Origin of the sequence: Leptolyngbya sp. FACHB-671, from assembly GCF_014695745.1 — a bacterium.
In the GTDB taxonomy this organism is placed as follows: domain Bacteria; phylum Cyanobacteriota; class Cyanobacteriia; order Elainellales; family Elainellaceae; genus JAAUTN01.
This window is the reverse complement of the sequence record NZ_JACJOV010000125.1, coordinates 1-54,844: the sequence shown is the minus strand read 5'-3', so window position 1 is coordinate 54,844 and position 54,844 is coordinate 1. Positions and strand designations below refer to the sequence as shown.

The 54,844-nt window shown below is 50.3% G+C and carries 51 protein-coding genes; 18 read left to right on the top strand and 33 right to left on the bottom strand.

Annotation, left to right across the window (positions count from 1 at the left end):
- The first annotated feature begins 811 nt into the window (after positions 1 to 811).
- The 5 genes from H6F93_RS16615 to larE all read left to right on the top strand — a co-directional run bounded on the left by H6F93_RS16615 (position 812) and on the right by larE (position 4,845).
- Positions 812 to 1,855 (top strand): glycosyltransferase family 4 protein, encoded by a 1,044-nt coding sequence (locus tag H6F93_RS16615; protein WP_190642809.1) that lies wholly within the window; start codon positions 812 to 814, stop codon positions 1,853 to 1,855.
- Between the two features lie 12 nt (positions 1,856 to 1,867).
- Positions 1,868 to 3,148: a competence/damage-inducible protein A gene (locus H6F93_RS16610; RefSeq protein ID WP_190642808.1), complete on the top strand. Its 1,281-nt coding sequence runs from the start codon at positions 1,868 to 1,870 to the stop codon at positions 3,146 to 3,148.
- Between the two features lie 93 nt (positions 3,149 to 3,241).
- A complete protein-coding gene (locus H6F93_RS16605; RefSeq protein WP_190642823.1) occupies positions 3,242 to 3,415 on the top strand; it encodes a hypothetical protein in 174 nt (57 codons plus the stop codon).
- Positions 3,399 to 3,902 carry a type II 3-dehydroquinate dehydratase gene (gene aroQ / locus H6F93_RS16600; protein ID WP_190642807.1) on the top strand — a complete coding sequence of 168 codons (504 nt, stop codon included), beginning with the start codon at positions 3,399 to 3,401 and terminating at the stop codon, positions 3,900 to 3,902. Before H6F93_RS16605 ends, aroQ begins: the two co-directional genes overlap by 17 nt.
- 118 nt (positions 3,903 to 4,020) lie before the next feature.
- Entirely contained in the window at positions 4,021 to 4,845 is an 825-nt protein-coding gene (larE, locus tag H6F93_RS16595) for an ATP-dependent sacrificial sulfur transferase LarE (protein WP_190682827.1), read from the top strand.
- Here larE and H6F93_RS16590 read toward each other — a convergent pair.
- The 6 genes from H6F93_RS16590 to H6F93_RS16565 all read right to left on the bottom strand — a co-directional run bounded on the left by H6F93_RS16590 (position 4,836) and on the right by H6F93_RS16565 (position 8,742).
- Positions 4,836 to 5,309, bottom strand: coding sequence for a DUF202 domain-containing protein (locus H6F93_RS16590; RefSeq protein ID WP_190642805.1), 474 nt, complete (start codon positions 5,307 to 5,309; stop codon positions 4,836 to 4,838). The two genes, larE and H6F93_RS16590, sit on opposite strands and share 10 nt — an antisense overlap.
- Before the next feature lie 5 nt (positions 5,310 to 5,314).
- Complete coding sequence (locus tag H6F93_RS16585; protein ID WP_190642804.1) at positions 5,315 to 5,806, bottom strand: YajQ family cyclic di-GMP-binding protein; 492 nt, start codon at positions 5,804 to 5,806, stop codon at positions 5,315 to 5,317.
- 42 nt (positions 5,807 to 5,848) lie between these two features.
- A complete protein-coding gene (locus tag H6F93_RS16580) occupies positions 5,849 to 6,268 on the bottom strand; it encodes an MAPEG family protein (RefSeq protein ID WP_190682824.1) in 420 nt (139 codons plus the stop codon).
- An 8-nt stretch (positions 6,269 to 6,276) separates the two neighbouring features.
- The gene (locus H6F93_RS16575) at positions 6,277 to 6,780 is read right to left on the bottom strand and encodes a DNA recombination-mediator protein A (protein ID WP_190642802.1); all 504 of its coding nucleotides are present in this window, start codon (positions 6,778 to 6,780) and stop codon (positions 6,277 to 6,279) included.
- A 104-nt stretch (positions 6,781 to 6,884) separates the two neighbouring features.
- Positions 6,885 to 7,592, bottom strand: coding sequence for an FHA domain-containing protein (locus H6F93_RS16570; protein ID WP_190642801.1), 708 nt, complete (start codon positions 7,590 to 7,592; stop codon positions 6,885 to 6,887).
- A gap of 271 nt (positions 7,593 to 7,863) precedes the next feature.
- Positions 7,864 to 8,742 carry an alpha/beta fold hydrolase gene (locus tag H6F93_RS16565; protein WP_190642800.1) on the bottom strand — a complete coding sequence of 293 codons (879 nt, stop codon included), beginning with the start codon at positions 8,740 to 8,742 and terminating at the stop codon, positions 7,864 to 7,866.
- Positions 8,743 to 9,063: 321 nt separating this feature from the next.
- Between H6F93_RS16565 and H6F93_RS16560 the strand changes: the two genes are divergently transcribed.
- The gene (locus H6F93_RS16560; protein ID WP_190642799.1) at positions 9,064 to 9,474 is read left to right on the top strand and encodes a peptide chain release factor 1; all 411 of its coding nucleotides are present in this window, start codon (positions 9,064 to 9,066) and stop codon (positions 9,472 to 9,474) included.
- A gap of 2 nt (positions 9,475 to 9,476) precedes the next feature.
- On the opposite strand, the gene H6F93_RS16555 is transcribed toward H6F93_RS16560, so the two are convergent.
- From H6F93_RS16555 to sigG, 6 genes are all read right to left on the bottom strand, one after another.
- The gene (locus H6F93_RS16555) at positions 9,477 to 10,775 is read right to left on the bottom strand and encodes a hypothetical protein (RefSeq protein WP_190682819.1); all 1,299 of its coding nucleotides are present in this window, start codon (positions 10,773 to 10,775) and stop codon (positions 9,477 to 9,479) included.
- Positions 10,772 to 11,254: a hypothetical protein gene (locus tag H6F93_RS16550; RefSeq protein ID WP_190682815.1), complete on the bottom strand. Its 483-nt coding sequence runs from the start codon at positions 11,252 to 11,254 to the stop codon at positions 10,772 to 10,774. The genes H6F93_RS16555 and H6F93_RS16550 overlap by 4 nt, the downstream gene beginning before the upstream one ends.
- Entirely contained in the window at positions 11,226 to 11,621 is a 396-nt protein-coding gene (locus tag H6F93_RS16545) for a hypothetical protein (protein WP_190682812.1), read from the bottom strand. The genes H6F93_RS16550 and H6F93_RS16545 overlap by 29 nt, the downstream gene beginning before the upstream one ends.
- 72 nt (positions 11,622 to 11,693) lie before the next feature.
- A complete protein-coding gene (locus H6F93_RS16540; protein WP_190682809.1) occupies positions 11,694 to 12,701 on the bottom strand; it encodes a hypothetical protein in 1,008 nt (335 codons plus the stop codon).
- A 228-nt stretch (positions 12,702 to 12,929) separates the two neighbouring features.
- Positions 12,930 to 13,526 carry an anti-sigma factor family protein gene (locus H6F93_RS16535; RefSeq protein WP_190642793.1) on the bottom strand — a complete coding sequence of 199 codons (597 nt, stop codon included), beginning with the start codon at positions 13,524 to 13,526 and terminating at the stop codon, positions 12,930 to 12,932.
- Between the two features lie 201 nt (positions 13,527 to 13,727).
- Positions 13,728 to 14,384 (bottom strand): RNA polymerase sigma factor SigG, encoded by a 657-nt coding sequence (sigG, locus tag H6F93_RS16530; RefSeq protein WP_190642792.1) that lies wholly within the window; start codon positions 14,382 to 14,384, stop codon positions 13,728 to 13,730.
- Between the two features lie 271 nt (positions 14,385 to 14,655).
- Between sigG and H6F93_RS16525 the strand changes: the two genes are divergently transcribed.
- Entirely contained in the window at positions 14,656 to 14,826 is a 171-nt protein-coding gene (locus H6F93_RS16525) for a hypothetical protein (RefSeq protein WP_190642791.1), read from the top strand.
- 52 nt (positions 14,827 to 14,878) lie between these two features.
- Here the strand turns inward: H6F93_RS16525 and H6F93_RS16520 are convergent, their stop codons facing one another.
- Together H6F93_RS16520 and H6F93_RS16515 are read right to left on the bottom strand one after the other, a co-directional pair.
- Positions 14,879 to 15,922, bottom strand: coding sequence for a cysteine hydrolase family protein (locus H6F93_RS16520; protein WP_190682805.1), 1,044 nt, complete (start codon positions 15,920 to 15,922; stop codon positions 14,879 to 14,881).
- A 286-nt stretch (positions 15,923 to 16,208) separates the two neighbouring features.
- Entirely contained in the window at positions 16,209 to 17,219 is a 1,011-nt protein-coding gene (locus H6F93_RS16515; protein WP_190682803.1) for a DALR anticodon-binding domain-containing protein, read from the bottom strand.
- Between the two features lie 288 nt (positions 17,220 to 17,507).
- Here H6F93_RS16515 and H6F93_RS16510 point away from each other — a divergent pair, with 288 nt between their 5' ends.
- Positions 17,508 to 18,200 (top strand): Crp/Fnr family transcriptional regulator, encoded by a 693-nt coding sequence (locus H6F93_RS16510; protein ID WP_190642788.1) that lies wholly within the window; start codon positions 17,508 to 17,510, stop codon positions 18,198 to 18,200.
- 84 nt (positions 18,201 to 18,284) lie between these two features.
- Here the strand turns inward: H6F93_RS16510 and H6F93_RS16505 are convergent, their stop codons facing one another.
- From H6F93_RS16505 to H6F93_RS16490, 4 genes are all read right to left on the bottom strand, one after another.
- On the bottom strand, positions 18,285 to 19,364 hold the full coding sequence (locus tag H6F93_RS16505; RefSeq protein WP_190682800.1) for a substrate-binding domain-containing protein: 1,080 nt from the start codon (positions 19,362 to 19,364) through the stop codon (positions 18,285 to 18,287).
- 96 nt (positions 19,365 to 19,460) lie between these two features.
- Complete coding sequence (locus H6F93_RS16500; protein WP_190682796.1) at positions 19,461 to 20,888, bottom strand: ABC transporter substrate-binding protein; 1,428 nt, start codon at positions 20,886 to 20,888, stop codon at positions 19,461 to 19,463.
- A 29-nt stretch (positions 20,889 to 20,917) separates the two neighbouring features.
- On the bottom strand, positions 20,918 to 22,432 hold the full coding sequence (locus H6F93_RS16495; RefSeq protein WP_190682794.1) for a serine/threonine-protein kinase: 1,515 nt from the start codon (positions 22,430 to 22,432) through the stop codon (positions 20,918 to 20,920).
- A gap of 12 nt (positions 22,433 to 22,444) precedes the next feature.
- Positions 22,445 to 23,464: a LysR family transcriptional regulator gene (locus H6F93_RS16490; RefSeq protein WP_190642784.1), complete on the bottom strand. Its 1,020-nt coding sequence runs from the start codon at positions 23,462 to 23,464 to the stop codon at positions 22,445 to 22,447.
- Between the two features lie 233 nt (positions 23,465 to 23,697).
- On the opposite strand from H6F93_RS16490, the gene H6F93_RS16485 reads away from it, so the two are divergent.
- From H6F93_RS16485 to H6F93_RS16460, 6 genes are all read left to right on the top strand, one after another.
- Entirely contained in the window at positions 23,698 to 24,630 is a 933-nt protein-coding gene (locus H6F93_RS16485; RefSeq protein ID WP_190642783.1) for a hypothetical protein, read from the top strand.
- Positions 24,631 to 24,653: 23 nt separating this feature from the next.
- A complete protein-coding gene (locus H6F93_RS16480; RefSeq protein ID WP_190642782.1) occupies positions 24,654 to 25,139 on the top strand; it encodes a 2Fe-2S iron-sulfur cluster-binding protein in 486 nt (161 codons plus the stop codon).
- A 94-nt stretch (positions 25,140 to 25,233) separates the two neighbouring features.
- Entirely contained in the window at positions 25,234 to 25,710 is a 477-nt protein-coding gene (locus H6F93_RS16475; RefSeq protein ID WP_190642781.1) for a bilin-binding protein, read from the top strand.
- A 264-nt stretch (positions 25,711 to 25,974) separates the two neighbouring features.
- Positions 25,975 to 26,523 carry a GNAT family N-acetyltransferase gene (locus H6F93_RS16470; protein WP_199313771.1) on the top strand — a complete coding sequence of 183 codons (549 nt, stop codon included), beginning with the start codon at positions 25,975 to 25,977 and terminating at the stop codon, positions 26,521 to 26,523.
- A gap of 601 nt (positions 26,524 to 27,124) precedes the next feature.
- Positions 27,125 to 28,735: an NAD(P)H-quinone oxidoreductase subunit 4 gene (locus H6F93_RS16465; protein ID WP_277882859.1), complete on the top strand. Its 1,611-nt coding sequence runs from the start codon at positions 27,125 to 27,127 to the stop codon at positions 28,733 to 28,735.
- A 179-nt stretch (positions 28,736 to 28,914) separates the two neighbouring features.
- Positions 28,915 to 29,556: a hypothetical protein gene (locus tag H6F93_RS16460; RefSeq protein WP_190682791.1), complete on the top strand. Its 642-nt coding sequence runs from the start codon at positions 28,915 to 28,917 to the stop codon at positions 29,554 to 29,556.
- A gap of 6 nt (positions 29,557 to 29,562) precedes the next feature.
- Here H6F93_RS16460 and H6F93_RS16455 read toward each other — a convergent pair whose 3' ends face one another.
- The 5 genes from H6F93_RS16455 to H6F93_RS16435 form a co-directional block, all read right to left on the bottom strand.
- Complete coding sequence (locus tag H6F93_RS16455; protein WP_190682788.1) at positions 29,563 to 30,501, bottom strand: COP23 domain-containing protein; 939 nt, start codon at positions 30,499 to 30,501, stop codon at positions 29,563 to 29,565.
- 74 nt (positions 30,502 to 30,575) lie between these two features.
- Positions 30,576 to 32,711 carry a protein kinase domain-containing protein gene (locus H6F93_RS33400; protein WP_199313770.1) on the bottom strand — a complete coding sequence of 712 codons (2,136 nt, stop codon included), beginning with the start codon at positions 32,709 to 32,711 and terminating at the stop codon, positions 30,576 to 30,578.
- 128 nt (positions 32,712 to 32,839) lie between these two features.
- Positions 32,840 to 36,436, bottom strand: coding sequence for a CHAT domain-containing protein (locus H6F93_RS16445; protein ID WP_190682785.1), 3,597 nt, complete (start codon positions 36,434 to 36,436; stop codon positions 32,840 to 32,842).
- Positions 36,437 to 36,575: 139 nt separating this feature from the next.
- Complete coding sequence (locus H6F93_RS16440; RefSeq protein WP_199313769.1) at positions 36,576 to 36,860, bottom strand: WGxxGxxG family protein; 285 nt, start codon at positions 36,858 to 36,860, stop codon at positions 36,576 to 36,578.
- Between the two features lie 139 nt (positions 36,861 to 36,999).
- Positions 37,000 to 37,305 (bottom strand): WGxxGxxG family protein, encoded by a 306-nt coding sequence (locus H6F93_RS16435; protein WP_190642775.1) that lies wholly within the window; start codon positions 37,303 to 37,305, stop codon positions 37,000 to 37,002.
- Positions 37,306 to 38,061: 756 nt separating this feature from the next.
- Between H6F93_RS16435 and H6F93_RS16430 the strand changes: the two genes are divergently transcribed.
- Positions 38,062 to 38,829 carry a YebC/PmpR family DNA-binding transcriptional regulator gene (locus tag H6F93_RS16430; RefSeq protein WP_190682779.1) on the top strand — a complete coding sequence of 256 codons (768 nt, stop codon included), beginning with the start codon at positions 38,062 to 38,064 and terminating at the stop codon, positions 38,827 to 38,829.
- On the opposite strand, the gene H6F93_RS16425 is transcribed toward H6F93_RS16430, so the two are convergent.
- From H6F93_RS16425 to H6F93_RS16410, 4 genes are all read right to left on the bottom strand, one after another.
- Positions 38,812 to 39,693 (bottom strand): DUF928 domain-containing protein, encoded by an 882-nt coding sequence (locus H6F93_RS16425; protein WP_242043495.1) that lies wholly within the window; start codon positions 39,691 to 39,693, stop codon positions 38,812 to 38,814. The two genes, H6F93_RS16430 and H6F93_RS16425, sit on opposite strands and share 18 nt — an antisense overlap.
- A 30-nt stretch (positions 39,694 to 39,723) precedes the next feature.
- Positions 39,724 to 40,485 carry a DUF928 domain-containing protein gene (locus H6F93_RS16420; RefSeq protein ID WP_190682774.1) on the bottom strand — a complete coding sequence of 254 codons (762 nt, stop codon included), beginning with the start codon at positions 40,483 to 40,485 and terminating at the stop codon, positions 39,724 to 39,726.
- A gap of 115 nt (positions 40,486 to 40,600) precedes the next feature.
- Positions 40,601 to 41,389: a DUF928 domain-containing protein gene (locus H6F93_RS16415; protein WP_190642771.1), complete on the bottom strand. Its 789-nt coding sequence runs from the start codon at positions 41,387 to 41,389 to the stop codon at positions 40,601 to 40,603.
- A 467-nt stretch (positions 41,390 to 41,856) separates the two neighbouring features.
- Complete coding sequence (locus tag H6F93_RS16410; protein WP_190682833.1) at positions 41,857 to 44,493, bottom strand: chloride channel protein; 2,637 nt, start codon at positions 44,491 to 44,493, stop codon at positions 41,857 to 41,859.
- 470 nt (positions 44,494 to 44,963) lie between these two features.
- Here H6F93_RS16410 and H6F93_RS16405 point away from each other — a divergent pair, with 470 nt between their 5' ends.
- Positions 44,964 to 47,861: a GAF domain-containing protein gene (locus H6F93_RS16405; protein ID WP_199313768.1), complete on the top strand. Its 2,898-nt coding sequence runs from the start codon at positions 44,964 to 44,966 to the stop codon at positions 47,859 to 47,861.
- A 14-nt stretch (positions 47,862 to 47,875) separates the two neighbouring features.
- Here H6F93_RS16405 and H6F93_RS16400 read toward each other — a convergent pair whose 3' ends face one another.
- The gene (locus H6F93_RS16400; RefSeq protein WP_190682771.1) at positions 47,876 to 48,838 is read right to left on the bottom strand and encodes a sensor domain-containing diguanylate cyclase; all 963 of its coding nucleotides are present in this window, start codon (positions 48,836 to 48,838) and stop codon (positions 47,876 to 47,878) included.
- 354 nt (positions 48,839 to 49,192) lie between these two features.
- Here H6F93_RS16400 and H6F93_RS16395 point away from each other — a divergent pair, with 354 nt between their 5' ends.
- Together H6F93_RS16395 and H6F93_RS16390 are read left to right on the top strand one after the other, a co-directional pair.
- Positions 49,193 to 50,503 (top strand): FAD-dependent hydroxylase, encoded by a 1,311-nt coding sequence (locus H6F93_RS16395; protein WP_190682767.1) that lies wholly within the window; start codon positions 49,193 to 49,195, stop codon positions 50,501 to 50,503.
- A 216-nt stretch (positions 50,504 to 50,719) separates the two neighbouring features.
- On the top strand, positions 50,720 to 51,376 hold the full coding sequence (locus H6F93_RS16390; protein WP_347277311.1) for a MotA/TolQ/ExbB proton channel family protein: 657 nt from the start codon (positions 50,720 to 50,722) through the stop codon (positions 51,374 to 51,376).
- Positions 51,377 to 51,494: 118 nt separating this feature from the next.
- Here the strand turns inward: H6F93_RS16390 and H6F93_RS16385 are convergent, their stop codons facing one another.
- The 5 genes from H6F93_RS16385 to H6F93_RS16370 all read right to left on the bottom strand — a co-directional run.
- Entirely contained in the window at positions 51,495 to 52,217 is a 723-nt protein-coding gene (locus tag H6F93_RS16385; protein ID WP_190682762.1) for a potassium channel family protein, read from the bottom strand.
- Between the two features lie 19 nt (positions 52,218 to 52,236).
- Complete coding sequence (locus H6F93_RS16380) at positions 52,237 to 52,581, bottom strand: DUF3082 domain-containing protein (protein ID WP_190642764.1); 345 nt, start codon at positions 52,579 to 52,581, stop codon at positions 52,237 to 52,239.
- A gap of 179 nt (positions 52,582 to 52,760) precedes the next feature.
- Positions 52,761 to 53,720, bottom strand: a complete 960-nt coding sequence (gene ispE / locus H6F93_RS16375; RefSeq protein ID WP_190682760.1) for a 4-(cytidine 5'-diphospho)-2-C-methyl-D-erythritol kinase — start codon at positions 53,718 to 53,720, stop codon at positions 52,761 to 52,763.
- A 179-nt stretch (positions 53,721 to 53,899) separates the two neighbouring features.
- Positions 53,900 to 54,013, bottom strand: coding sequence for a hypothetical protein (locus tag H6F93_RS35840; RefSeq protein ID WP_524537960.1), 114 nt, complete (start codon positions 54,011 to 54,013; stop codon positions 53,900 to 53,902).
- A gap of 373 nt (positions 54,014 to 54,386) precedes the next feature.
- A partial coding sequence (locus tag H6F93_RS16370; RefSeq protein WP_190682757.1) for a dienelactone hydrolase family protein occupies positions 54,387 to 54,844 on the bottom strand: 458 nt, incomplete at its 5' end.

Below are 54,844 nucleotides of genomic sequence, written 5' to 3'. Positions count from 1 at the left end.
TCCAGCTTAGTAAATGTCATCGCAATCGCTGTTTGATGCACTCATACTGGAACTGTAGCGAGCATAGCTCAACTTAACCACCCCCTATCCCTAGTGCCGCTGCGTAAGTCCTGGAAAATTGAAAGCCTGCCTCTTTGCAAGAACGATGCTCTTAACTCTACAAAGAGCTTTTGTTAGACAAGTCGTCACCCTTAGTTCAAAAAATGGCATTGCTGATTTGATGTATGAAATTCGTAGAGTCATGCATTGCCATGACTCTACAGAGGGAACTGAGATTCGCGAATCATACCTGCATTCAGCAACGCCCAAAAAATATCTCTCGCAACTTTTCCTATTAATTAAACGAATAGCAGTTAGCAAGTAAGTCCAGGTAGAGTTGCTACTGATGTGTACAAGCACTGCACTACAGATCGAGTGAATGCTCGATTGTGTAGTCTCATATTGAATATTGGAATAACTGCTGCTGAAGCCAGGATTTAATTGCTTCAGTATCACGATTAAAACAATAAATCTAGGCGAAAACTTGCTGAAAACATATTCTATGTCTGGCTTTGAGAAGCATTAAACTAATGCCTCGGCAGAATTCTCAAAGCCCTAAAATTAAAGTTCTGAAATTCTACGGCTCAGAACGTTTAGCTATATCGCTGCTCTCATTTCAGGCGGATTGCAAGTATCCGGTCATGAATCAATGAAGAGCACTTACCTTGAGATGTCACAATCATCTTAGTCAAAGCCCTAGCATTGAGCCGACAGTTCATGTAGACTCTGCCTGAAACTTAGTTTTGTCTGCACCCTATCTTATAGTTATCAGATGCCTCCTCAGTTATACCACCTGGCTGCGTTCCTGGTTTCGGCTGTGGTTGTTCTTATTAGCACGCCGATTGTCAAAAAAATTGGACTCAAGAGCGGGCGCGTAGACATGCCGGGTGGACGCAAAGTTCACCAACGACCAATGGTACGCTTGGGCGGAGTTTCCATATTTCTAGGAGCGCTAGTGGCGCTGCTAACCATTTGGGGGCTGGGCGGATTTGGCTATCTGCCACCCGACAAAGAATACGAAATTTGGGGCGTTACCGTTGGCGGTTTGGGCTTTTTTCTAATTGGGTTAGCCGATGACCTATTTGGTCTACCTGCAGTGGTCAGGCTGTTGCTACAGGCGATCGTAGCAGGCTGTGCTTGGCAAGTAGGGGTCCAAATCGATTTCCTCACCGTGCCCTTCCTGGGGTTAGTCTCTCTGCCCGTTTGGATTAATCTGCCCATTACGATTATCTGGTTGGTTGGCATGGCCAACGCCATCAATTGGATTGATGGGCTCGATGGGCTTGCAGCAGGAGTCTCCGGGATTGCCGCCGTCGTCATGTTGGTCGTCAGTCTCTTCATGAATCAACCCGCCGCTGCTTTGATTGCCGCCGCCCTTGCCGGGGGTGCTCTGGGATTTCTCCGCTATAACTTCAATCCAGCCCAAATTTTTATGGGCGACGGGGGGGCTTATTATATGGGCTTTACCCTGGCTGGCGTAGGGGTAGTCGGGTTAGTCAAGAGCGTTACTACAGTTGCTGTACTCTTGCCCTATCTCATTTTGGCAGTGCCAATTTTAGATATGTCGGCAGTCATCTTGGACCGTTTACGTCACGGCAAATCTCCTTTCGTTGCAGACAAACGCCATCTGCACCATCGCTTACTCAACGCGGGGCTTTCTCATCGGCTAACGGTTCTATTTATCTATGCACTGACGCTTTGGGTTGGCAGTTTAGCGCTAGCCTTTTCTAATATCCCTAGTGGGGTTGCTTATGCAGTTGGGGCGACTGCACTGCTCAGCTATATGAGCTGGCAAGTTAGAAAACATGCCCGTTAGTAGGTGAACTTGATGAGCCATAGTGCCGAAACGAATAGTGCCGAAATTATCTGTGTGGGCACAGAGTTGCTGCTGGGTGAAATTCTCAACAGCAATGCCCAATTTCTGGCCCAACAGCTCGCTCAGTTAGGGATTCCTCACTATTACCAAACGGTTGTGGGAGACAATCCGCTGAGGCTACAGAAGGTACTGGCGATCGCCTGTGAGCGATCGCGCCTTCTGATCTTTACAGGTGGCTTAGGTCCAACTCCTGACGACCTGACCACCGAAACCCTGGCAGACTTCTTTGAAGTTCCTCTCATTGAGCGTCCTGACATTCTCGAAGACATTGCTCGTAAGTTTGCTAGTCGCGGCAGAGTCATGTCACCTAGCAACCGTAAACAAGCACTTGTTCCCAAGGGCGCAGAAATCTTACCCAATCCCTGGGGCAGCGCTCCTGGAATTATCTGGCAGCCCCGGTCTGGGCTAACCTTGATGACCTTTCCTGGTGTTCCCAGTGAAATGCAGGCAATGTGGCAGCAAACTGCCGTTCCTTATCTTCAAAGCCAGGGATGGGGCAAGGAAATTATCTACAGCCGCACATTGCGCTTTTGGGGCATTGGCGAATCAACTTTGGCTGAAAAAGTGGTTTCCTTTTTTGACCTAAAAAATCCGACCGTCGCTCCTTATGCCGGAAAAGGAGAAGTCAGGTTGCGAGTTTCTGCCAAAGCCAGTTCAGAAGCGGCAGCACTGGAACTGATTGAACCCGTCACTCAGCAACTTCGTGAAATTGCTGGGGCAGATTATTACGGCAAGGATGACGATACCCTTGCTGTGGCAGTTGGCAAACTGCTTCAGGATGCTGGACAAACTCTGTCGGTAGCGGAGTCGTGCACAGGGGGTGGATTAGGACATCTGCTGACATCAGTTTCGGGCAGTTCTAGCTACTTCAAGGGAGGAGTCATCTCTTATGACAACCAGGTCAAGGTCTTGCTGCTGGACGTTAACCCAGAAGATTTAGCGCAGCACGGGGCAGTAAGCGATGTTGTCGCGAAGCAAATGGCGCTAGGAGTTAAGCAGCGTTTAGCGACCACTTGGGGACTCAGCATTACGGGAGTTGCCGGACCAACGGGCGGCACAGAAGAAAAACCTGTAGGCTTGGTTTACATCGGCTTAGCCGGACCAGATGAGCAGGTCGAAAGCTTCGTTTATTCCTTCGGTTCACAACGCAGCCGTGACTGGATTCGCTGGATTAGTACCTGCAATGCGCTTGACCTGCTGCGGCGCAGGCTCTTGATCCCCAGCAATCCTTAACAAATAATTAACCGACTTGATCATTCTGAAAGATTCGTTATGATCAAGGTGAACACTTTACGTTGACTTTATTTAAGCTAAGACTTTCTTGGCTTGATTAAGTTCCTGGTCTACGGCGAAGGAGCCTTTGGGTTAATGGATTACATCGAAAACATACTGGACAAGCTGAAAGAGTGGGCACGCAGGCTAATTGATGCTCTGTTAGGCCCAGAAGCTGAGCCTGAACCCGAACCCATTCCAATTCCTGTTAATGACCGCCGCCGATAGTCGTGAACCTTCTGGGTTAAGTGCCTCTTCAGAATCAAGCGCTCAATGGTTGAGCATTTTAGTTCTGCATGGCCCTAATTTGAACCTTTTGGGTAAGCGCGAACCAGGCATTTACGGGCATGAAACGCTGGATGGCATTAATCGCTCTCTAGATCAGGAAGGGCGATCGCTCCAGGTAAATGTTTCGAGTGTCCAGTCTAATCACGAAGGTGTACTGATTGACGCGATTCAGGAAGCGCTAGGTGAGCATCACGGTATTCTGATTAATCCTGGTGCGTATACCCATACAAGCGTTGCTATTCGAGATGCGATCGCGTCTGTCTTGCTACCAGTTGTAGAGGTCCATCTTAGTAACATTTACCGACGCGAGGCTTTTCGGCATCACTCTTACATTGCACCAGTGGCAATTGGGCAAATTAGCGGTTTTGGAGCTGACAGCTATCGTCTGGGGCTTCATGCGTTAGTTCACTACCTGAGACGGAACTAGTACTCAAGTTTTTACAAAAATTCGTTACGCTGGAGAAAGGCTGAGTGTTAAACCACTTGGTCTTTTTGATTTTGAAACCGTTCAGGACGGGACGGTGCGCTACTGGCATGGAGGAAAGATGCTGACAGAAAAACTTGAGCAACTCAAAGCTCTATTTACCGAAATGGGACAAGCGCTAGTTGCTTATTCTGGTGGAATTGACAGTACGCTGGTGGCAAAAATTGCCTTCGATGTGCTGGGCGATCGAGCCTTAGCAATCACAGCTGAATCTCCCTCCTTATTGCCCGAAGATTTAGAAGATGCCCGAATCCAGGCAGCAGAAATCGGCATCGCCCATCAGGTGGTACAGACTCATGAGATGGACAACCCCAACTACACCTCGAACCCAGTCAATCGCTGCTACTTCTGCAAAAGTGAACTGCACGACACACTCAAACCCCTAGCACTCAAGTGGGGCTATCCTTACGTGGTAGACGGTGTTAATGCAGATGACTTGTCAGACTATCGTCCCGGAATTCAAGCAGCGAAAGAACGAGGAGCGCGATCGCCCCTGGCAGAAGTCGGTGTGACCAAAGCCGAAGTTCGCGAACTCTCAAGACTGCTGGGCTTGCCCTGGTGGGACAAACCTGCCCAACCCTGTCTTAGTTCCCGGTTTCCCTATGGTGAAGAGATCACCGTTGGCAAACTTCAGCGAGTTGGCAGATCTGAACGCTATCTGCGCAACCTGGGGTGGCAAAACCTGCGAGTGCGTTCAGAAGCGGATACTGCCCGCATTGAGTTGCTGCCTGATCAAATCAAAGACTTTGTCTTGAAGACTGATTTACCAACTCTAGTTTCTGCCTTCCAATCCTATGGATTTCTCTACGTCACGCTTGACCTGGAAGGCTATCGCAGCGGTAAACTTAACCAGGTTTTGCAGCTTGAACTTCTGGCTCAAAACTGATTGATGATATTGGCTAATTTTGAAGAGAAATAATCAGCAGGAGCGACCCCACTTTGAGAATTACGAGCTGGGTCCGGAGGGGGCTGTCGCCATAGGACAAAAGGAATGCTGAGCAGCCCCAAAATTAGCACTGTGCCTGCCGTGAGCCAGACCATCAAGCGACTAGGGCGATAGTCTGCTTGTTCAATTTGCCAGAATACCTGGTTGTAGCGCCACACGGACAGGACGATTACTACCAGTCCAACAACAACCAGCGCGATACCGAGAGTTTGATAGCTAAATATGGAACAGGCAGCAAGTCCGTCCTCAACAACAGCAGTCTGTAATTCTCGCAGGAACAAGCCAAATCGAGCGATCGCCAGCCCAAAGCCAATCAAGGCGATCGCCGTTCTCAGCCACGCCAAAAAAGTTCGCTCATTTGCCTGATGTTCTCGCTGGCGATCGATCTTGGGTTGCTCGTTCACACAGATCAGCGATAGTTGGTAAATTGCAGTGCGACAGGCAAGTCTTCCTGCTTTAAACGCTGAATCACTGTCTGCAACTCATCCTTAGATTTAGCAGAAACCCGTACCGCATCACCCTGAATTGAAGCCTGAATTTTATTAAACTCATCTCGAATCAGCTTTGAAATCTTTTTGCCAATTTCTGCACTGATTCCCTTTTTCAGCTTGATTTCCTGACGCACTCGGTTACCACTGGCAGATTCGATTTTGCCGTAATCAAAAATCTTCAGCGGCAGATTACGTTTAGCAGCTTTAGTTTGCAGCAGCGTATGCACAGCCTGAAGGGTAAAGTCGCTGTCAGTGTTGATGACAATCGCCTCATCACCCAACTCCACAGTCGTTTTAGTGTCTTTCAAATCATAGCGACTGCCGATTTCCCGCACAGTCTGGTCAATCGCATTGACCAATTCTTGGCGGTCAAAGTCGCTGACAATGTCAAATGAATACGTAGAAGCCATGAGTAAATTGAGATAACTACGAGAACTACTAACTATTAACTTTTAGCTAACTTTTAGCAGACTCATCACCATAAGCGTAGCAATACTAGCGGAACCGACAAGAAACATCAGCGATCGCAGTAACGGCACGCTCACAATATAGAAAACCGAGTAGAAGAAGCGAGCAGCCAAATAGGCGATCGCCGCTCCAACGACCAGGGTTGAATTCAATTCCGTTACATACGCCATTAGCGCCGCTGCTGCAAATAGCACAAAAGACTCAAAGGAATTTTGGTGTGCCCAGGTTGCTCGCTGTGCCACCGCAGGCAGCTTATCAAACATAGCCCGTGGTGCAGCCATGTCATACCCTGCTGACAGCCGACCGTATGCCACAACTAAGAAAGGCAGATAAACCAAGATAGCTGCCCCAGCGATCGCATAGAGCAGCGTCGTAGACACAGGTAACTGTTCTAGAAAAGACATCACGCAGGCTAGTCAAAGTAAAACAACGTCACTAGCTTACGCTGATCTTCAGCATCCTGGCAGGTTTTTAACAGCGTATGGCTGTCATGAAAAGCAAAGCAAATAAGCTGCTGGCAGCGTGACACGATTTCCTGATTACAGACGGCGCTGGCTTCTGCTAGAGATAGCGTGTCATTAGCAGGATTTTCAACCAGGTGCATGACCTGATCAAGCTGATCACGAGATTCACGGGGTTGACGACTCAAGCTCTGAGGTAAAATCACCGTCAGCAAATTGGGGTCGGCCCGCATCGCTCCACGAATTGCAGCGGAATTAGTGCCTGTAGCGCCAGAGGTAAGGAGGCGATTACCCGATAGCACCAAAGCATAACTCATCAACTCAATCAAATGCTGATGAGTAATGGGTACATGACGCGACCCTAGCACCGCAATCCGCTTTGATCCAGCTTGCTGAATCGTTGCCAGCTCTTGCAAGAATTCATCTACGTTGGGCAGATCTACTGATTGGCTCAAAGACGGTATTGGGCTGAACGACCCAGCTATTTTAGCAGGTGTAGCGTGTCATCGAAACTTACCTTTAAGCTGAGAGAAAATTCTCAGCACAATCACAAACTCCACTACATTGAGAATTTGTCTCTCATAAAGGTCATAGTTTCTTCTAAGGCAGTGACCGGAGGACGCTTTACCGAAGTTAAATCAGGTTTACCAGCACAGTGCGCGCAATATTGGGGTTGCCCTGAAGGCAGCGACTCTGCCAAGCTGAGCCGTTCTATCATTTCAGCAGACAAATTTTCCATGGATTGGCTTTCATTTCCACTTAAAAAAACGAGCGTTAGACTTCCTAGCCGAACGCGATCGCCATCTTTGAGCAAAAGGCTCCGTTGCACCTTTTCCCCATTCACATAAGAGCCATTACTGCTATTTAAATCAGTCAAGTAGAAGCCTTGATGGTCAACGTATCGAATCACAGCGTGACAGCGGGACAGTCGCTTATCGGCGATCGGCAAAGTCACCTGACGAGAATCGCGACCAATAATCCAGGTATTTTGAGGCTGAGAGAGCATCTGTGTAGTGCCATCCCGCAAATTAGTTGTTAGATAAATTTGGCGATTTAGCACCACTCCCTGAATGTAGGGAAACATCATCCCGGGTAAAGCACTACCTCTTGAATTCTCCAGGTTAAGAATTTCATCCAATAACCCTCGATGGTGTTCATAGAGCTTTAGAAACAACTGATACAGCCCTAGACGCTGCTTCAATTCTGTATTCTCTACGGTATCTAATAATTCTGATGAGTATTCGGCTAAAAAATTTGCGTTAATCATATCTAGCTTGTGCTGGCTGGGCGTAAAAAGTCTCACTGTCCTCCTTCTAATGGCTGAAGCGGGTGAGGACAGTGACGAGTAAGCTTGACGAGCGTTAAGACCTTGTGGGGATGCCCCTGATCTGACTAATCATTCCATTCGTAGATGCTCAACTAAACTGAGGTTCTGTGAGCACCAAACTTAGACTAAGACCTCTCTCTGCTGGAGATAACCGCAAAATTACGATCAAATACAGAGTTGCAGGCATTTCGGGTAGTGAGATCTACGGAATTTAGACTTTGCGCAAAAAGCTCAATAGCTCTCGGTTCACGGTTTGAGGAGCTTCTTGTTGAATCCAATGACCACAGTGAGGCACTAACTTGATTTGAAGAGGAGCATTGACAAATTGACTGATGCCTTCAGTTAGGGTCTGACTCAGCAAAAAGTCGTCTTCGCCCCATAACACTAAGGTCGGGACGGTAATTGGATCAGGCGATCGCCCCCAATTACGAAACCAAATCTGGGGAGCCAGCCATTGGCGGTAGTGGTTAATCGCTGCAGACAGGACACCTGGTTTTGCTAGAGCTGCCCGATAAATCTCGGTATCTTTAGCAGTGAATGCACCTTTACGGATCGCCTGCTCCTGAAACAGATTTTTGACAAAACTCTGTAAGTTCTGCTGAATCAACCACTCTGGCAATCCAGGAATCTGAAACGCTAAAACGTGCCAACTGCGCCGCAGTTGATCCAGATTGCTGACCATTTCCTGCATGAAGTGCTGCGGGTGAGGTGCATTGAGGATGGCAAGGCGATCAAGGTACTGGGGAAACTTTTGGGCCATGTGCCAGGCGATCGCCCCACCCCAGTCATGTCCCACGACGTGTGCTCGTAAATAGCCCAATCCTTCGATCAAGCCGCGAATATCGGCACTGAGCGTATCCAGGTCGTACCCACTTTGAGGTTTGTCGGAATCGTTGTAACCACGCAAATCGGGCACCACCACCTTAAAATGGCGTGCCAAAGCTGGAATTTGATGTCGCCAAGAGTACCAGAATTCTGGAAAACCATGCAGCAAAATGACTAACTCCCCTTCGCCTTGAGTAACACAATGTAAGCGAATCCGATTTGTCTCAATGAAGTGGTGCTGCCATGCAGAACTAAGTGCGGTCATAGAAGTTGAAGAGAACAGAATATTAGGTCTTTTTCGCTACTGAAGCCTAAATCTCCGGACTACTTGCATGACGCTGGCAGACCAGAGCAAATCTGGAATTCTAGCAAGTTAGCTGCTTTCGGCAGTTGAAAGTTAGCAAAAGCAGATGGTTATGAACAATACGGCTGTCAGTGCTGTCAATATTGTTACATCTCACAGCCTACTTCTGATGATATTCAGAACTAGCTACAGCATTGTCACTAAAAAGCATCGTGGTAAACTCAATCTCAAATCTCAACCAGAACTCGGCTCTGAGCTTAAAATTCTTCTATCCCTTCTTCCATGAGTAATCCGCTTCGGAGACTCAAATTTCTGCCCTGGTTGCCTCTTTTTCAGGTAGCTGCATTGGCTACAGGTTTAGCTTTTGTTGTAGAGATTTTGTTAATTGCAGGAACCCAATTCTCTCCTATCGCTGAGACGTTAGAAATCCTATTTCAGCCGCCGCTCGCTTTATTCGTTTTACTTGCGGCTGCAGTTGGCTTGGGAGCATTGGCTACCCTAATTTTGGAGCGCTTTCACCAAAGAGTTGTAATTAACACGTCTGTGCTTTGGGCGCTGATCTTGTGTGTCATGGTAATGCTGATGGCGCGATCGCTTCTACAACTTCCTGTCCTTTTTCTTGCACCAGATTACATGACCTTGATGGGAGTTTTGCTGGGTGTGTTCTGGCAAGGAAAAGCATACTGGCGGTGATACTAGCTACCAGAATCAAGCTCGGCTTCTTCTGGTAAATCTAGATCCAAGATGGCATCTACGGTTGACGGGCTAGTTGCGTCGTCTAGAGTAGTTGTGGCGACCTCAGGATCGGGCTGAGCTGAATCTGGAGTGGAAGTGGGTGCAAACGTCGGGGGAACTTCCTGGGCAAACAGACGGGCGATCGCCTCTTCTTCGGCAATTTCTTGAGGTGGTTGGCTAGCAGCAACTTCGGGTTGAGTTGGAGGCATTTGGACTGGCTGAGGTCTAAGACGATCCGCTTCAATGGCGCGGGCGATTGCCAACAGCCGCCGTTCCTGATCGCTGGAAATGCGGTGCAGATTATTGCCTAACCCTGGAGCATCCCACTTGCTAGTATCTGGATCAAGGAAGGAGCGAGTTCGTGCCCAAAGGACTGCATCTGAGCCGCGCATTCCCATCTCGTGCGCCTGTTCCAGCCAGTCAATATAACCTCCTCTGCTCAGAGCCGCCCTTGGGGCTTGATTTGCGAGATCAATGCCGTTTAGTCTTTCCTCTAAGGTCAATTCGAGATTGCGGGCGATCGCCTTCTGCTGTAGGACCTGGGCTTGTTGTCGCAACCTTGCCAGTTGCTTTGCATCTGCTTCTTCAGGTGAACTTGCTCCGTGCTGGTAGGAAAAACTGCCCAAATTCCAAACGCCATTACCCGGATCAACGTGCCCATAGTAAGCGGGGTTGCGATGTCCATCTGGGTTGCGGGTGCCTTCTGCGCTACCGACTGCCCTGGCAACCAACGAATCAGAACCCCCCTCAAACAATCTGGCTTCTATGTCTTGCTCCTGAGTAGGGGGTGTGGGTGTGGAAGAGAGAGCAGAATTAGGGGTGAAATTGCCTGAACTCGCTGCCAATTCTGTTGAAGGAGACGCTTGTGGAGCAGGAGCTACAGCAGGGATGTCGAAGCTCAACTCCGCAGGCTTGATGGGTGATTCAGTCGAAATTACTTCAATTTGCGGTGGGGTAACTGAAACGGGTTGGGGGGGCGGCGGTAAGGTGTTGGTAGGCTGATCTGAGACTCCAACTGGAATTGCAGTTGCCTGAGTCGGAATTTCTAGCGGTTTTACCTGAGGTGGTGCAGTATCAACGGGAAGCGCTGATGCTACAGCAGGTGCTTGCTCGACTATTGGTTTAGGTGAACGGGGAGAGAGATCAAAGCTGAGAGCTAAATCATCTGCCCGAGCAGCTACACCGTTGGTCAGCGCAATTCCAACAGAAAAAGGGGCGATCGCCACCCAGCGCAACAAAGACTTACAGAGGGTTTTCATGGTTTTTTCAAAGTTCGCTCCAGGATGTCTACGGCGGGCTCAACCAGAGCCCACCTGCCATCAGGCTGTCTTCTCAGTGCCGCGAACTGAAGATATTCGCCCGACCCAATCACTTCTCCCTGGCTGACTTGCCCTAAAGTAGGACGCTTTAGCCCACACAGGCGAAACAGGTAAGCCGGAATCTGAGGCGTGGAAAAAATGACACATCCTTTGACATTGGGTTGGACCCTGCCGTCGAATGGGGCATAAACCGAATCGCCTTTCAGCTCAATTGAGATATCGCCCAATCCGCCCAATACCCGGTGTCCGGCGATCGCATCTCCAGGTGCTAACTCCCAGTTCTGGTAAATCTGAATTGCTCGGACTGCTTCTGTAGGACGGTTGGTACAGCCCGTAACCGATAGCAACAACGCTAGCGCCAAGCCAACTTGTTTAAGTTTGAAGATGAACTTACTGATGGCTAAACTGATACCCCGCATACTCATCGTCCTCGTAGAGAATGACCAGCCAGGTCTGAGGGTCAAATTCAAGAGGATACGCTTCTCGTTCGGCCGCAACGCCAGCCCGAACTTCTAAGCTCGGCAATTGGCAATAAGGCTCTTTTAGAATGTCTCGAACTCTTGCTTTTGGATCTCGCTCTGGCACGATGAGCAGTTGAAGCAGTTGCTCTCTTGATAGCGCAACCTCTGACTTCACGCTGCTCGGGCAGACTTCACCCTTACTGCTACTGGAACTGCCCGAAGGAACCATACCGCGTACATCTATCAGCAGCCCTACAAGCGCAAACATCAGCCCGCCTGCAAGCAATGGTTTTAGAGTAGATCGTTCAGAATCATGGTGCTTCATCTTGTCCCTCAACTTCTAGAAACACAAAGCAGGACAGCACAATTAAGAGCCACGCGCCTAAGAAGATAGACATCACAGCAGCTTTCCCCCAATTAGCAAACCAGCCATGACGAGAAATAGACGGTAACCCCAGATCGAGCCGGCTTCAGGAGAAACAGCAATCTGGTAGATGGCGATCGCTGCTGGCGTTAGAATTAGAGCCACGATTGGCAGCCACAGCCCTGGAAATGATGCCAGCACTAGATTGATTCCCACTCGCGCGATCGTCGAGCCAATCACCCAGATCACTGCATCTGGCAAGCTAAAGGAAGGTACTGCTATGGGTGCAGCGCGATTTCGGGAAGCTTTGGAGGCTTTACGGCGACGAGCAATCAACTGGCTGGTCAGTTTGGAGAGTCGTTGCCACAGCAGTTTTCCCCAGACTCCAGCCATTTCAAGAAACAATTCAGGTTCGGCAGCGCGACGTCTTGACACACCAACATGCTTTTGAGGTGAAGCAGAACCCGGTCTGCCTGCTCGGTAACGTAGCGATTGAGCCATCAAAGTTGCTTCTCGCTCTGCCTTAAACAAATCGATTGTTCGCGTCGTGATGATGAACGCCCCGTTGGGTTCTCGCTCTACACAGGGCACTACTTCTGTTAAGTATTCACAAACAGGAATTTCAGATGAAAATTCCTCTGCATCTTCTGGAAGGGTCTGGCGATCGCGCTCTAGCCTTTCAGCGATCGCCCTGAGTTCTAGAAGAGCCACCTCTTGCGCTATAGAGAGTTGATTAACTAGTTCGGCCTGAGCTTCCAAGCGTTTAATCTCTTCAGCGATTTGCTCTGCAGACGTGACACGAGGTGGCTTCAGGTTTAGCTGCTGAATCTGAAGCTGGGAAGCCGGACGTTGCGGCAGTACTTCAATGGGTACAGAAAAGTTGTCAGGTCGACTACTTGCTAGAGTTGCTGAAGCAGAACCATTCCTCTGAGGAACATGAACTTGGGACGGAGGAGAATACTGATAAGCTGGTTTACGTCCGCTCTGGAGTGCCTGAAGCTTGGCTTGAATGGCTTTAATTTCTGCTTGCGACTCTTTCATATCAGCTCCTTTGGGGTACCTGACTACTCTGATATTTGCTGATGCCTTAGAATTAGTACAAGTGTACTATAAATAAGCTTTTTTGCATCCCCCTAGCAAAATTTGTGGCAGCCGTTTTTGGGGTAGGTTTTCCCTGCTTCAGCCCAACGAAAAAGAAATAGAGGCAGTGACCCACAAGTCACTCCCTCTATTTCTTTTCTATTAAGTTGTAGTTAAACAATCCGTCTGTTAACGGACATCATCATTGTTCAGATATGACCTAGATTCGTAGGGTTTGTCTCCCCCGTTCACATCAGGTGAAGAAATTGGAGCTTTAGGAATCTCGATGACCGGACGGTCTACAGCAATCATCAGCGCAGTGGTAGAAACATCAGGGACATCGGGAAACTCAGCAACCTGCGGTGCAGGAGATTGGTAACCCGGAGAAAACACGTTCGATAGTACACCCACGAATGTTGCGGCGATCGCCACCCCTGCCCAAGCCAGAGCTATTTTGGGTCGGCGGCTCAGCCGAGAAAAGACCTGTTCCGCAGCTTGTTCTGCGGATTGTTCGGGAGCAGGGATGGGAAGAGACTGCATTCCCTGACGCAATCTTAAAAGACGGCTATATAGGCGCTGGACTGTTGGATCATTCTGTAACCAGCCTTCAACCTGGCGACGCTCCGCCGCAGTTACTTCGCCATCCAGATAGGCACTCAGCAGCTCAAAGCGATCACGCTTTAAGTTATCTAATGCACCCAAGGGCTGCTGATTGTCCATTCCATCCACCACATCACGGTGTGACGGTTGATTGGAATCGTTACGAGCACCAAAATTAGAGGTCATTTTCAGATTGGAAAGTCAAGTACCAGGTCATACGTAGCAACGAAATCGAGCAAGTGACTGACGTAGTGGCAAACGATGCTCATCTAGTCAGATCATAGGTTAAGTGGCTTGAAACAAGCACCAACCTGAAGCAAAATCATTAATTCGGCGTAATCGTCTCTAACCTGGTCCATTGCTCATCCACCTCCTCAATTGACCTTGTTATCGACCATCAAGATAATTCTGTAACTGATACTGTAGCCGCTGACGCGCCCTAGCAATCCTAGATTTTACGGTTCCTAAAGAAACGCCTGTAATCTCGGCGATCTCTTCGTAGGCCATCCCTTCAATTTCCCGGAGTACAATTGTGGTCCGAAAGACTTCGGGTAAGTCGGCGATCGCCTCGCGCAACTGGTCATAAAACTCGCGAGTGATTAAATCTTCTGCTGGCCCGGGATCATCCGAGGCAATTTCCCAATCCATCTCACCATCTTCCACAGACCGAGGTGCATCAAGAGACAATGGACTGCTGATGCGCTTACGTTTGCGGAGTTCATCATAAAACAGGTTGGTTGCGATACGACTCAGCCAACCGCGAAATTTAGAGGGTTCTTGCAATCGGCGAATATTTCGATAAACCCGAATCCAGACTTCCTGAGCCAGATCTGCGCGATCTGACCAATCAGGAGCCAGATGGTATAGCACCTTTTCGACGTGGGACTGATAGCGGCGAAGCAGTTCAGCGAAAGCGGCTTTCTCAGGGCGTAACCCAACTTGACATTGCAGGATCAGGTCATAGTTAGAGAGTTTTTCAGCTTGCACTGGAACTTGAGGCATTGCCCCAGCCACTGACCAAGATACGGGAAAAGGATGACTCATCGGCAACGCTTGACTATGAGAGGTTCCGTCTTTTGATGACGCTGGCATGTCTGAGAAGTTCCCACAGATACTGCATAAGGTTTACTAGGCTGCAAATTCGCATCAGGTCTTTTTCAAGTTTGGCTGAGCGGTACAGCTAGGAGTTCACGACTCAGAGTGTCTGAGAACTGAACTGATCAGAAGGTTTGCTCATCCTAAAACTTCCAGAAATTTTAAGCTTTAGTTTTGAGTTTTCCACCTGAAGCAGCTTAACTTTATCGTCTTCAGCCAAATGGCTGAGCCAATCTGTGGGACGGTTTTTGATCTGCACACTGATCAAGCTTTGGCTCTGGCTCTAGTTTTGAGCGATCGCCAATACTCTATAACTAGCTTCAGCACGGTGATTGAGGCGCTGATTCACAAAAGCTTTATTAAGATGGCTGGCACCCTATCGCAACGATGAACCTCTTAATAAGAGGACTCAAAGTGAACTTTGCAAGTTTCCCAAAAAATGCTCAAGTTAAATTTAGTCCAACCCAAGCCTCAATCGGGTCAGTTGACTTAACAAGGTGCATTCCGGCTTCTGCAAACCGCTGAAAGGCAGACTCTCCCTGCTCGGTGAAGTCAACCACATCAGGTACCACAACTGGAGACGAACAATCTTCTAGCAGGTATACTTTGCTTGCCAAGGCTGGATCAGTTGCTTGAATTTCAGTTAATAAATCATCGATCGTCCAGGCAACACAGTGGCTTTTGGCTTGACCGGCGATTGCGATCGCATCAAATTTCAGCAGCTTTTGTAGAAACCGAGTATTTTTCTGGGCGATCGCTCGCTTTTCCTGGTCCTCCAGCACCTCAGGCTGAAGCACCGAATAGTTTTCTGTCAAAGGATTGCTGCCCTTGATTTCCAAGTTAGTTTGGCTTTGACGAGCTAAGTTGTGAAAAAAACAAGCTTCCTCAAACGCAGACACCAAAGCGTGCCCTACTCCGCCCAACATGGAATGGTAAGGCCAAATCGTCAGAGGATATTTACCAACCGAATCAAGCTTGCGAACGTAATGCAACGCATAGTTTTGTAGTGCGGCGTAGTCCATCTGCACCACTCCATGAGCAATCGCTGGATTAACTTGCCAGACTCCCTGCTCCACATCCGTTAGAGAAATCATCGTCATTGCGAGCGGGTGCTCCCCCACCTGATTCACCCAAAACACCGCATGAAAAATTTGAGTTGCAGTGTGAGTGTCCATCGTCGGTGCAATTTCGCTAATTACCCCCAAATTGCGATAAATGAATTCACATAAGCGAACGTTGTCCTCCACGGCACCCATGCCTGATCTGCCGCCTACAAATAGCTCAAACCCAGGAATACAAAACGTGTTTTGGACATCGATTGCTAGCAGACAAATTTTTGTCTTGTCATCCACAGCAGATTGCAGTTCGTGCTGTCTTGCCCAACTTGCAGCCTCTTTTGCCCGATCCTGATAGGGAACGCGCCACACTTCTCCTACCTTTGCTGAGTCAAAGTGTGTGGGAATCGGAAGTTGGGTTTTAGCACTCATCGTCTTCTCCTGGTTTTAGGATCTTTTGAAGCTACGTAGAATGAAGTTTCTGCAAATTAGCAAAGTGGGCGTGGGGAACTACTTCCCCACGCCCGCTCTACTTATATTCGATCTAATCAAATACAAAAAACCTTGGAGACCTTAAGAAATCAGAAAGGGCATCGACGACTGACCGTGTTTCGTCTCGATGCCCTTGCTGGTTCGCTCCTCACACTGACATAACTCTAGCAGACCCCCTCCGATTTGTCATTAGTTTGAAGGAAATTTCACAACGGTGTGACACGCTTCATAACTTCGTAGGTGCATAAACATCTAAGCCTTCTTCTAGTAAAGCTTTTAGAACAGCTTGAGTTGCCAGTACGAGTCCTAACCGAGCTTGGGCTAATTCTGATTCAGCAGTTTTAATTTCTGCAAAGACACGACAGGCGGCGTGGAATTTGATGAAGTTTTGGCTAAGGCTCTTGCCTACCTTCAGGATCGAGAGCTGAGAAGGTGCATCAGAAAGTGTATCTACCGTGGCGACGAGTTGAGAAATGAGCTCGTGTTCGGCGGGGTGCTGAAATCGTAGTGACTGTCTTGAATCGAGCCAGGGAAAAGGTTTCGGTATTAAGACAGACCCAAACTGAAGGTCACTAGGGCTACCTTCAGATGAATTTTCTGACGAACTCAGTAGTCCTACCTGTTGAGCCAGATAAATTTGAGAACAACATCGCGCATGAGTGTGCTGGAGTTCGAATAACCTGGTAGAATTACGCAAAAGTTGGTTATCATTTTCATGAACATTTTTCTGCCTAAGGCGATCGCCCAGGCGAATAGACCGTTCAGTTAGGATTTGTAGCCAGCTAGCCAGCCCCAAGTCACTGAGTTGCAGATGAATCCATCCTGAGGGGACAACCTTAACAGTGAAGTTGCGCCAAAGCGCATCAGACAAAGGTTGATGGACTATAGCTTTGTCTCCAACAGCTTTTATTGAATTGGTTAAATACGCACTGATTGTCTGAGCAACAATTGTCTGAGCATCGATTGTTTGAACAACGTCCACTGATTCACCTGGTAGCCTTGAGAGCTTTAGAGCGATCGCGGATACGTACTCAATCTCAGAAGTGCCTCGATTAATTCGGTTGAGCGGAACAGTTTGAGGCTGCTCTATATCTTTAGATAGATAGCCTTTACAAGATAGATCCGATACCTTGTCTCTGCGTATTATTTCCTTCGACAAACGAATAGCTTCTTGTATTTGCCTGATCAGAATTGGCTTTAGGGCGATATGAGCAATATCGGTCGAGAGCAATTTCACTGCAATCTGTTTGTTACTTACGACACACAGGAGCTTTCCTTGTTTGCCTAATAGCAAAATTTGTCAAAAAAAGCTCACTTTCATAATAAGGAGTAGTTCTGTAGTTCAGTCTGCGTCATGCAATAAGAGGACCTACGTATTTTTCCCTACTTGGATAGGGTGAGATGAAGTTAAGCTTGGCTTACCCTGTTGGCCAATTTCGGTTTGAGGAGTTGAGTCCAGCCCCCTAGCGCACTCAATTCATAAATGATTTCCCAGAGTATTCACTGATTCTTCGAGCTTCCGACTATGTACTCAGTATCCTCACAACAACCCGAGACAGCCCGTCCTTTCCTCACTTGGCAAAGAATTTTGGACTGGGCTCAAGAACATTATCGCTGTCGGACTTTTGCCAAGGATGAGAAGATCCCGGCTCGACCTGGACTCCTTTATTTAGTTCAACGAGGAGCTGTGCGATTAGTGGGCGAAGCTCAGGTGAGCGCAACTGCCAGCAACTCTTCTCGTCTGCCCCGAATTAATTCTGAAGAAGCATTCTTAGGGTTTGTGGGTGCCGGACAGCCTTTTGAGATTGTGGCTCAGTCGCCTTTTACATTGCAGAGTTTTGCCCATGTTGACAACACTGCTGTGATTTGGATGTACTGGCACGACCTGGATAATTGGCCACATTTTCGCCGTGAAGTGCTGGATGCTTTTCGCTATCAGCATCAACGCAAGCTTTTGTGGCTAAGTACGCTGGGGCAGCGTCGTACCATTGACCGCCTGTTAGGGTTTTTGACCCTGCTAATTGAAGAGTTTGGTGAACCTTGCGAGGAGGGATATTGTCTGCCTTGGGCGTTGACTCACGCTCAAATTGGTAGCGCTATTGGCTCAACTCGGGTTACAGTAACCCGCTTGATGGGTAAACTCCGACAGCGATCGCTAATTCGTACCTATGGCGACAATTTACTTTGTTTGCCTGCTGAGTCCGTCATTCAGCGGTAAGCCAAACATTGCTGTAGCCTCGCAGGCTCGGACAAAATAGCTAGGAGCGCCTCTGCTGACAGAAGGGGCGCTTTTTTGCCGTCTTTAACGAATTCGGACAAACCCAGACTCTTCAATTAGTGCCTGCCCTTGATCCGTAAGCAGTAAATTGGCGTAAGCTTCTCCAGCTTGTTGATCGATTTGACCATTTTGCTTGACCACAACAAACAGCCTACGAGTGATCGGGTATGCGCCAGTTTGAAATGCATTGAAGTTGAGTTGAGTCCGCTCAGCCGAGCCGCCACATTGAGAACCAACAATCAACGGCTCAACGTAGGGTGCAACAAAAGAATCGCCAGAACGGGCACCCAAGGGAAGGGGCTTCACTGTGCATTGACCTACAATCTCCGGAGCCGAGGCATAGTAAATTCCACCTGGATTCGTTGAAACTTCGCGTAGGGCTTGGGTGGTGGTGTCGATAAAGCTGATATTGCTGCCAAAATTCTGTCCACCCAAAATGTTTGCTACAAAAAATTCTACGGTGCCACCATCGTTGACCCGACGGGAGTAGGGGGTGATGGGTAAGTTAGGTCCGCCAACTTGGCTCCAGTTTGTAATTTGCCCAGTGTAAATATCTCTCAGTTGATCCAGAGTTAGCCCAGGAAGGTTGAGGTTAGGGTTGACGGCGATCGCAATTCCTTCCAGCGCCACTGGGATTTCTCGCAAGGTAAAGCCGCGCTGTTCTGCTTCTTGATACTCTTGGGGATTGAGAGAACGCGAAGACTGAGCAAACGTAAGCTGATTGTCGAGCAGCATCCGAATGCCGCTAGCAGAGCCAGGTGTTTCTCCTAAAGGAGGGTTGGTGTAGCGCAGTTGATAGCCAGACCAAACACTCTGAATTACCGGATCGATCTGCCCACGAATAGGTGCCCAAGTTGTGCTGCCACCATAGCTAAACAAACCAGAAGGAACGTTGGGCACTCCTGCAAAATTGTCTGCAACAGGGGCAGGCGGTGGTGCAGACGACGAGTCGGAACCCGGTGTGGAAGAACCTGAAGTTTCTCGCCCAAGCAAATCGCCAACCCCAGAACCGGAGCGGGTAAACCACCAAGCGCCAGCGCCAATCAAGCCGATCGTGATCAGCAGAGAGAGGAGCAAGGTAGGTGTCTCGTTCTTCTGAGCCATAGTTGCTGAGGTGCGATCGCACACCCTTTATAGTTCTACAGAATAGTTCTATAGATTTAAGGCTTGATTAACCGATTTGAATTGTTGAAGCAGTCGCTACTGCACAGGCACGAAATCGTAACCATAACCAGAACGAGATCCTGGTTCAATGATCACAAGCTGCTCTGCCTGATTGCGATCGCCCGATGGCAAAAACCGAATCGTACCCGTTGCGCCCTCGGCCGCAAAGTTGCTAGCACTTAGCGTTTGTTCAATACCTTCACGGGTCGGGTTACTTTTCAGACCCGCAACTAAAGCCTGCGTTGCGTCATAGGCCATAGCTGTTCGCCAGTTAACATCGCCTCCCCAGAAGTTTCGAGAAGATTGAACAAACGCTGCTTGAGGGTCCGAGAGAATATGCCAGGGCACTGCAACCACCATATCAACAGCAGCTTCTCCACCTACCTGAAGCGTCTTGGGATTGTAAATACTATCTCCACCGAGTAAGCGCAATTGCCCACGATTGACCGTTACGACTTGCAGCGCTTGATCAAGCGTAGCCGTATTGGCAATCAAGACTAGGACTTCAGCGTCCTGTGAAGCAGCTTGTTGAAGCGTGTCTGCGGCGCTAAAAGCGGGGTCAGCCAGGTCAAACTCTGCCAAAATCTGTCCGCCATCCCCGTAAAGTGCCGTTGTGAATTCATCCTTGAGTGACTGGCTGTAGTCACTCTCAGAATTAAAGTAAATTGCAGCATTTTGAGCTTGCAAGGTGTTGACCATGTAGCGAGAAAGCGCTGCAGCAGTAAAGCGATCGCTGGGCACCGTACGAAACACATAGTTACCAACTTCCGAAAGCTGCATTGACGTACTCGTTGGCGAAATCATCACTAGTCCAGAATTCTGATAAATTTCTGCCGCTGCCAGCGTAGCCTCACTACCAAAGTGCCCGACCACACCCAACACCTCTGAGTTTTCTGTTAGCGCTTCAGCAACCTGTCGGGAGACCTGGGGGTCGTTGTCATCATTGGCAATCAGCACCTTTAGCGGCACACCGTTGATGCCACCTGCCTGGTTAATTTCAGTTTGAGCCTGAGCAACACCCCGAAGAATTTCTAGAGCCGGATTTGCAGAAGTTGCTGCTGGAACCGGAACGGCAATGCTGTAAGCGGTCTGATCGCCGATTTGAGCATTGTTGAGATAGATCAATGCCTCCGGATCGTTTCGATTAGCCTGGAGCGCTGCTTCTAGATCGGAAACGGCCTGCTCAAAGTTGCCGGAGGCGATCGCTTCCACGCCTGCCTGTTTTTCAGGCGATGTCTCCGCAAACAAGACTCTTTCTCCTGAACTCAGGCGCTCTTGAGTCGGTGTATTGCTTGCATTTTGAGGAGAATCAGAATCACCATTTGCCGCTGTTGGATTTTGAGCTCCTGGAGTCAGCGCTCCTGGAGCAAACCGATTCAACACCCACCAGGCTCCACCACCAAGCAGCGCTAACGTCAGCAACAGGGACACGATTAAAACAGGAGTTTCATTTTTCTGAGCCATAGCAAGTTCGCACCTCTCTTACATGTCTCTTAGATGAAGCGGGACAGCAGCGCATAAATCAGGCGGAAAATCACTGTGATGGCGATCGCCAGCAGTCCTACCAACCCCGCCAAAATGATCAGGGTTGAAAGCGATCCTCCTGTTCGCAGCACCACAAAGGCAACCACCGCTAGCGTCACTGCCCCAATAATCGGCAAGTCCCATCCTTCAATGACGCGACGGGTTTGAAGCAAGACTAAAACGGCGATCGCCAATAGCGGTAACCCAGCACTGAAGAGCAAAGACCCAGAAAAGCTATAAATGGCGATCGCCAGCAGCCCTGCTTCAAAGCCAGTAAATCCAGCGCCTCTAATCAATTCCAAGGTCGAAAAGGGGCGTACAGCAGGCTGCATTCCGGGTTGAGCAGCCGGGCGCATCGCGACAGGAGCGGGTGTAGGCGCAGGTGCAGGGGATGGCGCAGGCGCAGGACTAGAAGGAGGGGGAGGAGGGGGTGCCTTCCTAACAGCAGCGGCTGATCCAGATGAGGGAACTGGGGGTGGCGGAGGCGGAGGCGGGGGTGGGGGTGGAGGCGGTGATGCAGGTCTGGCAGTTGGGCCGGCAAGCGCTTCTAGCACCTCATTCGCCGACTGAAAGCGCTGTTTAGGAGACTGCAGCAGCATTCGGTTGAGGATCGCTTCCAAGCGATCGCTCACCTGAGCATAGGCTCGCCACGTCCATTCGTTGCCATACGAGTCATACAGTTCATCGGGTTGCTTTCCCGTCAACAGCGTAATGCAGGTAACGCCAAGCGCGTAGAGATCAGTCGCTGGATAAACCACGTTACCCGCCATTTGCTCGGGTGGCGCAAAACCCATCGAGTAAATTCCAGTTGAGGCCCTGCCTCCTTGAACTGCGGCGGCTGAAGTCAGCTGCTTGACCGCCCCAAAATCTAGCAAAAACAGCCGACCGTCCCGATGGCGCATGATGTTAGAAGGTTTGATGTCACGGTGAATTGAGCCGTTGCTGTGAACAAACCTCAGCACCTTGAGAATTTCGGTCAGCACTTCCAAGACTTCTGCTTCAGAGAACTGTTTCTTTTGCTCCAGTTCCCGCTCCATGTCCTGCCCGTCAATAAACTCTTGCACCAGATAAAAGAAGCGATCGGGCTTATTAGGAGTGCGACTGGGTACATCTAATTCAAAAAAAGCCAGCAGATCAGGAATCTGAGGATGTTTATTGCCCAATTCCTCCAAGACCTCGCCTTCCCGCTCAAATAGCTTTTGAGCCATTTCTAGCTGGGCCGGGCTGAGATCACCCGCAGGCTGAAACTGCTTCACCACACACTGGCGCATCGCAGGCGTGTAGCGATCGCGGGCCAAATACGCAGCCCCAAAACCACCCCTGCCCAGTAGCTTTAGCGGTACATAGCGCCCCACCAAAATCAACGGCATTCCGCAGGCTGTGCAATATTTTTGCTGCACTGTCTTCAGCGTCGCGCTGTTATCCAGGTCAGCAAAATGGTTGGCGGGTCGAGGGCAAACTGGACGGGTGCAGTGGACTTCCATAAACCTCGTGACTTACTTTCCCCCAGGCTTGGAGGTGGTTGCCTCCAATGAGAGCGGTTCAACCGGCTCAGCTGCATCTTGATTAATCCTATCGTCTACCGCAACAGGCTTATGGCTGGCGAACTGCGGCAAGATCTCTTTGAAGAAAGCCTCTGCCGCCTTAGAGCGATAGCGATTGGGATTGATAATCACCGAAAGTGTGCGATTGACAACCACATCTTCAATCCGAGCGCGATGCAATACGCCCATTTGCAGCTCTTTTTCGATCGCTGAGATTGATACAAAAGCAGCACCTAACCCAGCCTGAACTGCATTCTTAATTGCTTCAATCGAATTTAGCTCCATTTCGATCTTGAGGCGACGAGTTTCGATGCCGCAGCGCGTTAAAACTTGGTCAATCACTTTACGAATCGTGGATTGAGAATCGAGGGTAATGAACTGGAGTTTATAAAGATCTTCTTTTTGCACAGTGCTCAAATGGGCAAGAGAATGCAAAACAGGTAAAATCAGCGCAAGTTCGTCTTCTGCGTAGGGAATAATTTCTAGCGAGTCCTGTAATTCAGGAGGCACTTCACCGCCGATAATGGCCAGATCAATCTGCCCATTTGCTACGCTCCAGGCAGTGCGGCGAGTGGAATGGACGTGAAGCTGTACCGCTACATCTGGGTAATTCTGCCGAAACAAGCCAATCATGCGGGGCAGCAAATACGTTCCTGTAGTTTGGCTTGCCCCCACAATCAAGGTGCCACCTTGAAGATTCTGTAAATCTTCGATCGCTCGACAGGTTTCCTGGCACAGCGTCAAAATCCGATCGCCATAGCTGAGCAACAGATGCCCCGCTTCGGTCAACTGTGCCCGCCTGCCACCCCGGTCAAACAAAGGCACATCCAACTGTCGTTCCAGGTTTTGCACCTGAAGGCTAACGGCAGGTTGGGAAACATAGAGACTATCAGCGGCACGCTTAAAGCTTCCCTCGGCAGCGATCGCCTTAAGAATCCGCAACTGGTCCAAAGTAAAAGGAAGGTCAGACATGAGTGCTAAACCTGAAAGGAGATAAGGCCCAAAGGCTGAGAACGAATAGACCGATTAGGAAAATGGGACGGTGGAGAACCATAATGGATGGATATCTGAGTCGGTAAGCAAGTCACCTGATAAGCAAATCACCTGAGTTGATCAAAAATCACAATGAGCAGATTAGCCCTCCCTGGATTACCGTTTGGCATATGCCGCACTGAAGTAAACAACTTATTGCTTAGAGCGTCCTTATGAAGCGGGAGGTTGTCCAGGACTTTCTGAATTTACCAGGAATTGCGGGAGTTGCCCTAATGGATGGGCGATCGCGCCCGTACTTTTTTGGTGTGGATCAATCCCTTAACTTTCAGCAGAAAGAGGCCCTGGCTCAAGGCATCCAACAGGTTGTAGAGACAACCCCAGCAGACTTTGAATTCTTTGAATTTCAGTTTACCGGGCATCAAGTCTATATCTACAAGCTAAATCACGGCATTATCCTTCTAGTTTTAACAGGGAGCAGTCTGGTTTACCCAGCTTACCTACAGGCGGTTGAACAGCTAAAAATCGAGCTTCAGGAAGACATCGCCAACACGATCGCCACCTTTCGTCTCTTAGCTGGCAACATCACCTTATCCAACCAAAACTACTGGAAACAGCGTCCTGAGGTGAACGCGGCGGCTGAAGGTCAATCCCCTTCAGGGTCCACTAAACTGGAATCTCAATTTAAAACCCACACTAAAAATGGCACTCCGACCCCATCGTTAAACTCAGCTAACAAACATCTAGATAGTCCTCCTACTCAAGCGCAATCTACAGCTTCTGCCCCTCTCACCTCCCCTATAACCGACCAGATCAACCTCAAAGAATTGTTGCTGGCGCTTAACCACCTTAGTCAGTTCACCACTCAATATTTAGGCACAACCGTCGTCAACAACTACTGGAAATCTAGCCGCCCTGCCGTGGAATGGCTGAACAACTTTCAGATTGATCGGTCTGCTCAAATTACCTTCTCAGCCTCTATTGCCAGCTCCGACTTCATCACCATTAATCAACATCAGTACATTCAACAGTGGGTATCTGCCTTTATCGAACGCTGTGCCAAAGTAATCCGTGATTTCCCCCTCATCATTCGGCAAGCGGCACTCGATGATGAACAGAAAAGGCTCTTATTAGCGGATAAAGCTTAATTATTCTTCAAGGAAGATTCACCATGGCAAAAGTGGTCAGGCTAGAACCGATCGCCCAGGAAACCTCTGTTGAAACCAACGGTAATTTGCTGTCTGTCTTGATCAACAAAGACCTGGACGTGTTGCGGGAATGTGGTGGTCGTGGCATGTGTGCAACCTGCCATGTCTATGTGACAAAAGGAATGAACGCACTCACCCCGATCAACCGTCGAGAACAGCGCACCCTGGAAGTCATCACCACCTGCAAAACGAACTCTCGGCTAGCTTGCCAGGCCCGGGTCATGGGCAACGGGGTGGTTGTAGAACTACCACCCGGTATGTATATCAATTCCTTACAAGACATTGAAGCGCTGATCGGGCGACGTGCTGACCAGGATTTGCTTCACCCGATTACAGGACAAGTGCTTGTTGAGTCAGGCAAACTAATTACTCGCTCTACACTCAAGCAAATTGCAGATACCACCAGCTTTAAGCTAGGGCAGTACTTCTCACACACAACCGATGCTTAAAGTAAATAACAACTGTTGCTGAGCAACAGTTGTTATTTACATTTCAAGCTAGGGAATTCTTGATAAAAGTTAACCGACTGGAGAGTGAGCCGGAATGTTGAGTCAACTGGAACGCCTGAGCTTGAATGTAGATGGTCGGTATGCTGCAGACGACGAACTTCAGTTTGTCAGCGACTATGTCCAGTCTTTCTATTTAAGAGTTGAAACCTATCAAAAGCTTCAGGCGGCAGAAGCATCCATTGTTCAGCAGGTGCAAGCGCGAATGCGGGCGATCGCCCCTGAGCTGCTGAAGAACGGAAATGAAGACCTCAGCGCCAAGTGGAAGCGCGACACGATTCGCGTTTTGCGTTATTCAGCCATTGCCATGCTGTTAAATGACCCTGATAGCTTGCGCGATCGCCTCTTGGTCTGGATGCAAACCATCATGCGGGCTTTTGGCGCTCAACGAAGCTGCGACATGACCTACCGGATTATGCAAGAAGTTGTCAAACAGCACCTCACTCCCATTCAAGCCAGCCTCTTCTGCCCTATCTTGGAACTAAATCGTCGCTCACTGGGAGTGACGGCTTAACTTCAGCAGTTTTAAGCAGTTTTAGAAAAATCAGTTTTTAACCGGAGGTATAGCCTTGCTATGCCTCCGGTTTGCTCTTTAAAGTTTAATTTTTAGGCAAGGCATAACTCACTAATAACGTTTCTCTAAAAGGAGGCTACAGATGGAAGGGCAACTCGCGGAGTGGAGTGCCCTTCCATCTGTAGCCCTAATTTTTGGAATTGGTATATACAGGTAAAGTATGTAAGTTCTGATAGTTTCTAAGTGAAGTAGGGATAGAAGCAATTGGACGAACAGCCCAGACAGAACATTGAGGTAACGCGAACCTACCTGCAAATGACTCATCCTGATGATCTGAAACCTGCCAGGATTGAGGAGGATTTTCAGAACTCTGTTGAGCGTGCGCGAATTGAACGGGTGGTTGACTGTCCTGCTTCTTTTTATCGCTATTTCTACACAGAGGTAGGACGCGAGTATTATTGGTGCGATCGCCTCCCCTGGAGCAATGAGCAAATTCTTACCCATCTAAATCAAGCTGGTGTATCCGTCTGGGCACTGTATTGTGACGGCGCACCTGCTGGATTTTTTGAGCTAAAACAGCACCCCGATCGCTCCACCGAAATCGCCTACTTTGGGCTACTGCCAGAATTTACCGGGCGTGGACTTGGCAAGCATTTACTCACCTACGCAGTTGAACAAGCCTGGAGTATGAACCCCGATCGGGTCTGGCTACACACTTGCACCTTAGATTCACCTGCGGCTCTCCCCAACTACCTCAAGCGCGGCTTCCAACCTTTTAAGCAAGAGCAGTACGTTACTTCTATAGAGTCGTAGAGATATTAGTTGAACCGAAGCCCCTGGCAGATACGCTCCTATTGTTTGGTTGGCGATCGCTAATCCGACTAGGAGAAAGGGGCATAGGAATTTTATAGAGTTTTCACCACTCAGCAACCTCACGTCGCGAACCTGGTAGCCACCTTAATGCCCCAGGCTACCAGACTTTTGGGAGTATTCTTTGCCTCAAGCTTGCTTTACGCGGGCTTTATAGAGTGACATCTTTAGTGACAATCATTAAAAATCTGCAATAAACTAGTACCGAACTTTACTTTGCTTAATAAAACTGGGGTATCATCGTAATTGACTAGGTAATTGTTCTTACCGGATCTAATTTTCCAGTGTTGACTCGATCTGTCAAGGATAACTTCGTGGAAGTCCTGCAAGGTTACAGCCTCTTGATTTATAGGTTCGCGATACCTGCCATCTATCTGCTCTGTCGTCTTGGGCAGAGCCATCTCATCCAGGAGCGCCTGTTCTCTTCCCGCTTCCTCACTTCAGCTAAACGCGCTTCTTTACAGATCGAGCCTGTGTTGCTCTGTAGCAAGCCTACTCTGCAACCCGAATGTCCTTCACGCTTAGAACTTTTGGGTAGGCTCTCATGATGAGTACTGAATTTCCTTGGTTAACAGTCCTGATTCTGTTCCCCCTTCTAGCATCCCTGCCGATTCCCTTTCTGCCCGATCAAGAGGGCAAGGTGGTTCGCTGGTATGCGTTGGGAGCAGCCTTAACAGAATTCGCGCTGATTATTTACACCTTCTGGCAGCATTACGACCTTCGCAACCCAGAATATCAACTGGTTGAAACCTATAGCTGGCTTCCTCAAATTGGGCTGAACTGGTCTGTTGCAGTAGATGGGCTGTCGATGCCCCTGGTTATCCTGACGGGTCTGATTACGACGCTGGCGATCCTGGCAGGCTGGCAGGTGAAGCACAAGCCACGCCTGTTTTTCTTCTTAATGCTGGCGATGTATAGCGCTCAGATTGGCGTTTTTGTCGCTCAGGATCTCTTATTCTTCTTCATCATGTGGGAACTGGAATTGGTTCCGGTTTACCTGCTGATCTCGATTTGGGGTGGTGAAAGACGCTCCTATGCAGCGACAAAGTTCATTCTCTACACAGCAATTGGGTCGCTGTTTATTCTGTTAGCCGCCTTTGCGATGGCTTTCTACGGAGATAACTTCACTCTCAACATCTCTGAGTTGGGGATGAAGGATTACTCCCTAACCTTTGAGTTGTTGATTTACTCTGCCTTCCTGGTCGCCTTCGGTGTGAAGTTGCCGATTTTTCCCTTCCACACCTGGTTGCCCGATGCTCACAGTGAAGCTCCTGCCCCAGCATCAATGATTTTGGCGGGTGTCCTGTTGAAGATGGCTGGCTATGGGTTGATTCGCTTCAATATTGAGATGCTGCCCAATGCCCATGTCTACTTCGCTCCAGTGCTGGCAGTTTTGGGTGTGGTCAATATTATCTACGCTTCTTTGACTGCCTTTGCTCAGACTAGCTTGAAGAAGAGACTCGCCTACTCCTCGATCGCTCACATGGGGTTTGTCCTGATTGGTATCGCCTCTTTCACCACGCTCGGCATCAGTGGCGCAGTGCTGCAAATGGTGTCGCACGGTTTGATTGCAGCGGCTCTCTTCTTCCTGTCGGGTGTAACCTACGAGCGGACTCATACCCTGGCAATGGATAAGATGGGCGGCATGGCGAAGAAAATGCCACTGGTGTTTGCCTTTTTTACCGCTGGCTCTCTCGCCTCTCTAGCGCTTCCTGGAATGAGTGGCTTTGTGGGTGAATTGACGATATTCCTTGGCTTCACCACCAGCGATGCTTACAGTCCGACCTTTAAGGCAGCGATTGTGCTGCTGGCAGCGGTAGGTGTGATTCTCTCGCCAATTTACCTGCTGTCGATGCTGCGGGAAGTCTTCTACGGTTCTGAGAATGTCGAGCTAACCGCTAAGTTTAGCTTTAGCGATGCTAGACCCCGTGAAGCGTTCATCGCGCTCTGCCTGCTCGTGCCAATTGTGGCGATCGGAGTTTACCCGAAGCTGGCAACTCAAACCTATGATGTGAAGACCGTAGCAGTCGCAACGCAAGCAAGAAACGTGCTACCGCTAATTGCTGAACAGCCGATTCGCATCTTTACGCCTCCCTTCTTCGCACCGCCGATTTTGGGCGCTGAAACGAAGGAACTGGCTAGCTTAGCCGAATAGCTCCTAGCAGTTTAGGCAGGACAGTTAAACGAGATAGAGCGAGCCGGACGTATCCAGGATATGTCCGGCTCGTTCCTTTAAAGGGCAAGGTTTTCTAAAGACTTGTGAAGCAGTTTGATTAAAGCCTTACAGACATCCAGAATTCTCGCGGTTAGACTTGAAGTGAAAGACGTTCAAGCATGATGATGCGACTGCAACTTTTTGGGCGATCGCCACACCCCCTTTCTTGCCTAGTTCTAGCTGTTGCTCTAAGTTTAGGGTTACCGCTAAAGGCGATCGCAGTTGAGCGAGAAACCATCCTTTCCCTGATTCAGGACACTGCACCGCCAGACTTGCGATTTTTGCAGCCAGAAGCCGTTCCAGCAGACGGTTCAGTTATTACTGCGGATACCGTTTCTCAAACTGACCTGACTCTTCCTAGCCTGTGGTGGGCAGACGAACAGTTTGGCGGCAAATTGCTGAACAATTGGTTTGCTTTCACGGGCAGCAATGGCGAAACGCGCCGAGTAGACCTGATTGTCAATCAGCAAATCTGGAGTCTTTACAATTACCTGGAGCGCTATACCTTTATCAACCAGCTGGGTACCGCTGCACAAGAATTTGGCTACAGCACCAGAGTTTACAATCAGCAGCAAGAACCTTTAGCAGCTTATATTTGCGAGTTTCCAGTGGCTGAGATTGATGCTCAACGGTTGGTCAGCCCAGATGATTTGCCCGAGGAGTTGCCTCAGAGCGACTGTGCCATTCTGCTTGACTCGTTTGGGCAGGGTGGTTTGACTGGGCAAACTAACCCGTTTGAGCGCTTCACCACCCCCCAATAGCGTGAGTTAGCGCACGGTGTAAGTGTAGTTGCCCTGGCCCGTTTCGTCGTAGGAGTTGGCGAGAATTCGGTAAACTCCGGTTGTGGGTAGCGTGACGGTGATTTGAGAGTTGAGGTTGTCTGAGCTAATGTCGTCGTTTTCGGCAACGCGATCGCCATTTGGACCTAGCAAAATCAGATAGGTATCAAACTGACTACTCTCTAGCGTGATGGTGACAGTCTGACCTGCTGTACCAGAGAGAAGGTGTTCTCTAAACAGAGAGCCATCGCTAAGGACTGGTCCACCCGCGACTAAAGAACCCTGCCCCTGTAAAAGGTAATTCCCTGTTCCCGTAGTAGTGGAGTTGTAGGGAATGGTGCTGATGGGTGCCTGCTGTTGATTCAGTGCGAGAAACGTTTGACGAGCCTGGCTGTCACCGCGTCGTGTTTGGGCAGAAAATTGGCGATTACACTGCTCTCTCGTAATGCCGCTAGAGTCGCCTTGGACACCTTGGCGAAAAAGATTTTCTTCAAACGCGGGAATAAACAAACAGCCCTGGAGTTCGTTTTGGAAGGTTAGCAGAATGTTTTCAGGGTCACAGATGCCCCGCTGTTGATCCTGCGTGTTTCTCGAAAGGCACATAACTGGCTCGTTATTCAGGTAGCCAAAAGTTGCGTTTGAGAAGGCAGATGCACCATCTCTAACAAAAACTCGTTGAAATCGGGCAGAAATGACCTGGCAGCGCACCTCAGCTGTGTAGGGTGGGGGTGCCCAGGCAGACGTAAAGGTAATGAAGTCAATAACTTGCCCATTTCCAGCGGCAACCATGACTGGGGGTTCACGGCTTTCGTCACAGTAAAAGCCTGTCCCTGTTTGTGCCTGGACGGGTTGACGTAGCCCTGGCAGCAGGGAAATTGTTGCAGTCGAGCCAACCAGTAAAGCAACTAGGAATTTAGCTAATTTCATGGATATTTGTTCTAGTTCTAAAGGTGAAGAATGAGGGGGAAAAGCTAAGAAGGAGGCGTCTCGAATTCGCCTATTTACAGACAAACTCCACTGGGGCAATCTGGATCGGTGAAAGTGGGAGCTTGGGGCTGGGGTTGAGGTTGGGTCGCAGGACGCTGACGCTGCGTTTGAGAGCGGCGCTGGCTGGTTTGGCGTTGGCGGGGTTGGGATTGGCGTTGTTCAACGGCTCTTTGCTCGGCAACTCTTTGCTCAGCGGCTCTTTGCTCGGCTGCCCTTTGCTCAGCGGCTCTTTGCTCAGCGGCTGAGATTTCGGTGTTGGCTTTTTCTACGATGGGCGCTGCTTGCTGTTTCCAGTATTCATTGGCGATTTTTTCGGTTTCGGCGATCGCCGCCTGCCATTCACCCTGATCTACCGCTTCTTGGGCGGTTTTCAGCAGCCCCTCATCGGCTTCCCATTCCTGATTCCAGGAGACAATTTGCGCCTGCGCCTGCTCATAGATTGAGCTAGTTTCAGGAATTGCCCCCGCCATTGCTACGGCGTTTTCTAACTTTCCACCCTGATACTGCTCGGCTGCCAGTTCTAGAATTCGCTCAGACCACTCACCCACAAGGTTCTGAGACTCCTCATGGGCAGAATGACCTTCAGCAATTTCGCTGGCGGCAAGAATGGCATCTTTGAGTTGGTTGCTGGCTGCCAATGCCTGTGCCCGTGCTAATTGGCACTCTCCCAAAAGCTGCTGGGCCTGTGCGTCCCCAGACAGCGCCATCGCAGTGCGAACGCATTCCTCGTGGTTTCCTTCCATCTTCAAGGAAGTAATCTGACCCAGAGCAAATTGGCGCTGAGACTGGTTGTAGTAATTTAACCCAACGACGGTAGTGGCGATCGCCGCTGCCACTCCTGCTCCTACCCCTAGAAACTTCCAAGGGAAGCGAGGAGACTGCACTACTGTCCCCTCAGAGGGGGGAGAAGCCACAGTCGGCGGCACTTGCACCGGAGGAGAAGGCGGCTCCGTTAGGGGAACGGTTGGCGGTGAAGATGAGGAGGCAGCCCGAACCGACGCACCCAGCATCCCTTCAACCTGCATACCAGGGGGTACGGAAGGAGGCGCAGTCACAGGCACCGTTGGTGCAGAGGAACTGGGTACTACGGGACCTGGGGAGGACTGAGCAGAAGCAGGGTCAACAGACACCACTTCAGTCTCAGGAATGCTGCTGGCAGCAGCTACGGGAACTGCAGCTGAGTCTGGTTCGGGAAGCGTTGGCAGTTGCAGATTAACTTCCGTTGGGGGAAGGGGAAGTCCCGACAGAGAGACAGGAGTAGTCGGAACGGTCGTTATTTCAGGCGGTTGAGTTACAAGCGGGGGGGCGACACGTTGAGATTCGGTGGATGCCATCAGTGGCTCCAGTGCCCGCATCACTCCTTGCGTAGTCTGGTAGCGCTGGCGGAAGTCATAACAGACCATACCATCCAAAATTTGGCTAAATTCGGGACTGACATTAATTCCGTCTCTCCAAACGAGTTCGCCTGTTGTTGGGTCGTCTCGCAACTCAGTTGGATACATTCCAGTCAACGCCTGAATGCCCATCATGCCAACGGCGTAAATGTCGCTACATAAACGAGGTTTACCGCTGAGCAGTTCGTTGGGCGCGTAGCCCATTGTGCCTACTGCAACCGTCAGCATTGTCTTGCCTTGTGAAGTTACGACCTGAGTGCTGATTTGCTTGACCGCACCAAAGTCGATTAGCACTAGCTTGCCATCGCGCTGCCGCCGCCGAATGTTTGAGGGCTTGAGGTCGCGGTGAATGACCTGATGCTGATGGACAAAGCTCAGGACTTCGAGGATGTCCCACACCAGCTTGATTGCGTCTACCTCTGACCAGCGTTTGCCCAGCAGCAGTTCACGGCTCAGATCATGCCCTTCGATGAACTCCTGAACCAGGTAGAAGTCCTGTTTTTCTTCAAAATGGGCTAAAAGCCTAGGAATTTGACCATGAATGCCCAGCTTGTGCAAAGTTTTTGCTTCGGATTCAAACAGCCGTCGGGCAACCTGTAGCGTTAGCGGGTCAGTGAACTGCGGCTTAAGCTGCTTGACGACGCAAAGGTTATCTTCGGGGATATACGCATCTTCTGCCAGGTAAGTTTGACCAAAGCTACCGCCCCCCAGGTGCTTAAAGATCCTGTAGCGACTTCCAACAACTTGACCCAGCATAAAAATTCAGTGTTTTTGTCTATCAAATTAGCACGAAGCAAATCTGTCCCCAGACATAAATACAAGCTGCTCGATGAATTTTCCATAAGGATTTGGCAGCAGCGGCACTCTAAAGCAGTAACAGGGATTCACCAAGGATTACCAATCACCGTAAACGCCGCCCAATAGTAGGGATGCGACAGCTCACGACTGCTAATATCCAGGCTGGCAGACGGAAGGTTTAACCCTTCAATTCCCTCCAGTCCACGCAACTGTCCATCTTCCAGATACACCTCACCTCGCGCCATCGCAATTTGTGCTTGCCGTAGGGCTTCTGCCTTAATGGGAGCAGTGCTTAGCGATTGATAGAAGCCTGTCATCAAAGCGGCTGTTCCAGCATCACTGACATACCAGAGACTTGCAACCGCAGTTTTTACTCCTGTTTGAACGGCTAGTCCGGCAAAACCCAGTTCTGCCTGTTCATCTCCCAGGGCAGTCCGGCAAGCACTCAGCACCAGCATTTCTACAGCGGGGTCATTCCAGCCAAGCTGCCGCACCTGATCCATTCGCAGCTTGTCATTCCAAAGCTGAATGTAGGAGTCGTTGACTAGACCACCTACAAAGTCGGCATGGGTTGCCATGTGAATGATGCCAAAGGGCTGCTCGGTGCGGATTTGTTGCAGATTGGCGATCGTAGCGTTGTCGTTGAGAAAAATTCTGCCGCGCCAGAGGTTCAGCACAACGGTGGAAAGCTCGACGGGCACAGCGGGCAATGGGGTTTGCCCCTGGGTGCTCTCAGAAACGCCCATTGCCAGCATTTGAGCATCTTTAATATCGACATAGCGAGTATCGGTCAGGCTCAGACTAGGCATTAAACCGACGCTGTACTGTTCGATCAGGAATTGCTCACCGTTGTGCAGGGCGGAAAAGGGGAGCGATCGCAATCCTACATCTGGCAAAAACACCAGATTGTTGATTTCCTGAGCCTGCAAATCGGGTTGAATTGGGGCAACGAGCCACTGATAAAGCTGTTGAGCCGAGGTCAGATAGCTTGTGCTGCGGGTACGGCGAGGGTTGGTCACTTCCCCGCGAAATGTCTGGGCAGCAGCTAAAACTTGAGCGCGAGTAGCTTCTGGGACTCGCCTGCGCGTTAGTCCTGTTTTGGTAATCACTACTAGTTCCAGCTGGTCGCTGTCTTGAGGGGTATAGTTCCCAGGCAACAAACTCAGCGACTCGGGCACAAAACTGACGTAGATAAACGCGGGTTTGGCTCCCGTTGCGTCTTCAATCTCCTGCAAGATTTCCTTTGCTTCGTCGAGCGACCGAATTCGAGTATTTTCCAATCCCAAGTAGTTTTCAAACTCCTGGGTAAAGTTTTCTTCCAGGGGGGCGATCGCCGTGTCAATTGTAACGGGCGATCGGCTGACAATTTCTGGGGTTGGGTTGGGAGGGTTGCGGGGAAGGAGTTCCCCTTCGTTAAAGGGTGGAGGAGTGGGCGTGGGCGTAGGGGTTGGAGTCGGGGTGGGCGTGGGCGTGGGGGTTGGAGTCGGAGTTGGAGTCGGGGTAGGGGTGGGCGTGGGGGTTGGAGTCGGGGTAGGCGTGGGTTCAGAAGTGAGTACTTGGATATTACCCAGCACGAATTCGGTGCCAATGATAGGTGAATTGGCGGCAGTTAAGGTTGATTCGCCTGTGGTAATGGCACCCGCAGTGCCATTGGTAGGGTTAGCAGTGCCGATGGTGAAAGGAGTTTCGGTTCTACCGCCATCGTGCTGAATGCTGATAGAGCCACCCCCCCCTAAGCCTGACGTGGAAATGCTGGCGTTGATTTCATTGCGATCGCTAAAACTACCCAGCACCCGAAACAGCCGCCCCGCAGTAATGTTTACCGTTCCGCCTGTTCCCTCAAAGCCTTGAGCGTTAATTGTATTCACCCGAATCGCACGGACTGCATTCAGCGTCACGTCGCCGCCATCGCCGCCGCTGGAGGTATCGATATTGCCAAGCAGCAGGTTTGCACCGGAAATGACTAAGTCACTGCTGTTCGTATCGAGCGTATCATTCAAGTTCATGGAGAAGGTGCCTACGCCATCTCCATCGGCATCTGCTCGAAACTGAATCGTGCCCAATTCAAAGGTGCCAAGGCTGAACAGGGTAAGAACACCGTCTGAAAGCGACTCGATCGTAATGTCATTGGTTGCTTCTAGCTGAAGATTGCCAGAGGCGGCTGCATTTTCTATTGCTGTTTCAGAAATGGTGAACGATTCATTGGGATTGCCATCACCCGCTAGGACTACGCTATCACCCAGCAGTTGAGCATCATCGTCAGCGCCATTGCCTGCCACAATTGTGATGTTTAACGGGTCGAGCAGCAAAGTGCCGACTTGCCCATTAGCCGCGCTGGTGTTGACAGTACCTCTAAAAATCAGGTTTTCGTGACCCGATACTTCCACAAAGCCACCATCGCCCGAATCTCCCCCCTGAGCGCTGATGCTGCCGTGAAATGCAGCAGTATCATTTGCCCAAACAATGACTCGACCACTATTTCCGCTCTCCTCGGCATTGGCGTTGATCACAGAGTCACGATCAATCAGAGTGCGTGAGGCAGTAGGGATGCTGCCTTGCCCCTGATAGTCGCCGCCGATCAGTACGGTGCCACCGCCACTGCCAGAAGCATCTACGTTGGCTTCTATCAGTCCGACGACATCGCCCAGGACTTGAACCGTGCCGCCAGGTTGACCGGGAGCAGTTGAGGAAACGTCTAGGCTACCGGAGGCGATCGCCACTCCTGCCTGATTGGGAATTTGAATACCAGAGCCAACTAGCTCAACTTCTCCATTGCCATTGAGCCGCAGCCCAGTTGCATTGCTGGCACTTCCACCCGTGAGCAGTTCTGGTAGCGAAGCAGTTGGCAGCGTCCATGAGGTAGGTTCACCAGACTGAGGATTAGCCGTGACAGGTTCGATTTCAATGCTCAGCAAATGACCCGCTTGACTCAGCCGTACCCGATTTGCACCAGAAACTGCGGTAAGCGTGATTTGTCCCGCAGGTGCAGCAAGTTCTCCTGTATTGGTGACAGTGCCGCCTAACAGGGTCAGGGAATGCCCTTCAGGAACGCTGAGGTTGCCTGCATTAGCGATCGCCCCCGGTTCCGTCATGGTGAAAGCAAACTGAGTTGGCGCACCGGTCAAACTGGTGTAATCATTTGCTCCTGAGCCGTTAAACCAGCCTTGCTCAAACCCAATTGCGTTGGCGGTTGTGGCGGTAAACGAGGCAGGTACATCCAACCGTGCATTGGCACCAAATAGGATTCCAGCAGGATTCATCAGATACAGGTTTGAGTCGCCACCCGTGACCTGAAGCAAGCCGTTGATTAAAGAAGGATCGCCACCTACCACCCGTGCCAGGATGTTTTGAATTGTTGAGTCAGAGCGAAATAGGGCAATTTCGTTGGGGCTCAGCCCAAACCGCTCAAAGCTCTGGAATAAATTGGCACCATCTTCTGAAAGCTGCCCGCCGCGAATAATGTAGCGATCGCCATTAATCCTAACGCGAGTCCCTGTCCCGTCATTGGCAGGCACGATAGACTGAGCTGCGGCTGGGGTAGCCACTGTGCCGACAATGAGCAGCGTTCCTACAGCAAACGTTCCTACAGCAAAAGCAACAGAGGGGAGAGGAAAGGCGATCGCACCACCCCGTGTATGTTCCGGACCAGAAGACAGCGAAACACCCGGCGTAGAAGAAATCATAGCGGTGCCTGAATGCTGAGTAACCGTTACTACAAAATACGCCAGCCCTGATTAAGATCAGAGCTGGCGATATCAAAACTTAATTCGGTTACAGGTCCAAGCTCAAGTTGGGAGGATTTTGAGCTTGAGAGCGATCTGTCTACTCGCGATATCCAGTACCAGTTGTACCAGTTGTACCACTTGCGACATCTGGCTCTCGATAAACTTCAGTGGTCTTGCGTTTGCGGAACAGATTTGCTACGCCAATCAATCCGAGTAAACCCAACCAGCCCCAATTGTTTGCGTCATCACTACTCTCTTGCAAAGGAGTGGTGTCTAGAGTGGGATTGTTTGATTCGGTTTGAGCGAGCGCAGATGGGACAACGGGCACTAGAACTAGGCTGGCTGCTAAGATACCAGCTTTCATAATCTTAGAAAAGTTCATGCTTTTCATATTCACTTCCTTCATTTAGAGTGCAAATTTCTATCAAAAAAATTTTCAACTGTCCTGATGGCGGCGGGTCTTAGGAATGTTCTAAGACCCTTATTCTCTTATCAGTCCAATTCTTACCGCCTAATCTAGATTAGTAGCGTGTAGAAGAAGTCCGGCTTACTTCGTCAGGTTCGCGGTAACGGGTAGTGTGATCATCATCTTTGCGAGCCAAACCAGCCAAGCCGATCAGACCCAACAGACCCAGCCAACCCCAGTCAAAGTCGCGATCGCCTTCCACTTCCGTCTCAGTGCCTTCCACTTCCGTCTCAGTGGTTGTTGTGGTGCCATCAACCGCAGGAGCATCTTGCGCAAAGCTAGGCGCACCTACAGACAACACAGTCAGGCTCAGTCCTAGTGCACTGGCTCCAGCCAATTTGGCGAAATTGGAAAGTTTCATAGTTAAGTATCCTCGCTAATTCTCATTTGTTAAGGAGATCTGGCAGTGCAACGACTGCACGTGTTCAATCAGTTGTTGACGGCTTGTTAAATCGTTTGTTTTAGCTATTCAACAACCATGTCTCTACAGTATTCGTTTGTCTTCAAGACTTGAATCAACCTAGAGCGATAAACCCGGATCAAGCCTAGTCATCCTGCAGAGATAGAGGATTAGCAGAGACGAATCTATTCCAACCTTTTCAATAGAATCAGCCTTAGAAGAATCAATCGACTTAATTTCAATTCTTGTACATTCAAAAAGCCGAAACCTTTGATTCACTGAAGTTTTGGCTTTAAATAAAAATGAGAAACGAATTTAGAAATATTAGAAATACTGGGGTTCTATTCTAGAAATAGGAAGCTTTGGGTTAAGACTTTGAAAAGACATAAAAACAGATATTCTCAGAAAATACACATTTCTAAACATTCTTTGGTTGCGGACTAATCTACGAATTCTATAGATTCTTACAGCAGCCTCAAATCGGTTGTAAGTGGAACCAAGAAGTAGGAGAAATATAGCTGTGGGCAGCCCCTATGAAATTAGAGTTTTTTCGATGCGGCGGTCAGGAATCAGCCCCATGAGTGCAACTAAAACGTACAGCAAGCAAGCGAGCCTTGAGTTCTACTACTGCGGTCGATAGGGCGCAATCTGACACACACGCAGCAGGTTTACTATTCTAGGTTTGGACGTTATCTCACAGCATGAACTGATTAGCGCATGGCAGGACACAGTAAGTGGGCAAATATTAAGCGGCAAAAAGCCAGAGTAGATGCGGTGAAGGGCAAAACCTTTGCCAAGATCTCGCGGGAGATTATTGTGGCAGCCCGGAGCGGAGTGCCTGACCCTGATGGTAATTTTCAGCTTCGCACGGCAATTGAGAAAGCAAAAGCGGCTGGAATTCCCAATGACAATATCGAACGGGCGATCGCTAAAGGCTCCGGCAAGCTAGGCGCAGATGCAGATGCGCTGGAGGCAATTCGCTATGAGGGGTATGGGCCGGGTGGCGTAGCTGTCTTGATCGAAGCATTTACCGACAACCGCAACCGCACTGCCGCCGACCTCAGGGCCGCCTTTAACAAAGCAGGCGGCAACTTGGGAGAAACGGGCTGTGTCGGCTGGATGTTTGAGCAGAAGGGCGTTGTCACCCTGGTTGGGGAAATTGATGAGGATGAGTTGCTAGAAGCATCGCTGGAAGGCGGAGCAGAATCCTACGAACTGGTTGAGGTCGATGAAGCAGCGGGAGCTGAGGTCTTCACGGAACCCATCAACCTGGAAACCCTGAGCCAAGTTTTACAGGAAAAGGGCTACAAAATTCAGCAGACCGAACTGCGCTGGATTCCGCAAAATTCTGTAGAAGTGACTGACTCTGATCAGGCGCGATCGCTGCTCAAACTAATGGATGCGCTAGAAGACCTGGATGACGTGCAGTCTGTCAACGCTAACTTTGATATGGCAGATGAACTCATGTCAGTCAGCATGGTCTAACGGTTCATCAGCGATAACCCCTAGCCCGACTGATTCCAATAAATTGCGCCAACGGGCTGCCGCTGCTTCGTCTTCAGGATTGGTGCGGCGCTGCTCGGCGATCGCAGACAGAGCATCATGCCAGAGTCCGGCAGCAGCATAAATGGAGGGGCGATCGCTCTCTGCTGCTTCATCGATTTCAGCTGCCAGATCAGGGGCAGGCTCAACTCGATGAAGCCAGCCTTCGGTGTAGAGGTCGGCTGAGCGATCGGCTGAATCGCAAATCAAAGAGAAAGACCAGCGGTATAGCGCATCCACCTCTAAGGGCAGCATTCCAGCGTGAGCGGGTAATGCTAGGCTAACAATTCCCGCTTCACCGGTAATCTGTAATATAGTGCGATAGATCTCGTTGTCTGCCTCGTCAAACAAGACCAGCTCTATTGCCTCTGCTTGATTTGGGGGAACCCGCCAGAACAGTGTCGGATAGCCTGATAGCGTTCTTCCGTAGTTATCTATCGGCATCAAGGCAACCAGTTGCGAGTCATCCAGTTGTGAGTGATCGATGCAGTTACCGCTGCCCCTTGTACCACCTGCCTCACGCCGACCCGGCAACCCTGGTGCAGGTGGGGTATATCCTCCAGGTGCAGGTCGAGCAGATGGGCTCTCCAGTTCAAAACTGGGCTGGTCGGTTGGGGGTGCGTCTGTCCCAGACGGACTCCCGAAGTCTCCTGCCCGTGTGCCGCCATCCCCTAAACGCTGAGGTAACCCCCGCTCTGGTGGAACGTACTGCTGCGCCAAGGCTGACGGCAAACCGCTATTGAGCAATAGCCCTAATGTCGTCAGGTAAGCCGCAATGCGAATAAGTCGAGGGCGATCGCAGTGCATAGGGAACACCGAATAAGGAACTGTAGAGGGTTAGGGGCTAATGCCCAGATTGCTGCTGACAGGCTGGCTGCTGACCTGCTCACAGCAGGGGACGAATGGCTGATCTGCCACTTTTGCTAGCTCCACCGAGTCAAGCAGAGTTCTCCAGCCTCTCATGAAACTGGCGTTTTGAGGATTGGCGCGACGCAGCTCGGCGAGGGATGTAAGCGCATCGTGCCAGATGCCAGCGGACGCATAGATAGTGGGGCGATCGCGGAGCGAGGCTGTTTCCAACCGGGACAGTAGGGCTGCCTCTGGCTCAACCCGTTGAATCCAGCCCTCCGTGTAAGGATCGCCCGATCGGTCGACATCATCACAAACCAAGGAGAAGTACCAGTGATAGTCCTTCCCGACTTCTAGGGGTGGCATCCCGGCATTTTCAGGCAGGCTCAGGCTAATCACCCCTGATGCACCCGTTACCTGAAACCGGGTGCGATATAGCTCATTGTCGTTCTCATCTAACAGCACAAACTCCGCTGCTTCGGGCTGCACATCAGGAATGTACCAAAAAAAAGTTGGATACTCCGCAATCGTTTTACCAAAGTTAGTGTCAGGCATGAGGGCCGTCAGACGCTGGCTGCTGCTGAGGCAATCCCCACGAGTGCCCCCTCCTTCACGACGACCAGGCAAGCCACGCTGAGGAGGAATGTACTCTTGAGCTAGGGTCACTGTGGGCAGGGCAGCTAGCCATATTCCTACCGCCAGCATGAGAGAAACAGGGAAACGGTTAAGCAAAAAAAGGGGGCGATGCATGACTCTTACTTCTCAGAACGGTTTTGTTGGCTTATCGGTGTTTTGAGCAGTCTGGATCAAGTCGGTAGGACGCATTGAGTGCGCATGGATAGAGCCACTGGCAATGCTAGCGAGTTTATTCGCTCTGGGCAGTAGTGCAGCACTGAGCAAAGGCAGCTTCAGCGATGTGATTGAGTCCAACCGAGTTGAGTAGAGTTGACCACTGAGTTGTAAAAGTTTGGCTGGTGGGTGTAGTATGCAGCGCAACTAGGCTGGCGAATGCGTCATACCAGATGCCTGACTGGGCATAGAGGGCAGGAAGTTCTGCTGGAGTGGCATTTGCCAGGGCAGTTTCTAGGGCAGCGGTAGGTTCAACGCGCTGAATCCAGCCGTCCATGACGCGATCGCCAGAACGATCGCCTAAGTTGCAGGTTAAGCCAAAGCTCCACTGATATGGTTTGCCAGGTTCCAGAGCAGACGCGCTATCAGCAGGCAGCGTGACGCTAACCACATTAGCGCTGTGACTTGGTTGAAAGGTGGTGCTGTAGACTTCGTTACCTTGCTCATCCAAAAGCATAAAGTCGGCTGCTACGGCTTTCTCGGCGTAAAGCTGAGGAATGTAGAAGAAAAAAGTAGGGCGTTCTGAAGTGGTGTAGCCAAAATTTTCAGCCGGAGTCAGAGCAGTAGGCAATTCTTCTACCGATGACTGGGAGGAGGATTGGGTTGGGTTGGCTACCGCTAACTCATTCCAGCAGCCGCGGGTACCCCCTCCTTCTCGCCGTCCTGGTAAACCCACATCTGGAGGGTTGTATTCCTGGGCGATCGCCATCAAAGGAAATCCTCCCACTACTAAGCCGAGTGAAAAAGCACAACAAATCGTGACGAAGATTGGACGAATTTTAGAATTCAGATTTAATCGGTACATGCTAATTCCATCCTATGAACACACAGGGATCGTTTGATGCAGATGGTTTGTTCGAAAAATAAAGATTGATAATGACTGAAGCGATCGCCACAGAGTTGATTCACACTCCCAGTTGATAAAGTTGGGGCTACAACTTGGAGACGGTGCAACGTCTGGGCTGTGAGGATTTGCCTAGCCTTCCGAATTAATGGATAGCGGTTTAATAGGTGACTCAACAACGGCCTCGACGACTCACTATATTTATATCTGCCCCCGTCTGAGCATCAGAACTAGTACGGAGGTGCTTGTTCTATAGATTCAGAGTATTTGCTTTTGTTTCCGTACTAATTTCATCCGTCTCATTCACCTAACTGAGGGTATCAGCAGCGATAACCGTCTTATGGCTCCGATTCCTATTTAAACGCGGATGTTTTAAGTTTCCGGTTTAGCCCGATGAAGATTAGATAAACCAAATACCTATTTTCCTGCTAAGGCTGAGCAGCGATCGCCCCTCTAACCAGAACGATGGTGCGATCCCCATAGCGGGCGATCGCCTCTGGAATATTGCCCTTAATTGCCTGCTGTAACAAGCCCTCGCGACTTGCTCCTAGCACAATCACATCGCAGGCATCTCTGACCGCCAGATGCAGGATGGCTTCTGGGACTGAATGTCCCCAGGCTGGGCAAGCCACCACAGGATAATGTACTTGGCTGCTCAGTTGTTCTACCGCCTGATGCAGCAGCACATTATCTTCCGCCGAATCTATTGAATTAAATACCTGACAAATTTCGACCGTAGGGGAAGGGCTAAGTGTCGTTAGTGCTGGCAACAGCCGCAAAGCCTGCTGGGAGTTTGGTCCGCCTGCAATTGGCACCAGCCAGTGGTCAAAAGTTCCAGCCTTGCTGAGCTTGATCACCACAACATCGCAGGCAGCCTGTCGCACAACCGTATCTACTGCACTGCCAAACACCCGCCCCGGCGTAGCGGTAGTTCCCTTCCAGCCCATCAAAATCAGGTCGATGTGACGCTCCTTAATCGTCTCCAGCATTGCCTGCGCTGCATCATGGGCAACCCGAATTTGAGTATGAATCGGAATTTGCCAATCTCGCCCCAGTTGTTCAGTTTGGCGCAGTAAGCGGCGACTGGTGGTTGTCCTGACCATTGTTTCTGCTGGAGAACTGCCGCGCGGCACGATAATCACTTGTAGGCATTCCAGCTCATAATCGCGATCGCGAGCAATGGTTGACGCAATTTTAAGCAGCAACGGAGCCGTTTGGGGATTACTCAACGGTACTAGTAGCCGCCCCTTGCCAGTAGCGGGCGATCGCGTCTGATAGACCACATAGGAAGGTTCTGGCTGCGGACCAAACTGCCGGGTTTCGCCATTAAGCTGGTCAGACTCCGCCCGAATAATGTCAGCGCGAGTGATGATGCCAACCAGCTTAGGACCTTCGGTCACCGGTAAGCGGCTGAGCTTAAACCGATTTAGCAAATAGAGCACATGGGTGAGCGGATCAGACGGGCTAACCGTGACAGGCTGAGGGGTCATGATATCTGACAGAGTCGCTTCCTCTAGGGCAGAGGGACGACGGGATGGGTCTGCCAGATCGCTCTGGGTGACAATTCCCACTAGCCTGCCATCATCGACAACCGGAAAACCGCGATGGTGCGATCGCGAAAAAGCCTGCACTGCCTCGCTCAGCTTCATCTGGCTAGATAATGTCTCAACCCGCCGCTGCATTAGCGTGGCTGCAGTTAGGTCAGCCCACGGACCAGTATTTGCCGTCACCGTTTCTAGGTGAATGCCATTCCAAGCTAAGAGGCGGCTATAAAGCGATCCCCCAGCCAGGCGATCGGCAATTAGGTAGGCGATTACAGAGCCGATCATCAGCGGCAGCACCAGATTAAAGTCTGTCGTGATTTCAAAAACGATGACAATCGCCGTAATCGGTCCTCGTGTAATGGCGCTAAAAAAAGCACCCATTCCTGCTAACGCATAGGTGCTGGCAGGACTGACCCCAACGGGAATTCCTAAGGGAACCCCAATCAGCGTTTCTAACCCCTGGGCCGAGAATCCCACCAAATATCCCAAGGCTGACCCCAGGATCAACGAGGGCGCAAAAAGTCCTCCAGGGGCTCCAGAGCCGTAAGCGACTAGCGTCAGGACAAACTTCACCCAGAAAACCAGCAGCGTCACCTGCCAACCCGCCGCTCCAGTACTCAAAAAATCTTGCAGTCCTGTGTCATCTCGCACTGCGGGAGGTAGGAGCATTCCGACCAGTCCAGTAATCAATCCAGCCAGACCAACCTTCAAGGGCAATCCCAAGTGCAGGGTACGGCGGTAAAAGCTCAAACTGACAAAAATGCCCTGGCTAAACAAAGCGCCTAGCAACCCGGCTAGCAGCCCCAGAACCAGAAAAAAGGGAATGTCTTGCAGCGAAAAACTGACCTGGGACTCAGCAGCCGTGACGATCGAATTGAGGCTGAGTCCTTGTCCACCTAGGAGCCGAGAGACAACGGCTCCAATAAACGAAGCGAGAATGGCAGTGCCCAGCGTTAACCCAGAAAAATCTTGCAGGAATTCCTCCACCACAAACAGCACTCCGGCGATCGGGGCATTAAAGCCAGCCGCCAGTCCAGCCGCCGCTCCTGCGGCCAAAAGCTGCCTGCGATATTCGGGTGAAGTAGGAATCCACTGGCTCAGTTGAGCTGCAAGTGCTGCACCAATCTGCACAGTTGGACCTTGACGACCCAGACTTAACCCTGACCCCAGCGCCAAGGTGACGCTGATTAGCTTGACGATCGCCACTCGCAGGTTAAGCGGAATGGGAAAATTTGCTAGTGCCGCTTTTACCTGTGGAATTCCACTACCTGCGGCTTCTGGGGCTAGACGCTCGATCAGTAAACCCGTTAAACATCCGCCTCCAAGACCCACCAGAGGCAGCGTCCAGAGAAACTGATTGGAAAGGTCAATTCGCCAACCGCCCAGCCAGCTAATTCCTTGCTTGAGCAAAACGGCTGCCAAACCGGAGACGAGTCCAATGACGCAGGCTTCAAAGATAGCGAGACGCTTTGACCCGACCAAAATCTGTCGGAATTGTCTGGGAACGGAAAGATGCCACATCGGCGGGTAGATGAAGGACTGCAAGGGAAGAACGAGAGATGCTGGAAAATTTAATTTTCCTTAAGCTTGCGGATCAGAAACTTCGCACAGCTTGTATACATATCAAAGAGGCAAATTTTCATAAAAACACTCTACCTTCTGTTATTTTTGTTTACCTTATTTGATTACGAGTTGATTTCAACTGTTTTAGAGAGCTTGTATTAAGAGTTTAGAGGGGTTTACTACCTGGGTTGCTACCGGATCTTGAGATGTTTAGAGTGTTCTTTAATCAGTAGAAACTTTACGGCTCGAAAGTCTATCTTGACCTGAGCGGTTGGGAGACAAATTTGCTCAGGTGGGGGCATCTGACTCGTAGTTATCGCTTCAGTGGTGGTTTGGGGTGCTGAAATCACTGAAAGAGTCGCTGTGAGCTGTTCGCAAGTTTCACAGAAGCTGATTGTGTTCCTTGTTGTCACCAATAATTGCAGCCGATGGCAGCACGATTGCTTGATGAATCTGCCAGACTTACGGCCTTGTTTCGGTATCGGATTTTAGATACTGAACCAGAGGCTACGTTTGATGCGATCGCCCGTCTGGCGACTCAAATCTGCCAGGTGCCGATCGCCATGGTCAATTTTCTGGTGGACAATTACTATTGGTCAAAGTCAAGCATCGGGCTAGAGTTGCCCGTTAGCCTGGAGCAATCGTTTTGTGCTCATGTGATTCAGCAAGCAGGGATGCTGATCGTACCTGACATGCTGGCAGATGAGCGGTTCAGGCTACATCCGCTGGTAGCTGGGCATCCTCACATTCGGTTTTATGCAGGTGTGCCGCTGATTACTCCAGAAGGGCTGCCGATCGGCACCTTATGCGTCATGGACTGGGACGTGCGATCGCTCAGTCTAGAGCAACAAGAATCTTTGCAAACCTTGAGCCAGCAGGTTGTTGCTCAACTGGAACTGCGGCGCAAGTCAGTAGAGCTAGAGGAAGCGATCGCCAACCAAACTCAAATCGAAAAGACCGGCGAAACTCGTTCTAAGCGCAAACTGGCTCGCCTGCTGACCAGCATTACGGATGCTTTCTTCACGCTCGACCATAATTGGCGGTTTACCTATCTCAATCCTCAGGTTGAAAAGGCGCTGTTTAGAACTCGAAGTGAACTGTTAGGGCGACGCATTTGGGATGTGTTTCCCGAAACAGTCGGCTCCGTATTTGAGCAAGAATATCGGCGATCGATCGCCCAGCAAACTCCCGTACACTTCGAAGAATTCTACCCGCCTTTAGGAAGCTGGTTTGAGGTGAGGGCATTTCCTTATCAGGAAGGACTGTCCGTTTACTTTCGGGATGTGACGACGCGCAAACAGTCGGAGATGGACTTATTGCAGCGATCGCACCTGTCTGAGTTTATTGCTGCGATGGGGGTACTGCTGGCGCAAGGCGGGGCGCTATCCGAAATTTTGGGGCGCTGTACCGAAACCACGATGCAGTATCTTGATGCCACCTTCGTTCGCATCTGGACGTATAACGGTGAGGCAAAACTGCTAGAGCTACAGGCGATCGCCGGACAGCATTCCCACGTCGAAGATTTTTATAGCCGTATTCCTCTAAGTATTTCCATCATTGGCTTTATCGCTCAACTCCGTCAGCCTTACCTGACCAATGATGTGCAAAACGACGTATGCATCGGCGCACGCGACTGGGTGCAGCGCGAAAACCTAGTTAGTTTCGCAGGTTATCCCCTGATTGTTGAAGATCGTCTGGTCGGCGTAATGGCTTTGTTTTGTCGGCAACCGCTGAGCGAAGCGACCCTCAACACCCTCGGCTGGATCGCCAACAGCATTGCCGTGGCGATCGACCGTATCTGGGCGAGAGAAGCCTTGATGAGCCGCCGAGAAGCGTTGTTGTTTCGCCTGGCTAGTCAAATTCGGGAGTCGCTCAACCTGGATGTGATTTTGGGGACAACCGTAAGTGAGGTGCGATCGCTCTTGCAAATCGATCGCTGTCACTTTCTCTGGTGCTGGATGAACGACGATCGCCCCAGTCTGGTTGTCACCCACGAATCTTGCAGTTCTAATTTGCCTAGCCTGCTAGGAGACTGCCCACCGGAAGAGACTGTCCCCCTAGCGGTAAGCATCCTAAATCTACAGATGATTCGGATTGATGATGCTACCAAGGAGCTAGAAAGAGACGCCGAGGTACAAGAGCTACTCAATCGTGGCATTATGGCGCAACTGCTGGTGCCGCTAGAAACGCAATCTAACCAGCTAGGCGCGATTGTCTGTAGCCACAGTCGCGCTCATACCTGGAGCGATAGCGAAGTGGAGCTGCTCCACGCTGTAGTAGATCAGGTGGCGATCGCCATTGAGCAGGCAGAACTCTACGCCAAAACCCGCGCTGCCGCCTTTGCTGCTGAGACTCAAGCGAGACAACTGACCGAAGCTCTGCAAAACTTACAGCAAACCCAGTCTCAGCTGATTCAGACCGAGAAGATGTCGAGTCTAGGGCAAATGGTGGCAGGCATTGCCCACGAAATCAACAACCCCGTCAACTTCATTACGGGCAACCTAGTTCATGCCAACAATTACACCAAAGACCTGCTGCAACTGATTCAGCTTTATCAGCAGTACTATCCTGACCCAGCGCCCGAAGTTCAAGCTTTGATTCACACTATTGATATTGAATTTGTCGCGGATGACCTGCCCAAGCTGCTAGCCTCTATGCGAATCGGGGCAGATCGAATTCGTCAAATTGTGCTTTCTCTCCGCAACTTCTCGCGCCTAGACGAAGCTGCAATGAAGCCAGTCAACATTCACGAAGGCATCGATAGCACGTTGCTCATCCTACACAATCGGTTTAAGGCTTGCGGCAACAGTACGGGCATCCGGGTAATTAAGAAATATGGGGCACTGCCGCCCGTGGAATGTTACGCCGGACAGCTTAACCAGGTCTTTATGAATATTTTGAGCAATGCGATCGATGCTCTGGAAAGCCAGCCCGAACCTAAAACGATTACCATTCAAACCGAGTTTACTCCCGACTCACCAACGGTGACCAGGTTATCTGAATCCGGAGCTGAAATAATGCTGGGACAACCGATTGCGACTCAGACGACTTTGACTTCTAGCCTTGACATAGAACAAAACGTTCGGGGAATGGTCACAATCCGCATTCAAGACAACGGCGCAGGAATGACCCCCAATATTCAGGAGCGTCTGTTCGATCCCTTTTTCACCACCAAGCCCGTAGGTCAGGGAACGGGGCTAGGGATGTCGATTAGCTACCAAATCGTGGTGCAAAAACATGGTGGCAATCTTGAATGCCGCTCTGCCCCGGGTCAGGGTACAGAATTTATTATTCAAATTCCTTCTTCTCCCAGAAACTTCTTGTAAAGCGTGAATTGGTGTTAGACGTTTTCTGCGTCGAAGATTTTGTAACAGGTTTTACCAGATTCTTTAGCGCGGTGCATTGCGACATTGGCATAGTGCAACAGATCTTGCGGCTGATCGTAGCCGTTGCTGAGGGCAATCCCAATACTGGCAGTCACAAAAACCTCATGCCTGTTGAGCGTAAACGGCAGCATTAACCGTTGCTGAATACACTCAACGACCGAAGTAGCCTCACTGATATCGCTAATGTTGTCCAGCAGAATGGCAAATTCGTCATTCCCAAAATGACTGGCGGTATTACCGAGATGCAGGCAATTTTCTAACTCCTGAGCAAACTGACACAGCAGATGATCGCCTGCTGAGTGTCCCAGTTGGTCGTTGATCAGCTTGAACTGATCCAGGTCTAAAAACATCACTGCAAATAGACCGTTTTGCCGCTGCACTCGCTCAGCGGTGTAGGTTAACCGCTCAAGAAAAAGAGTGCGATTGGGCAATCCGGTCAGCCCATCGTGCAAGGCACTGTGCAACAGTTGAGTTTCTGTTTGCTTGCGGTTGGTAATGTCTCTGCTAAAGACAGCTACCCCCGTAATTAGCCCACTGCGATCGAAGATTGGATTAAAAGAAATATCAAGGTAAATAGAAATATCGTTCAAAAAATAATAGTGCTCAGCATCAAAGCGATCGCCCTTCAAAGCGCAGTTGTAATAGTCGATCCATAACGTTCGTTGCTCAGCAGGCAGGCAATCTATTGCATTCATTCCAGGAGCAAGTTCTACATCAAATGCAAGTAAAAACAGTTGCTTAAACGCCAAATTGAGCGTCAACACCGTGTAGTGTGAATCCACAGACCAGACAGCATCCTGAGTACTTTCAATTAAATTCAGTAGATTTGCTTCGTTTTGACGCAGTGCTTTTTCGGCTTTCTGAAGTCGCTCTACTTTCGCCTGCAAAAGCTGATTGATTTCCTCTAAGTCTGACATTTTTCTTGCCTCTGGATTTGCGATTGAATAGATAGCTCATTTGCAAGCCGATATTCCAAAGCTAAAAACCAAAGGTGAAGAAATTGGGAAGGAAGCTGAGATTTACTGGAGCTTCATGGAAGGCTGCCCTTTATAGCGCTGCGCCCATACTTTAGGACAAGTTTTTGTGTAGAAGCTCTCGCGCATTTCACGCAAAGACGTTTTAATCAAGGCACGTAGCGCCATACTTTTCCTAGCTTCCCCAATTCCCTTAACCAGGTGGACTAGTGAGGGCGATCGCGTCAGAATAAGGAAGGTATAACTACTTATTTGTTTGACTTAACTTGTTCGGCTTGATTGATTACGGTTTGATCAATGGTGTTAAATCCGCTTCCATCTCCGGCTTCGCTTGCCTCTGGTCGTAATTCGTCTCACCCGTTTGAACTTCAAACTGGGCTTCAAACTCATCGTTGCGATCGTCTCTCTGTAGACTATGACCTGGCGATCGTGGGTGGGGGAATTGTAGGGCTGACCCTAGCCTCTGCCCTCAAGCAAGCGGGGCTAAAGATCGCACTCATTGAAGCACAACCTCGGACTGCTGGACTGGAGCGGCGACGGGCATATCACATCACGCTGACCTCCAGCAAAATTTTTGCCGGGTTAGGACTCTGGGCGCAAATTCTGCCCCAGATCACCACTTTTCGCCAAATTCATCTTGCTGACGCTGACTATCCAGCAGCAGTGCAGTTTCAACCTCAAGATTTGGGGACTGAGGCACTGGGCTACGTGGCAGAACATCGGGTTTTGCTGCAAGCTCTACAGGAGAGCCTGGAAGATGCAGAACAGGTAAGCTGGCTCTCCCCGGCAGAGGTCTTGTCCGCAGACTATCAGCCCGATTGCGTTACACTGACCGTCTCGATGCAGGGAAAGGTTCAATCGATTAAAACGCGGCTGCTGGTCGCAGCCGATGGAACGCGATCGCCCATGCGCCAGCAGGCAGGCATTGGCACTCACGGGTGGCAATATTGGCAGTCGTGCATTACCGCAGTGATTCAACCTGAAAAGCCACACGGCAACATCGCCCGCGAACACTTTTGGGAAAGCGGCCCGTTTGCTACTCTGCCACTTCCCGATAACCGCTGTCAGATCGTTCTTACGGCTCCCCATGCTGAAGCAAAAGCCTTCATGAACCTGAGCAACGCTGAGTTTTTGGCAGAGCTAGACCGCCGCTATGATGGACAACTGGGACATCTGACCCTGGTGAGCGATCGCCTCCTATTCCCAGTGCAGCTGATGCATAGCGATCGCTATACACTTCCCCGCTTAGCGCTAATCGGGGATGCAGCCCATTGCTGCCATCCCGTCGGCGGGCAGGGGTTGAACATGGGAATTCGAGATGCGGCTGCCCTGGCTCAAGTTTTGCAAAGGGCGTATCAGCATGGCGAGGACATCGGCACGTTACGCGTCCTAAAACGCTACGAACGCTGGCGTTGGCTAGAAAATTTAACCATTCTCGGTTTCACTGACCTGCTCGATCGCTGTTTCTCAACCAACTGGGCACCTTTGCGGCTCAGTCGGCGATTAGGGTTGCGGGTCATGCGTGCTACCCGCCCCCTCAAATGGCTAGCACTCCGACTCATGACTGGATCAAGCGGACGCTTACCAGATCTAGCAAAACCTTCTTAACCATTTACTCCAGAGCACCAAAATTTTCAGATTTCCAATCCCCAATCCCCGCTATGATTTAACCTTGAGTTGATCTTTTACTTACCTCATTAAAGAGTCTCCAGAGCGATTCGGATATTCTAACGGGGGAAGTCAAGTCTATTAAGAATTTGGAAGTAGCGTTTCTGCACCACCATGTTCCCAGTCCTTGAAACTGTTATCAAAGGCGGCCCAGTTATGGTTCCTATTGTGGGATTGTCGGTCGCGACGATCGCCTGTGCACTTGAGCGCAGCTGGTTTTGGTATCAGCTCTTGAGCCAGGAAGACCGGATTGTACATGATGTGCTGGATGCAGCCCGCTACGATCTGAATGAGGCTGGAGCGATCGCTGAAAAAGCGCAAACTTTGCCTATTGGACGCTTCCTGCTAGCGCCTTTGCGACTGAGAAATCCCAGCCCTGAAACTTTTCGTCTAGCAATGGAAGCAACAGGCGATAAAGAATTTGTGCAAATGCGAAAGGGCGACAAGCTTTTAGAAACGGTGGTTGCCGTTGCACCGCTGCTGGGACTGTTGGGTACCGTGACGGGCTTGATTGGCACGTTCAACAACCTCAATATTGGCGGTGGCGGCACTACCCAGCAGGCAACCGCAGCCGCAGCCGGAATTGGGGAAGCGTTGATCACCACTGCGGCTGGAATGGTTGTGGCAATTTTGGCGTTAGCGGTTTTTCGGGTGATGGTATCGCTTCAGGCGCGGCAAATGGACTACTTTTCGGAAGTGGGTAATGAGCTTGAGCTAATCTATCGTCAGGTCTGGTATGAGCCTGCGATCGCCGATGAAAACTACGTCCCCGCTGCTGCTATGTCGGGTCGCCCTATCGCCGACGGCAACTAAGCTCTAAACTTCAGCTATGCGATTTAACCATCGTCGCCAAACTTCACAACTGATAGAAGTTGAGCTAACTCCCATGCTAAATTCGCAAACGCATTCTCTCAGAAGATCTGGTGCAAACCTACGTCAGAGCGCTGGATGAAGCAACTTCTAGAGTTGGAAGACGATTAGTGCAAAGGCCCATGAAGTCGATCATCTTGTGAACTAAATCAGGTTTAGTCACGACGAGAATTGTTGAGCCAGCTTCCAAGACCGTGCTGCCATTTGGAATGATCAAATCAGCACAGGAATGGCACTGGTAGCCAATCATCAATGAGCCTTTGGGGAAGCTGGGGTCTTGAGCAACGTGGGCAACGGTACGCCCGGTAATGTAGCAGTTAGCCGGAACCGGCAGTTTTAACACTTCTACCTGCCCCTGCTCAAAGTGCATCATCGACTCCACTTCGGGGTATTCGATCGCATTTGCCATTGTCGTGACAGCCAGGTCAATCGTGCTAATCACATGATTGGCTCCGGCGATGCGGTAAGGTTCAAAGAAATCCTGTTCGCTCATTCGCACGACGATGTGAGGCACCCCGTAGTGCTTAGAAAGCGTCACCATCGCTAGGTTCAAGGCATCGCTGCTGAGCGTTGCTGCGACTGCATCGGCTTTGCGAATTCCGGCTTCTAACAAGACCAAGGTGCTGACCGCGCTGCCCTCAAAGGCCATTACGCCAATTTTTTCACGGGCAAATTGGCATGTCAGAGGATCGGTGTCAATGATGGCAACGGTATGCCCCATTTCTAACAAGTTTTGAGCCAAGCGCAACCCCATCATGCCAGCGCCACCAATGAGGACATACATGTTGATTCATCTCCTAAACTTATTCTTTGTTCGACAGGGAAGGTTGGCGCAATTGTTGAATTAAAAGCTGAATTCCTAGAGCAATCAGTCCGAGGGCGGCGATCGCAAAAATTGCAGTCGCTAGTGTGCTTAAGCCAATGACCAATGTCCTCACTGCAACGGCAATGTTCGTTGCCGTCACGCTGCTCGTGGGCAAGGGTTTTGCGGCAAGCCCTTGAATGATCGCTTGGTTGAGCAGGTAGAGGAGAAAAGCAAGCCCCCCTGCAATGATCGCCCCCGTAAAGCAGCGCAACGGTGTAGGCGGAGTTTCACCCGCAGAGTTTTTATTTTGCTGAGAAGAATCTGGTGAAGGTAGGTCTGCCATAGTGCGTTTGTTATGTTCTACAAATGGTAGTTTTCAAATGATATCGAGCGAGAGCAAAAAAGATTTCGCCCTTACAATTTGCTACTCACCGGGTGTATCGGCGCAGCGTGAGGTAGACAGATTTTCTAACTTCCCCACAATTGTTGCCCGAATGCTACGCCCTCCGGGAATTCACAAGCTCAAACAATACGAATGCCGCCAGCCCTAAACTGCGCCACCCAGGTTTGTAAATCCGGATCAGGCAAAGCAGTCTGAATCTGCTGTTGCAAATGTTTTGCCTCTGCCTGTGACTCAGCCAGGGCAAAGACCGTTGGACCCGACCCTGACATCATTGTCCCTAACGGATTGAACTGCTGTATCGTTTCTCGCAACTGAGCCACCTGCGGGTGGGCGGGCAGGACGACTTTTTCCAAATCGTTGTGCAACAGCTTACCGATTTTGGAACTGTCATGATGCATAATCGCAGCCACAATTTCACCCGCATGGGCACGCTGCTTTGGCGTAGTCGATGTTCCGACAGCGGAACCCGTTGTGGAAACAGGGCTATAGGAATCGCCAAACTGTTTACGATAGGTCTGGTATGCCCAAACCGTCGAAACGCTAAGACTGCGGTACTTGGCTAGCACCGCATAAAGGGAGTTAATGCTGGGCAGCGGTGAAAGCTGTTCGCCTCGTCCGGTGGCGATCGCCGTCCCTCCTGCGATGCAAAACGGGACGTCTGACCCCAACTTTGCGGCCAAATCCTGTAGCTCGCCTTGAGTCAGTCCTAACCCCCAAATCAAGTCAAGTCCCACCAGCACAGCTGCGCCATTGGTCGAGCCACCCGCCAACCCAGCCCCAACCGGAATGTGCTTGTGAATCGTGATATTTACTCCGCCATACTGCTCAAATGCATTTGGGAACTCTGCTGCCATCAGCAAGGCCGCTTTGTAAGCCAAATTGCTCTCATCAGCAGGCACTTCGGGATGATCGCAGTGCAGCCGAAACTGATCGACTCCATTGGCATTGAGATCGATTCGATCTGCCAGATCAATTCCCTGGAGAACCATTGCCAGCTCATGATATCCATCAGGGCGATCGCCAATAATTTCCAGGTAAAGGTTGATTTTGGCAGGGGCAATCAGGGAGTAGGAGCGCATTGGAAGGATGAGGGATGAGGAGTAATACTAGTCTATTGTCTATCGCGATGGGTGACTAAAGACTAGTTGATTTGCGCTCTTGACCTCATACTGTATTCCTTGTGTGCCACTGACTAGAGTGTGTCATGGCTCGTAATGGAGCTGTTATGCTGCGATCGCCACGTCGAGCCGGATGAATCTTACAGAGCCCTGTTTAATGGCTGTTGAAGCTGTTGGAGTTCCTCAATTGACCGCCCTGTCACACGAGCAATAATTTCAATTGGCAGTCCTTCTCGCAACAAATTGTTAGCAATGTCTCTTTGCTTTCTTACCGCTGCTGCCTCTTGAATAGACTAATAGCTCACTGACTTCTGTATGGAGAAGTGTTCCTCAAGGAATCAGCAGGTATCGTCGCACATGGATGGCTTGTACAACTCGTGATACCCACCTGATTTTGGCTTAAATTTAACTAAATTCTGATACTTTGCTAAACACTCAACGGCATAACGTTCGCAATCACCGGACGCAGACAAACTTTGCAACTTAACCAACTATATTGTAAACGTTCCGGTGCAGTGCGATTGTTATGCGGTGTTTCTACTATGAGGTCCGACGGGGCCGACGCGTCCCTGGCTAACATGCCGCTTCACAAATCTTCTTCCCGCACCCGGACTTCATGCACGTCGCTCATTTCGATTCCTCTGCGAAAAGATCAAGAACCGCTCGCCATGCGCGCTCAGTGTGTTTTGGGTGATAGCCGACACCTGGCACGGTTGCTTGAACATGCGTGAGCCCTTCGGCCGGCGATCCATCCGAATTTGTCGGGCGAGCCCAAAAGGCGTGCTGGGCACCGCCATAGATGTTTACGCGCCAGTCAACCCCGGCATCCTGTAATGCGTGACCAAATGCGAGAAGTTGGTCGGGAGTACAGAGCGGGTCCTCGGAGCCAGTACAGAGGAGGATAGTGCTGTTTATATCGCGCCAGTCATGGGCATCAGGTTCCGGCAGTCCGGGATGAACGACCGCGACGGACTTGAAGGGTGTGCCTGTTTTCGCAAGCTCAAGGACGATATGGCCGCCAGCACCATAGCCGAGAGCCAAGAGCCGGTTGGCGTCAACATCAGGTGTCGCGAGGAGAACGTCCA

Bases quoted from the DNA above. Each gene is read 5' to 3' on its own strand.
- H6F93_RS16480 (WP_190642782.1), top strand. From the start codon at position 24,654: ATGGCAAAAGTGGTCAGGCTAGAACCGATCGCCCAGGAAACCTCTGTT.
- H6F93_RS16500 (WP_190682796.1), bottom strand. From the start codon at position 20,888: ATGGCTCAGAAAAATGAAACTCCTGTTTTAATCGTGTCCCTGTTGCTG.
- H6F93_RS16410 (WP_190682833.1), bottom strand. From the start codon at position 44,493: ATGTGGCATCTTTCCGTTCCCAGACAATTCCGACAGATTTTGGTCGGG.
- H6F93_RS16585 (WP_190642804.1), bottom strand. From the start codon at position 5,806: ATGGCTTCTACGTATTCATTTGACATTGTCAGCGACTTTGACCGCCAA.
- H6F93_RS16545 (WP_190682812.1), bottom strand. From the start codon at position 11,621: ATGAAGCACCATGATTCTGAACGATCTACTCTAAAACCATTGCTTGCA.
- ispE (WP_190682760.1), bottom strand. From the start codon at position 53,720: ATGCGCTCCTACTCCCTGATTGCCCCTGCCAAAATCAACCTTTACCTG.
- H6F93_RS16535 (WP_190642793.1), bottom strand. From the start codon at position 13,526: ATGACCTCTAATTTTGGTGCTCGTAACGATTCCAATCAACCGTCACAC.
- H6F93_RS16610 (WP_190642808.1), top strand. From the start codon at position 1,868: ATGAGCCATAGTGCCGAAACGAATAGTGCCGAAATTATCTGTGTGGGC.
- H6F93_RS16490 (WP_190642784.1), bottom strand. From the start codon at position 23,464: ATGTCTGACCTTCCTTTTACTTTGGACCAGTTGCGGATTCTTAAGGCG.
- H6F93_RS16615 (WP_190642809.1), top strand. From the start codon at position 812: ATGCCTCCTCAGTTATACCACCTGGCTGCGTTCCTGGTTTCGGCTGTG.
- H6F93_RS16415 (WP_190642771.1), bottom strand. From the start codon at position 41,389: ATGTACCGATTAAATCTGAATTCTAAAATTCGTCCAATCTTCGTCACG.
- H6F93_RS16390 (WP_347277311.1), top strand. From the start codon at position 50,720: ATGGTTCCTATTGTGGGATTGTCGGTCGCGACGATCGCCTGTGCACTT.
- H6F93_RS16495 (WP_190682794.1), bottom strand. From the start codon at position 22,432: ATGGAAGTCCACTGCACCCGTCCAGTTTGCCCTCGACCCGCCAACCAT.
- H6F93_RS16400 (WP_190682771.1), bottom strand. From the start codon at position 48,838: ATGTCAGACTTAGAGGAAATCAATCAGCTTTTGCAGGCGAAAGTAGAG.
- H6F93_RS16560 (WP_190642799.1), top strand. From the start codon at position 9,064: ATGAGTAATCCGCTTCGGAGACTCAAATTTCTGCCCTGGTTGCCTCTT.
- H6F93_RS16520 (WP_190682805.1), bottom strand. From the start codon at position 15,922: ATGAGTGCTAAAACCCAACTTCCGATTCCCACACACTTTGACTCAGCA.
- H6F93_RS16475 (WP_190642781.1), top strand. From the start codon at position 25,234: ATGTTGAGTCAACTGGAACGCCTGAGCTTGAATGTAGATGGTCGGTAT.
- H6F93_RS16395 (WP_190682767.1), top strand. From the start codon at position 49,193: ATGGTGTTAAATCCGCTTCCATCTCCGGCTTCGCTTGCCTCTGGTCGT.
- H6F93_RS16505 (WP_190682800.1), bottom strand. From the start codon at position 19,364: ATGGCTCAGAAGAACGAGACACCTACCTTGCTCCTCTCTCTGCTGATC.
- H6F93_RS16405 (WP_199313768.1), top strand. From the start codon at position 44,964: ATGGCAGCACGATTGCTTGATGAATCTGCCAGACTTACGGCCTTGTTT.
- aroQ (WP_190642807.1), top strand. From the start codon at position 3,399: ATGACCGCCGCCGATAGTCGTGAACCTTCTGGGTTAAGTGCCTCTTCA.
- H6F93_RS16550 (WP_190682815.1), bottom strand. From the start codon at position 11,254: ATGCGGGGTATCAGTTTAGCCATCAGTAAGTTCATCTTCAAACTTAAA.
- H6F93_RS16570 (WP_190642801.1), bottom strand. From the start codon at position 7,592: ATGATTAACGCAAATTTTTTAGCCGAATACTCATCAGAATTATTAGAT.
- H6F93_RS33400 (WP_199313770.1), bottom strand. From the start codon at position 32,711: ATGCTGGGTCAAGTTGTTGGAAGTCGCTACAGGATCTTTAAGCACCTG.
- H6F93_RS16565 (WP_190642800.1), bottom strand. From the start codon at position 8,742: ATGACCGCACTTAGTTCTGCATGGCAGCACCACTTCATTGAGACAAAT.
- H6F93_RS16445 (WP_190682785.1), bottom strand. From the start codon at position 36,436: ATGATTTCTTCTACGCCGGGTGTTTCGCTGTCTTCTGGTCCGGAACAT.
- H6F93_RS16385 (WP_190682762.1), bottom strand. From the start codon at position 52,217: ATGTATGTCCTCATTGGTGGCGCTGGCATGATGGGGTTGCGCTTGGCT.
- larE (WP_190682827.1), top strand. From the start codon at position 4,021: ATGCTGACAGAAAAACTTGAGCAACTCAAAGCTCTATTTACCGAAATG.
- H6F93_RS16435 (WP_190642775.1), bottom strand. From the start codon at position 37,305: ATGAAACTTTCCAATTTCGCCAAATTGGCTGGAGCCAGTGCACTAGGA.
- H6F93_RS16440 (WP_199313769.1), bottom strand. From the start codon at position 36,860: ATGAACTTTTCTAAGATTATGAAAGCTGGTATCTTAGCAGCCAGCCTA.
- H6F93_RS16425 (WP_242043495.1), bottom strand. From the start codon at position 39,693: ATGCACTGCGATCGCCCTCGACTTATTCGCATTGCGGCTTACCTGACG.
- H6F93_RS16485 (WP_190642783.1), top strand. From the start codon at position 23,698: ATGAAGCGGGAGGTTGTCCAGGACTTTCTGAATTTACCAGGAATTGCG.
- H6F93_RS16420 (WP_190682774.1), bottom strand. From the start codon at position 40,485: ATGCATCGCCCCCTTTTTTTGCTTAACCGTTTCCCTGTTTCTCTCATG.
- H6F93_RS16580 (WP_190682824.1), bottom strand. From the start codon at position 6,268: ATGTCTTTTCTAGAACAGTTACCTGTGTCTACGACGCTGCTCTATGCG.
- H6F93_RS16455 (WP_190682788.1), bottom strand. From the start codon at position 30,501: ATGAAATTAGCTAAATTCCTAGTTGCTTTACTGGTTGGCTCGACTGCA.
- H6F93_RS16510 (WP_190642788.1), top strand. From the start codon at position 17,508: ATGTACTCAGTATCCTCACAACAACCCGAGACAGCCCGTCCTTTCCTC.
- H6F93_RS16465 (WP_277882859.1), top strand. From the start codon at position 27,125: ATGATGAGTACTGAATTTCCTTGGTTAACAGTCCTGATTCTGTTCCCC.
- sigG (WP_190642792.1), bottom strand. From the start codon at position 14,384: ATGAGTCATCCTTTTCCCGTATCTTGGTCAGTGGCTGGGGCAATGCCT.
- H6F93_RS16540 (WP_190682809.1), bottom strand. From the start codon at position 12,701: ATGAAAGAGTCGCAAGCAGAAATTAAAGCCATTCAAGCCAAGCTTCAG.
- H6F93_RS16430 (WP_190682779.1), top strand. From the start codon at position 38,062: ATGGCAGGACACAGTAAGTGGGCAAATATTAAGCGGCAAAAAGCCAGA.
- H6F93_RS16460 (WP_190682791.1), top strand. From the start codon at position 28,915: ATGATGATGCGACTGCAACTTTTTGGGCGATCGCCACACCCCCTTTCT.
- H6F93_RS16380 (WP_190642764.1), bottom strand. From the start codon at position 52,581: ATGGCAGACCTACCTTCACCAGATTCTTCTCAGCAAAATAAAAACTCT.
- H6F93_RS16555 (WP_190682819.1), bottom strand. From the start codon at position 10,775: ATGAAAACCCTCTGTAAGTCTTTGTTGCGCTGGGTGGCGATCGCCCCT.
- H6F93_RS16525 (WP_190642791.1), top strand. From the start codon at position 14,656: ATGGCTGAGCCAATCTGTGGGACGGTTTTTGATCTGCACACTGATCAA.